This is a genomic window from Pseudomonas fluorescens (assembly GCF_041354075.1).
Lineage (GTDB): Bacteria > Pseudomonadota > Gammaproteobacteria > Pseudomonadales > Pseudomonadaceae > Aquipseudomonas > Aquipseudomonas fluorescens_CE.
In genome coordinates, this window is sequence record NZ_JARZGC010000034.1 from 1 (window position 1) to 40,881 (window position 40,881).

The following is a 40,881-nucleotide window of genomic DNA, read 5'->3' on the forward strand; positions in this document are numbered from 1 at the left end:
TGATGGCCTACAACGTCTGGCGCACCGTGCGGGTGGCGGACGTGCGCCTGGCCGAACGTGAAGCGCAGATTGCCTGAGGCAAGGAGATTGAGATGCCCGAAATCTTGTTGGGGGTTCTGTTCGTTGCAAGCCTGTGGCTGACGGTCGAGTGCTGCCTGAAACGGGAAACGAAGCAGAGCCTGGAGGAGGCCAGCCTGATCCCCTTCGCCGACGATCCGGAAGTGGCGCGGCGCGTGGAGCTGGCGACCGGCAAGGTCGTCAAGGCGGTGGCGCCTGAAGAGGCCAAAGTCGGTTGGATGAACCTGGAGATGTGAAGCAAAGAGTTCCGGGGATGAAGGAAATACTTGGAAACAATGGAGAAGCGCAGTTATTCGGTGGATTTCGACGAATTCACATAGCCTGAAAGAGGATTCCACCCGGCCCAAAACATTGCCGGCAAAGGTCAGCAGTTCGCAATAGTTCAGTTTCAATAAGCACCAACACACCACGGGAACTCATAATATGAAACAACAAATCCTGATCATCGGGGCCGGCTTCGGCGGCATGTGGAGCGCACTCAGTGCCGTGCGCCTGCTGGATCAACACAAGCGCCTTGACATCAGTGTGACTCTGCTTGCCCCCCAAGCGGAACTGCGCGTGCGCCCACGTTTTTATGAAACCGACCTGGCCAGTACCGTCGCCCCGCTCAGCCCGTTGTTCGATGCCGTTGGCGTGCGCTTTGTGCAAGGAAGCGCCACGCAGATTGACGCCGACGGCCAGCGCGTCAGCTATCGCGATGCCTCGGGTGGCGATGCCGAGCTGTACTTTGATCGCCTGATCCTGGCCTCCGGCAGCCAAGTGGCCCGTCCTCCGCTGGAGGGCATCGAGCGCTTCACCTTTGATGTTGATAGCCTGGAGTCAGCGCAGCGATTGGAAGCGCATCTGCAACAATTGGCTCAGCAACCGGAAAGCGCTGCCCGCAATACAGTGGTCGTAGTCGGCGGTGGCTTTACCGGTATTGAAACCGCCACCGAAATGCCGGCCCGCCTGCGTGCCATCCTGGGCGAGCAGGCCGATTTCCGTGTAATTGTGGTGGATATGGCCAAGCAGATTGGCGGGTCCATGGGCGAAGCAATCGCCAAGGTCGTCGCTGACGCAAGCACCAGTCTGGGCGTTGACTGGCGCCTCGGAAGCCCAGTTGCCAAGGTCGATGAACACGGTGTGCATCTCGCCAACGGCGAACGAATTGCCTCCAGCACGGTGATCTTTGCCGTGGGCGTAAAAGCGTCACCGCTGACCCGGCAAATCGATGGCGAGCGTGACGCGCAGGGACGCCTGCATGTTGACCGCAACCTCAAGGTGCTCGGCCAGGACGCCATCTACGCCACCGGCGACACTGCCTACGCTGCCGTGGACGACCAGGGTAACCACGCCCTGATGACCTGCCAGCACGCCATCGCCCTGGGCCGCTCCGCCGGCAACAACGCAGCCGCGGATCTGCTTGGTGTCGAGCCGATTGCCTATAGCCAGCCCAAGTACGTCACCTGCCTGGACCTGGGCGGCTGGGGTGCGGTGTACACCGAGGGCTGGGAGCGTAAAGTGGTGCTGACCGGCCAGGAAGGCAAGGAGCTGAAAGTCCAAATCAACACCCAGTGGATTTACCCTCCGGCAGCGGATCGGGAAATCGCACTTCAAGCGGCCGACCCGCTGATTCCCGTCGTGGCTTGAGCCTCCAACTCAACACGTTAGCCAGATGATTTGAAATGCGCCTTGCAACTGCAACTGCGCGATTGAAAATGGAACCGGATTGGCGTTCATGCGTCAATCCAGTTTTTTATGCCCACATTACTCACCTCACATGGGGCCTTTTAGCGGGCCCGTGCTGAGCGCTGTTGTTCTGATAGGCGCTTTCGAAGGCCTTCCTGAAAAGTGAGAATCAGACGAGTGTGGGATCTTTCGTGAAGGTCACGTTCATCTCACGCACCAGGTTGATAAAAGCTCGAAGACCGGCTGGCACATGGCGGTTTGCCGGGTAAAAGACACATAGTCCCGGATAAGCCGGCGTCCAGTCCTCCAACGTGCGTATAAGGCGCCCAGCGTCCAAATGTTCGGCAATTGAAGATTCGTTTACACAAATGATGCCGATCCCCTTGAGCGCTGCATCCACAATCAAGTGCTGGCTGTCGAGAGTCAGCGTGCCATCGACATCGATAACCTGCTGCTGGCCCCGTTTTACGAACTCCCACCGGTAGAGTGCCCCACTGGCAAACCGAGTGCGGATGCAGTTGTGCCTCCTTAAGTCTTCCGGCGTTTGAGGTGCCGGGTGCTGGGCAAAATAGGCGGATGAGCCAACTACGGCGAAACGCAACGGTGGGCTACAGGAAACGGCAACCATATCAAGCGGCACGCTTTCGCCCATTCGAATGCCGGCGTCGAAGCCTTCGGCCACGATGTCCACCAATGCTGTACTGGTGACGATTTCCAGACGCATGTCGGGGTAGCGCCGAAGGAACTCGGCAACCACCGACGCCATGATCATTTGAACTGCACCCTCGGAAGCATTGATGCGCAGATTGCCACTCGGCGTCTCACGAAACTGATTTACGGCCTCCATTGCACTGGAGATGTCTGCCAGCGCCGGCTGGACCCGGGCTAGAAACTGTTCCCCGGCCTCTGACAATGAAACACTGCGAGTTGTGCGATTGAACAACCGCACGCCCATTCGTTGTTCCAGCATTGCAATGGCGTGGCTCATTGCCGAGGGGGAGAGGCCAAGCTCGACAGCGGCTCGACGAAAACTCCGATGATGAGCCAAGGCGACTACGGCGTTGAGATCCTGCAATCCGGCTTTTCGCATTGTGCTATTTCTTGCATTAGTTCATCCCATACTAGCCCGATTGTTTGCGCCAGTGCGTGAAATTATGGTGCAGGTGTAACGCCTCGACGAAGCCGTACGGTTTCGTTCCATGGGGCGAACATCAAACCCATCGGGAGTAATCTCATGACTTCAACCGTCCTCATAACTGGCGCTTCCAGCGGTTTTGGGCGTGCCACCGCTGAGCTGTTCGCAGCTCAAGGCTGGAACGTCATTGCAAGCATGCGCAACATCGCCAACGGTGATGAACTGGCATCTTTATCCAATGTGATCGTCACCCGTCTTGATGTGCAGGACACGGTCAGTGTCGAGGAGACGATCAACGCCGGAATGGCCCGATTCGGCCAGATAGATGTCTTGATCAATAACGCCGGATTTGGTTTGTTCGGCGTGTTCGAGGGCACCTCGAGTGCGAAAATTCGAGAACAATTTGACGTGAATCTGTTTGGTGCGATGGAGGTCACCCGGCAGGTCCTGCCGCATATGCGCCAGCGTAAGTCCGGTGTGGTCATTAACGTCAGCTCCGGAGCTGGAGTGTTCGGACTACCGATGCTCTCGATCTACACTTCCAGCAAATTTGCCTTGGAAGGCTTTTCAGAGTCGTTGTCTTATGAGCTGGCGTCTCAAGGAATCGTAGTGAAAATTGTTGAACCTGGTGGGGTAATCAGCACGGGGTTCGGCGCTCGTTCAGCGAGTGAGGTGGCTCAAGTGTGCCCGCCTGCTGACTACAACGCTTTCATCAACCACACGGCAGAGGTATTTGAAGGCTTGCGCGAACAGAGCCAGTCAACCTCCGAAGACGTGGCACGAGTCATTTTCGATGCGGCGAACGATGGCACTGGCCGTTTGCGTTATTTAGCGACCCACGATATCGAATCAATGGTGCGGGCGCGCCGTGAAACCGAAGAAGAATCTTACATGGCCATGATGCGCGAGCGATTTGGTCCGTGTGCTTGCAACGGTGACGGCTTCAACCGTTAAAGTGAGTGGCTAGACGCCGAGAGTTTGCGACAGCTTGCGCAACAGCCCATCAAGTTGCGCGACTTCCTCGGCAGTCAACCCAGCCAAAATCCGGCGCTGAGTTGCGACGTGTTGCACGATCGCTTCATCGATTCGCTGCAAACCTTCCGGTGTCAAACACACGATGGCTTTGCGAGCATCACCCGGATCTGGGGTTCGACTGACCAGTCCCGCTTTTTCCAACTGGTCGATCCTGTTGGTCATCGTGCCGGAAGTGATCATCATCGAGGCAAGCAAATCCCCCGGAGACAACGCGTAAGGCGGGCCAGAGCGGCGCAACGCAGATAACACATCGAACCCGGCCATGTTCAAGCCGAATGAGGCAAAGGTCTCTTCCACGACGGTATGAATACGTTTGGTCGCCCGTGAAAGGCGACCAATCGTCCCCATGGTGGTCACGTCCAAATCGGGACGAGCCACACGCCATTGCTCAATTAATGTGTCTACTTGATCCATTGGTCGATCCTACTGCGTATTTGTCTTGACATCAAGATACATCAACCCCTACATTTTATCTCGACATCAAGACAATGCTGGCGCGAACTCTTGAGGCAGCCGGGCATTCCATCCACCTTTGCTACTGACGAGAGGTTATTCCAGATGCACGAGATTTTTTCCCGTATTCGCTTGGGTGCCTACGCACTGCCAAATCGCCTGGTGATGGCACCCATGACCCGCAGTCGCGCCACTCCCGACGGTGTGCCAACTGAACTGATGGCTGAATACTATGCCCAGCGCGCCAGCATGGGGCTGATCGTGACTGAAGCCACGCAGCCATCCGACATAGGGCAAGGCACGGTCGCCACTCCCGGCATCTACACGGATGCACACATTCAAGGCTGGCGCAGGGTCACATCCGCCGTCCATGAAAAAGGTGGGCATCTCTTTATCCAGATCATGCATTCGGGTCGCATGTCGCATCCCGACAACGTGCCGGGCCACCTGCAGGCATTGGCGCCATCCGCCATCGCAACCCAGGAGCAGATTCATACAGTAGCAGGCATGAAGGACATGCCCGTGCCGCGCGCCATGACGCTGGAAGACGTTCAACAGACAATTGCCGATTTTCGTCACGCTGCCCGTTGTGCCATTGAGGCGGGGGCGGATGGTGTGGAAATTCACGCGGCAAACGGCTATCTGCTCCAGCAGTTCTTTGCACCCAACGCCAATACACGGACTGACGCCTATGGCGGCTCCATCGAGAACCGTGCGCGCTTTGCCCTCGAAGTGGCGAAGGCCGTGGTTGATGAAATCGGTGCTGACCGCACCGGTATCCGCCTATCGCCCGGGGCCACATTGGGTGGTTTGGATGAAGGACCGGAAGGTCCGGCCCTGTACCGTTATCTGACTGCAGAACTGAACAGACTCGGGCTCGCCTACCTGGATGTGATGGACTGGGGTGATTCTGCATTACTGGCCGATCTGCGCACGCTTTGGCATCAGACGTTGATCCTTAATCGTCCTGGCCGGCTGCGTGAGCAAGTCGGTGCCGATGTTGCGGCGGGCCTTGCGGATATGGAAGCTTATGGCGGGCACGTGCTGGCCAACCCGGACTTCGTCAATCGCCTGCAAATGGGGGCTCCGATGAATACTGCGGATAGCGCAACTTTCTTCGGCGGCGGCTCGCAGGGTTACACCGACTACCCTACGCTGGCTTCACACGATGTTTGGTAAGCGATCCGGTTATTGAGGTCCAAACCCTGTTTGATGGAGATTGATATGTCTGTATATAAAAAAGCCGTTGTCTTCGGTGGTAGTGGCTTGATTGGCGCCAAGGTGGTCACGAGGCTGAAGGAGGCTGGCTTGGAGGTTATCGCAGCTTCACGGCGTACCCATGTGGACACCACAACAGGTCAAGGCCTGATGGAGGCACTACAAGGCGCTGATGTCGTGGTGGACGTGTCCGACGTGCCCACCTTTGATCCAGAGACATTGAAGACGTTCTTCCGCGCCTCCGCAGAGCATATTTATGCGGCGGAGTTGGCCGCAGGCGTCAAGCATCACGTTACCCTGTCCATCGTCGGTGTAGACGGTGTCAGGGGTAATCCTTATTTCGATGCCAAACTGGGCCAGGAAGAATTGGCAAGGGCTTCAGGGGTTCCTTTCACAATCGCCAGGGCGACCCAGTTTTTCGAATTCCTGCCGACCATAGCCGCCGGGTTCACTAAAGGCGAAACGACTGGATTACCCGATGCACTGTTTCGTCCCATCGCCGCTGACGACGTAGCGACTGCGCTGGCCGCCATCGCATTGGCACCGCCCAGGAACAGCGCTGTCTCGATTGCAGGCCTTGAATCCGCATCCTTTGAGCACTGGTTCAAGCGTTTTTTCGATCTGACACAGGACCCACGGCAGGCGGAAACGGACCGGGCAGCCACTTATTTTGGTGCTCGACTGCAGCCGTGCTCAATTGTTCCCGCCGCTCCCGATTACATCGGTGCCATGTGTCTGGAGCATTGGGTCACGTCGCCATCCGCACGATCAGCCCTGAGCGGTGATCGATACGCTCACGCCACGTCGGAAATCAGCAAACAGATTCAGTGATGTTTCCCTCCCCTATCGCCCTGTCATCAGTTTACTGATGACAGGGCTTCCCCGAACATCATCTGATGATCTCGTTCCCTCTTCCCAACGGCAGTGATTGACCGGGCGAACCGACCTTGAGTCCTTGGGATGACCCCAGCACTCAGGCCTCGTACTGTTTGCCAACGGCGTCAGTAACAACGATTCACAACTCTTAACGAGCGCGCGTCGAACAATGCCGTGACCATCCAGTGACTTGATCCCTTCCCCAATGATTTCGAGATCTATGCATCCGGCATGGGATCGCTGCAGCCGGGTCGTTTTGACATTCACAGCCGTTGGAAACTGGAGAACATCATGTCCGACACATTCCGCCCCATCGGTCGACGCGCTTTCGTGGTCGGTGCCATGGCCGCTACCGCCGCTACCGCCCTGCCCGTCTTCGCCGCCGACAAGACTGTTGCCTCAGCCCGGGAAAAGTACGCAGACCCCAAGGACCCGGCGCTGCCCAAGTCGTCGATGAAACTCGACATCTCCCGTGCGGCGCTGGTGGTCATCGACCCGCAAATCGATTTCATGAGCGACAAGGGCAAAGCCTGGGGCGTTGTCGGCGAGAGCGTGACCGAACAAAATCTGGTGCCGAACCTGCTGCGCTTGTTCAAGGCGGCGAAGACCGCGGATATCACCGTGGCCATCTCGCCGCACTATTACTACCCGCATGATCACAAGTGGAAGGTTCAGGGCCCTGCCGAGCAGTTCCAGCACGACATCAAAATCTTCGATCGCCCCAGCGCCTTGAGCCTGGAAGGCTTCGTCGGTTCAGGCAGTGATTTCATGCCCGAATTCAAACCCTACATCGAAGACAACAAGACCATCGTTTGCTCGCCGCACAAACTGTACGGGCCGCAGGGCAACGACCTGACCTTGCAGCTGCGTAAGCAGCTGGTGTCCCAAGTGATCCTGGTGGGCATGCTGGCCAACCTGTGCGTCGAATCACACCTGCGCGATCTCCTCGAACAAGGTTTCGAAGTCGCCGTGGTGAGGGACGCCGTGGCCGGACCGAAACTGCCGGAAGGCGACGGCTACGCGTCGGCGCTGGTCAACTACCGTTTCATGGCCAACGCCTTGTGGACGACCGAAGAGACTGTCGCGATGCTGGGAGGAAAAGCCTGAGCAAAACCGGGTCATGATTCGATGCATGCACCGAAGGTTTGAAGACTCTGGCTGGCGGTATGAGGCAGTTGCAGGAGCAATTGCCGTGCACTGCGCAAATCCACCGAATCGAAGCCGCTGCTGAATCGTCTGTAAACAGCACCGAGTATGTCGCCCGCTTCGACATCTCGGCCTTGTGCTGTGTACATCCGCGCCAACGTTATGGCAGAGCGTAGCTCCCAACCCAGAGCCGACTGACGGCGCGCGCAATCCAGCGACCGCTGAAGGATCAACTCGGCGCGCTCAAGATCCGGTGGCGCTCGCGTCGCCTGGATCTGTGCCGCAATGCGCAAGACTTCCGGAGTATCGAAGGTCTCCCCGCTACTTTCGACCACGCATTGAGCCTGATCGATCATGTCCTGGGCCTTGTCGAACTCACCCTTCAACGCCAGCCCTTCGGCCAGCCCCTTCATGAACATCGTGCTGAGGATTTGATGATTTTCCTCGGCCAGAACATCCAGACAATCCTTCAGCAGTGTCACCCCGGTATCCAACTTACCCTGACGCATCAACAGGATACCCCTGAGCCCCATTGCCACGGCCTGATCGGGTTTGAGCGCATTCTTTTTGGCGTTGAGCGTCAGGTTATCGATGGTCTGCCCAGCGGTCGTCCAGTCTCCGACCCACAGAAATACGGTCGATACGTAGATGAGCGAAATGCACAGGGTCACCGGATGCCTCAGGTTTCGCGCAACCTCCAACGCCTGATGGGCAATGGACACCGCCCGATCAGGTTCGCCCCGCAACCACAGAGTCCGGGCCAAAGACACCAATGCCCTGACCCGATGGTCGTAACCGAAGTAAATGGCGTCGCCATCCGGTTGTGCCGACACCATGGCCAAACCGGCCGCACACCAGCGCTCAGCCGGCGCCTGCTGGCCGACCAGGTGACAGGACACGCCAAGCATCCATTGCGCCATGGCGATGCCGGCAGCATCGGACAGTCGCGTGCTGACTTCCATGTTCTTGTGAGCGACTATCAGAGCGCCTCTGAAGTCCCCTGCCCGCGTCAGAAAAATGTTCAACCCCGCCAGCAGACGCAATTGGCCCGGGGCATCACCGAGTATCTCCGCCAGCTCTATCCCGCGGATCAACGCCCTGTGAACCGCAGGCGTGTTGCCGTGGGTAAACATCAGGGAAATGGCCAGCGCTTCTTGCAGGACCCGCTCATGGGCGTGACTGCGCGAGCTGTGCAACGCAGCCAGTGCCTGCTCGCTCCAGCGCTGGCACTCATCCAGCAGCGACAGGCCGAGAAACAACGGGACGCATGCCACCGCAAGCCGCACACCGATCGCCAGATCACCTTCCTCGGAAAAAGCCCATTCCAGCGCTGCTCGCAAACCGCCCAGATGTTCAAGGTGACGATGGGTGTGTTCGTAGTCCAGGAAGGACACCGAATTGACGCCCGATTGCTCCAACAGCACGATCTGAAACAACGCGTGACGCTGCAAGATCGCGTCGGCCTCACCGCTCACACGCAGTTTTTCAAGGGCGTAGACCCGTGTGGTATCCAGCAAGCGATAACTCATCGTTCGCCCGTTGCATTCCGCCGATATCAGCGATTTGGCGACCAGTCTTCCAATCGTATCGATGACCTGCAGTTCATCCTCTCCAGGTTCCAGTGCCATTTTCAGGGCGGTGCCGAGCGCAAAACCACCGCGCAACACCGACAGCCTGCGCATCACAGAAGCCTCTTTCTCGGACAGCAGGTTGTAACTCCAGTCGAGCAAGGCAAAGAGCGTCTGATGCCGCGGCAGCGCAGTGCGCCGGCCGCTCCAGAACAGCCTGAAGCGATTGTTCAGGAGTTCGGCCGTGCCGCGGATGCCGTAGGCATCGACCCGCCCGGCGCCCAACTCGATGGCCAGGGCAACACCATCGAGCTGGCGGCAGATGTGGGCCACCACGGGGGCATCGCAGTCATTGAGGATAAATTCATTGCCGCTGCTGGAAGCGCGTTCGACAAACAACTGCACCGCCGCAAACGAGAGTGCACTCGCCGCAGACAAGTTGCCCTGCTCGGGCGGACATGCCAGCGGGCCGAGGCGATAGGCGTATTCGCCTTCCACCAGCAGGGGCTCACGGCTGGTGGCCAGGATATGCACCTCAGCGGTGCCAAGAAACAGTTTCTCGGCCAGGGCCGCCGTGGCGTCGATCAAGTGCTCGCAGTTGTCGAGCACCAGCAGCAGACGCCTGCTCTGCAACAACATGACCAGTTCACGGCCAATATCGTTGCCGTTGCCCAGCACGCCGAAGGCCGACGCCAGCGTGCCTTCCAGCAGCGCGGGATCGGTCACGGAGCCGAGATCGAAAAAATGCAGATCACCGTCCAGATGCTCCGACAGGCTGTGCGCCACCGCGACGGCGACCGTGGTTTTACCCATTCCTCCCGGACCGATGATCGTGACCAAACGGTGTTTCTTCAGATGATCGGCGAGCGAGAGCACCGTGTCCTCGCGCCCCACCATGCGCTTCAGGCGAGGCGGCAGGTGATCGGTCGTCCATTGCGCCGGGGGCCTGATTTCAGCATAGACCGCAGTATCCGCTGGGCAGACCGTTGCGACGAAGCTATAGCCACGCCCCGGGACATTGACCACATAGCGTGAATCGCCCCCATCGCAGTCGAGTTTTCTGCGCAACGCCGAAATGTGTACCCGCAGGCTGCTCTCCTCGACGATGACGTCCTGCCAGACCCTTTTGATCAGTTCGGCATTACTGACCACCTTGCCAACATTGGAGGCCAGCACCATCAGGATATCCAGGGCACGGCTACCGATTTCCACCGGCGCTCCGTTTTTTAACAGCAGGCGCTGGGCAGGCAACAATTTGAAACAACCAAACACAATTTCGCTTGAAGAAGAACGCTGCACATCCTCAGAAACCGGAAATTGACTAGGCATGATTCGGATACCTGCTCAGGGTCGTTGGAGGTGGCTCAACCATTGATAGTCGACTGACCGAGTAAAGACTCTAGCAAATCTGCCCAAACTGGCGATTTGTTTTGCCCGGCGCTCTCCAGCACGCCGGGTGGAACCCCCAGGCCTCCTAGCGCCCCGGCATCTGCCCGATCAGGCGCAAACGTTCGAGATTGAGAAGCGTGATCTTGTTGCCGCGACCACTGACCAGCTCCTGTCGTCGCCAACTGGCCAACACCCGGCTGAGGGTCTCGCCACGCATCCCCAGGTTGGCCGCCAACTGGCCGATTTTCAGCGGCAATTCCAGGGCTGTTTCATTGTGCAGCGCGTGCAGGTCGAGCAGGTATTCGGCGACTCGGCGCGGGCAATCGGTGGTGGCCAGCGAATAACTCTTGATCAGGCTTTGGCGCAGCATCTCGCTGGTGTAGCGCAAGCAGGCCAATGACAGCGGCCCATCCTGATGACAGGCTTCAAGCAGGGATCTGCGCGACAACCAATAACCTTTCACCGCGCTGGACGCCATGGCGCTGGCGGGGTAACGACCGTGGTCCATGAACATCACGGGCAGCGCGACCAGATTCCCTCCTGTGAAATGATTACGTACATATTCCTCGCCTTGTTCGGTGTAGCACACCAGACTGACCTCGCCGCTTTCGATCAGCAGGCAACGGCTCGCCGTATCTCCTTGATCGTACAGGCGGTTGCCGCGTTCGGCGGTGCACAGCGTTGCGTGGTCGACCAGCAATTGCCGGGACGTTTTGTTGGCTCCTCCCAGTAAAGGATGGTCTTGCAGCAGATCCGACAGCGGCTGGAAGCCGTTTCTGACATTTGTCATTTTTATCCAGGCGTACGCAGGCAAATAATGTAAACGATAATACATATCGTTAAATTTGGTGCGCTACCATGCGGCAGTTTTTTCTCAGCCTTGTCCTGTTCGCCAGCCTCTCGGCCGTGGCGGAGCCTGAGCGCGCCATACTCAATCTCGCCGGTCCGCCCTCGGTGGTCAGTTTCCCGCTGTTACGCCTGATCGAGGAGAACGCACTGGCCTCCCAGGCGCGCGAAACACGCTTTCAATTGTGGCAAAACGGTGAACAACTGCGAGCCCTGCTGGTTGGCGGCCAGATTGATTTCAGCGCCGCGCCGAGCAATGTGCCGGCCAACCTCCATAACCGTGGGCAAGCTGCGCGCTTGCTGACGGTGTCGGCATGGGGTGTGCATTGGCTGGTCAGTCGCGACCCGAACGTGCACGACTTCAGTGACCTGCGTGGCAAGGAACTGGTGGTGCCGCTACGCCATGACATGCCGGGCATCGTTGTCGACCGCCTGATCGCGGCCCAGGGCTGGCAGGCCGGACGCGAGCTGAAAGTCCGCTCGGCACGGGACTTCCCGTCGGCGGTCAACCAGTTGCTGTCCGGCCAGGCCGATCATGCGCTGCTGGTGGAACCGTCGGTGTCCGTGCTGCTGGCACGCAATGCGCAACAGCCGGGTGCGGCGCCTCTGTATCGGGTCAAGAGCCTGCAAGCGGTGTGGGCCGACAGCTTTCCCGGGCAACCCGAGTTGCCCCAGGCGGGTTTGATGGCCTACGGCGCGGTAGTGAAGGACAACGCCCTGTTGGCGCAAGTCGCCCTGGCCTATCAACGCGCAAGCGAATGGTGTCAGCAGCAACAGCGGGCCTGCGCCGAACTGGCGCACCGCTACTTGCCGCACCTGCCCATCGAGGCCCTTGAGCAAGCGATCGCTCACAGCCCGCTGGAACCACGACCGGCAACTCAGGTGCAACCGCAATTGCAGGCGTTCTACCAATTGCTGGTGCGCCAGGCCCCCGAACTGATCGGCGGACGACTGCCGGATGCGGGGTTGTACGCGCCATGAATCACACGTCAAGACGCTGGGCATTGCTCGGCACCGTATTGTTACTGGGCGCCTGGTGGCTCCTGGCATCGACCTTCGGTTCATTGCTGGCGGCGACGCCCTGGGTGGCTGTCGAACGTTTGTGGCAACTGATGCAAGACTCACAGTGGCGAGCCCAGCTGGCCATCAGCCTGCTGCGCATACTCATCGGTATCGGCGGTGCCACCCTCCTCGGCTTCGGCCTGGGTCTTGTCGCGGGGCTCGACGCACGTGTTCGCGGGCTACTGGAACCGTTGCGCTGGCTGTTGATGTCCACGCCACCGGTGGTGGTCGTGGTGCTGGCGATGATGTGGTTTGGCATGGGTAGCGCCATGGTCATTTTCATGACCACCGTGGTGTTGGCACCCGGCGTCTACGTCAACACCGTACGCGGCATGGCGCTGCTCGACCCGCAATTGCTGGCGATGGCTCGGGTATATCGCTTTGGTTTCTTCCTGCGCCTGCGCCATTTGTACATTCCGGCGCTGGCCGGTCCGCTGTGTGCGGCGCTGTTGATCGCCGGCGCCTCGGGAATTCGGATTGTGGTGATGGCCGAAGTGCTCGGTGCCCAGGAAGGCATCGGCTTCGCCTTGGCCAACGCTCAGAGCGCATTCGACAGCGGCACCTTGTACGCCTGGGTGTTGCTGGTACTGCTGATGGTCGCGGTGCTCGAATTCGCCTTGCTGCAACCCTTGCAACAGCGCCTGACGGCCTGGAATCGGGTGCCCCATGATTGAAGCCCGTGACATCTGCGTACGCTACGGTTCCACCAGCGTCCTGCACAACCTGTCGCTCTCGCTCAAGCCAGGCGATCGCATCGGCATCGTCGGTGCCAGTGGCAGCGGCAAAAGTACCCTGCTGCGCCTGGCCTGCGGCTTGCAAACGGCCGACAGCGGCACTTGGCAAAACGGATTCACGCGCATCGCGATGGCCTTTCAGCAACCGACTCTGCTGCCGTGGCGCAATGCGCTGGACAACCTGGTGATCCCCCTGCTTGCCCGCGGCCTGCCACCCGCCCACGCGCAGGAGCAAGCCCGGCAATGGCTGGCTCGCGTTGGCTTGAGCGACAGCGCCGCGCGCTGGCCGGCGCAGTTGTCGGGCGGCATGGCGCAACGCCTGGGTCTGGCCCGCGCATTGTCGGTCGAGCCGGACCTGCTGCTGCTCGACGAACCCTTCAGCGCGCTTGACCCGGCGTTGCGCCAGAGCCTTTCCGACCTCTGCCGGCAATGGCTGGACACCCAGGGCACAGCGCTGTTGTGCGTCAGCCATCACCCTCAGGAACTGACGCCACTGGTGCAGCGGCGCCTGGCCCTGATCGACGGCCGGGGACATTGGCAGGACGCCCACGGCCAGCCGCAGGAGTTCCTGCCGCCCTGAGTGAGTGGCGCACTCCAAACCTCCTTAATCAGCTCGCTATCGAGAGAACAGCATGACCGATTACCTCTCCCGCGCGGCCTCCGTGGTCACCGCGCTAGGCTTCGCTTTGCCCATCGGTTGCACTCACGCCGATGACCGCGTGGTCAACCTGCCCGTCACTGACATCAAGGGCCGCGCCGAACGCGCTGACGTGCTCGCCCCGAGCGCCGAACAGGAAGCCGCACGCCTGGCCACCGTGCCGGGCGGCACCAACCTGGCCCAACCCACCCGCGAAACCCGCCTCGGCAGCCTGCGCGACGCCCTCGGTTACCAGCCGGGCATCGTGATCCAGGATTTTTCCGGTGGCATCGACCAGCCACGCTTCAACATTCGCGGCTCGGGCATTCAGAGCAACCCGATCAGCCGCGGCGTGTTGTTGCTGGAGGATGGCCTGCCGGTGAACGATGCCGACGGTTCGTTCATCATCGGCCTCCTGGAGCCACGCAACAGCGCCTGGGTCAGCGCCCTGCGCGGCGGTAATGCACAGAACCCGGCCGCTTCGGCGTTGGGTGGCGAGGTCAACTTCCGCACCCTCACCGGCCGCGACGAAAACGGCGCCCTGCGCCTTGAAGGCGGCAGTTACGGACGCCTTGGCTGGCAGGCCGCACTCGGCGGTGCACAGGATCACCTGGATGGGCGCATCAGTGTCACCGGTGACGACTACGACGGCTTCCGTCATCACTCGCAATCGCAGCGCCGCACCTTCAGCACCAACGTAGGCCTGCGCACCGACAACGGTGTCGAAAACCGCACTTATCTGTCCTGGGCCGACCTCGACTTCGACATCCCCTTCGTGGTCCCTGGCAGCCGCATCGACAGCGACCCGGACGGCGTGATGGGCGATGCCAACACACCCCAGGATCGCCAGTTGAACGTGTATGCCCGCGACCCCAGTCGCCATATCGAACGGACTCGAGTGGTCAACCGCAGCAGTTGGACCCAGGGCGACATCAGTCATACCCTCGGCGTCTACTACCAGACCACCCGCGACGGTTTCAAGAACCTGCTGGTCGATACGCCCAGCAAAACCGACACGGTCGGCGTGCAATGGGCGCTGGATGGCAGCCTCGGTGATCTCGATTACCGCTTCGCCACCGGCATGGACCACAGCGACATCGACCGCTCGTTCTACGCCGTATCGCCCACCAACGGCTCGCGTCTGAGCCGCTTCGGCGACTATGACCTGCAGGCGCAAAACCTGTTCTCCAGCCTCGACCTGACCTGGCACCTCGACGCCGAATGGTCCTTGCTCGCCGGTCTGCGCTACACCGACAGCCGACGTGACGCCACGGAAAAAACCACAGGCAATCGCCTCGATCAGGACTGGGACTGGCTGGCGCCGAAGATTGGCGTCAACTGGCGGCCCAACGAACAGATCCGCTGGTACGCAACCCTCAGCACCCAGCGCGAAGTGCCGACCTTCTGGGAGATCGTCACCAGCGAGGTGAATGCTGCCAACCCGAACATCACCAGCACCGACCTGCTCAAGTTGCGCGCGCAAAAAGCCCGCACCATCGAGGTCGGCGTCCAGGGCAACGTGCATCCGTTGCTGAACTGGGACATCACGCTCTACAGCTCCGATATCAAGGACGAACTGATCGCCACCACCGATGCCTCGGGCGTTCGAACCGGCACCTACAACTACGCCGATCGCACGCGCCATCAAGGCGTGGAACTGGGCCTGCGCGGCAGCGATGACCACTACAGCTATCGCCTGGCCTGGACCTGGAGCGACTTCCGATTCGTCGATGGCGACCTCGACGGCAACCGCATCGCCGGTGTACCGCGCCACCTGGTCAACGCCGAACTGATGCGCAGGCTCGGTCGCTGGCAAGTGGGTGGCAACGTCTACTGGCTGCCGGACGGCTCGCCGGTCGATCACATCAACACCCCTGGCCTCGAACAGAACAGCTACGCCCTGTTCGGCCTGAAGGCCATTTACGAAATGGACGACCACTGGACCTTCAACCTTCAGGGCGACAACCTCGGCGACCGTCGTTACGCCAGCTCTTACGTCACGCGTTTGCAGGCAACCGCCGCGCAGCCAACGTTCACCGCGGGCAACGGGCGCAGCGTTTCCGCCGGCGTGTCGTACCGCTTCTGACCTTTTTGGAGAACTCCATGACTCAATCGATGCCTCACGACTCTGCTGCGAGCTGGCAGCGTCCGGACGGGATGTCCCTGGTCGAATGGATGACCAGCCGTCTGGCCTTTCGCGACGAACGTCATGCCGACTGGCAGACCTTCGCCCACCAGGCGCAGAAGCAGCCGGAACACGCCCGCGCGCAGATTCGCTACATCGCGCCGGGTAAGCAGCCGGGCACGGTTGCACCAGGCAATTTCGTACTCCTCAACGTCGTTTTACCGCCAGGCCACTGCAGCCCGTCACATCGTCACGAAGACGCCGAGGAAGTGTTTTTCATCCTCCAGGGCCAGGTGAAAATCGTCGTACGCAGTGGCGACGAGACATTTGAACAAGTGCTCGGCCCCTGGGACCTGCTTTCCGTGCCCCCTGGTCTTTATCGCCAGGAAATCAATGTGGGCACCGACGACGCCGTGATGTGCGTTGTGCTCGGCACGCACCATCCCCTCCCCCCTCTCATGCAAAACAGCGAGGCATGATCCATGTCGCAAGAAACCGATTTCACCCTGTACGGTGCTGGCAGTTCCACGGTGATGAAAGTGGCGTTGATGCTCGAAGAACTGGAGCTCGGCTACCGTTTCGAACACGTGCATATTTTCCGTGGAGAACAGTTCAGTCCCGGGTTCCTGGCGCTCAATCCCAATGGTCGCGTCCCGGTGTTGATCGATCATCGCCAACGCAGGACGTTGTTCGAGTCCGGGGCGATCCTGATCTATCTGGCCGAACAGTTTTCCCGCTTTCTGCCAAGCGAGGGCGACGCCCGCTACGAGGTCCTGCAATGGCTGATGCTGGAAGTCAGCGGGCTGAGTCCGACCTTCGGCCAGCACCTGCACTTCACGCGTTTCGAGCCCCAGGCATCGGATTATGCACGTGAACGGTACACCAGCCAGGCTATTCGCTTGATGGATGTTTTCGAGCAGCGGTTGCAGCAGCGCGAGTTTCTCTGCGCCGACCAGTACAGCATTGCCGACATGGCAGCGTTCGCGTGGCTGGTGCGTCTGGATGGATTGCAGCTGCCCAGCACAGGACGACCCAACCTCGCCCGCTGGTGCGCAACTCTTGGCGCTCGACCGGCGGTGCAACGCATGGAACAGTTGGCGAGCAAGGTTCGGGAAGAAGCGGCGCGCAATCGCAGCCAGGCCAGCGCCGACGACCTGGATCACCTGTTTGGTCGCGGGCAGTACCTGCGCAGTCGCTGAAGGAGGTTTGACGCTGGCGTTTGCTGGAACCTGCCAACGATCTTTTTTACCTGACCCAGTTGACGAATAATAGATGACCAGTTAGTTTATTAAAACGTTCTCACCACTGGATGTCTTTACCATGGCTCGCCCGGTCAACCTTGAAGTCAGATCCCGTTTGCTGTCGATTGGCCGTCAGGTCGTGCACGACCGCGGCTACAACGGCTGTGGCGTTCAGGACATCACGGCGGCGGCCGAGATTCCCAAGGGGTCGTTCTACAACTACTTCGCCAGCAAGGAAGACTTCGCGGCCGAGATCCTCGAGGACTACTGGACCTCGATCGAGACCCGCCACGGGCCGATCTTCTATGACGCGCGGGTCAAGCCGCTGGAACGCATCGGCCAGTTCTTCCAGGCGCTGGTACAGGAGCACGGCGAGCATGAATACAGCCTGGGCTGCCTGATCGGCAACCTGTCGCTGGAAATGTCCAACGGCAGCGAGCAGACCCGCAAACGCCTGACCGATGTCCTGGCCCGCTGGGAAGGCTTGCTCGCCAGTTGCCTGCGTGAAGCGCAGCAACGCCGTGAACTGCGCGAAACAGCCAATGCCGAAGAACTGGCCAGCGTCATCGTCGAAGGCTGGGAAGGTGCCGTCATGCGCGGCAAGGTCCTGCGCGACGGTGCGCCCTTGCAACGCTTCGTATCGATCGTTTTGCCACGGCTGCTGGAGTGAGTTTTTTTTGCCCTCTTAATAAGCCGACTGGTCATTTATGTTAAGCGCCACCCCGTCATAAACCCGAGAGGTAAACCGCAATGAGCACTTCCGAAAACCTGTACGCAGACCCCGCTGAACCCGCACTGCCCGGCAGTGGTTTCAAACTCGACCTGAGCAAGGCCGCCCTGGTGGTCATCGATCCCCAGAACGACTTCCTCAGCCCGACTGGCGCCAGTTGGGCGGTGTTCGGCGAAAGCATCGTCGAGAACAACACCGTCGAGAACCTGGAGAAACTGTTCAAGGCCTTCAAGGCGAGCAAGCTGCCGGTTGCGGTGTCGCCGCACTATTACTACCCCCACGACCATGACTGGCATTTCGGCGGTCCGCTGGAAAAGGTCATGCACAGCATCTGCATGTTCGATCGCAAAGGGCCGAACACCCTGGAGGATTTCGAAGGCTCCGGCGCCGACTTCCTCGAGATCTACAAGCCGTACATTCTCGATGGCCAGACCATCATCGCCTCGCCGCACAAGGTCTACGGCCCGGAAACCAACGACCTGGCGCTGCAACTGCGCAAGAAAGGCGTGTCCCAGATCATCCTCGCCGGCATGGCGGCCAACCTGTGCGTGGAATCGCACCTGCGTGAGCTGCTGGAACAGGGCTTCGAGATCGTGGTCGTGCGTGATGCCACCGCCGGCCCACGCCTGCCGGACGGCGATGGCTACCTGGCGGCGATCATCAACTACCGCTTCCTCGCCCATGGCCTGTGGACCACCGAAGAAACCGTCGCCCAACTGCAACAGGCACGTTGAGCCTGTCACGCGGATCCGTCCAAGGGAGGCCGGGCATTGCGCACGGTTTCCCGAAGGACTGCCACTTGGACTACTACTGGGAGAACCCCGATGAAAATCCCGGCGCGCTATGAGCATTTCGTATTCGGCGTCGTGCAATCCGGGCTGACCTGCTCGATCGCGGCCGCCATCGCCACCACGCCCCACGCCTTCGACATCGCCTTCGCGAGTCGCTGGCTGAGTGCCTGGGCGCTGTCCTGGGTGTTGATGTTGCCGGTCGTGTTGCTCGCAGCGCCGGTGATCAGGGGCGTGGTACGGCGTATGACCATCACTGACGAGTGACTGCTGCGCACGCCAGAATGGTGCGCATCCTCCGCCCTTCAAAGCGATTGCGTCTCGCCCGAACGGCCCCTCCGTTCCCATCTCTATCCCGCGACCTTCGCGGCCCCTCGACAAGACAAAATACTTGCAATTGGCCACTCAGTGACCCATCGGTTTTCAGCGTGAACATCAAGCCTGCGCATGTCGATATCAGACACAACGGTGGCGCATTCGGAGAGCCTGGCCGCCCGACAAGCCGGCTAAGGTAGCCCTGCTTCGCACCGATCCACCCCGTCGCAATCATTGATTTGTCAGGAACAGCAGCGTTTGGAGGGCGCCGCGTTCACCAGGGCGAAAACCTGCCCCCATCAATACCTCTCAATGCCGTTCACCAGAGAAAAACAATAATGATCAGCCCGAGCTCCAAGGATTCGAGTGGCCAATTGGCGCAGGGCTTCAAGCCTCGTCACGTCACCATGTTGTCTATCGCAGGGATTATCGGCGCCGGTTTGTTCGTGGGCTCAGGGCATGCAATCGCCGCGGCGGGCCCAGCGGTGTTGCTGGCCTATCTGGCCTCGGGCCTGCTGGTGGTGCTGGTCATGCGCATGCTGGGCGAAATGGCAGTGGCCAACCCGGACACCGGTTCATTTTCCACCTATGCCGACCAGGCCATTGGCCGCTGGGCAGGTTTCACCATAGGTTGGCTCTACTGGTGGTTCTGGGTGCTGGTCATCCCGATCGAGGCGCTGGCCGCCGGGCACGTATTGAACCAGTGGTTCCCACAGATCGAAGCCTGGCAATTCGCCCTCGGCTCCATCGTTGCGCTGGTGGTGACCAACTTGTTCAGCGTGTCCAAGTACGGCGAATTCGAATTCTGGTTCGCCATGGCCAAGGTCGTGGCGATCCTGGGGTTCATCGGCGTGGGTTTCGCGGTGTTGATAGGATGGGTTCCCGACCGATCAGTCAGCGGGTTGAGCAGCCTGATGGCCGAGCACGGCGGATTCGCGCCCAATGGCCTGTCAGCGGTGGTGGGCGCCTTCATCACCATCATGTTCAGTTTCATCGGCACCGAAGCGGTGACCATTGCGGCCGCTGAGTCGAACAACCCGGCGCAGAATATTGCCCGGGCCACGCGCTCGGTGATGTGGCGCATCGGGGTGTTCTATCTGCTGTCGATTTTCGTGGTCATCTCGGTGGTGCCCTGGAACGATCCCTTGTTGGCCGCCACAGGCTCCTACCAGCGCGCGCTGGAAATCATGAACATTCCCCACGCCAAATTCATGGTCGATGTGGTGGTGTTGATTGCCGTGGCCAGTTGCATGAACTCCTCCATCTACATCGCCTCGCGCATGCTGTTCTCGCTAGCGCGCCGTGGGGACGCGCCCGTACCGCTGAAGGCGACCTCGGTCGACGGCGTGCCACGGGCAGCGGTCCTCGCCAGCACCGTGCTGGGTGCGGCCATCACCGTGTGGAGCTACTTCATGCCCGCCGGGTTGTTCGAATTCCTGCTCGCCAGTTCCGGCGCGATTGCCTTGCTGGTGTACCTCGCGATTGCGGTGTCGCAGTTGCGCATGCGTCGAATGCTGCGTCGGCAAAACGTCGAGTTGACCTTTCGCATGTGGTTGTTTCCCTGGCTGACGTGGCTGGTGATCCTGTTCATCTGCGCGGCCCTGACGGTCATGATGATCTCCCCGCAGCACCGCACCGAAGTCAGTACAACCATCGGCCTGGCGCTGGCGATCTCGTTCATCGGCCTGGTCACCTCCCGTCACTCCGGCCAGCCGGAAAGGGTGACATCAGCGGGATAACCCACCCTCGCTCGACCGAGCGCGATGGCAACCGTCACCGCGTTCGGGGGAGCGCATCGTCCACAGGCTGGGTCGCCACCTCACGTCGATACCGCCCCGGCGATTGCCCATGGACACGCCGAAACGCGACGCCGAAGGCCGCATCTGAAAGATAACCCAGCGAAGCCGCGATGGCCGAGACGCTCTCGCCGCCCTTCTCCAGGCGTGCAGCCGCCACGCGCATGCGCCAGCGCGCGCTGTATTCGACAGGGGCTTGCCCGACCTGCGTCTTGAACCGTGCGGCGAAACTCGAACGGGACATGCAGGCCATGGCGGCCAGCTCGCCCAGCCTCCAGTTTTTCTCCGGTTGGCGATGTATCGCCCCCATCACCGACGCGATGGCCGGATCGCGAAGCCCTGCGAGCCAGTTCAGGTGCTCCATGGCCGCTGTGGAGATGTGATAACGCAAGGCGTGGACAAAGATCATTCGCAGCAGATCGTTGCACACCGACCAGGCGCCCACCTTGGCCGATTGCCACTCCCGATCGAGCTCATCCAGCAGCCAGGCGAATGACGAAGCGCCTGTGCCACTGGCCGGAATGATCAGGGCCGGCGGCAACAGGTCGATCAGCTCGACGGCCCCCGGACGCTCGACCGACACACTGCCCCCCAGCAACTCCACGTCCTCCCCTGCCCCCATCTTCGCCGACGCACCTTCATGGGCAAACACCACGGCGGCATCGACGGGCTGCACCTCTGGCGAACTGGCCAGGACAAAGGGTGTACGCGACACCACGAAGCAATCGCCCGCACGCAGAAGCTGAGCCGGCGCGCCCTCGGTCAGCAGCCAGCACTCGCCGCGCCGCACCGCGTTGAATTTCAACTCGATGGGACGAAACCGCAGGGCCCACACGCCTCCGGCTTGCAGACGCACCGAGCACGCCGTGCGCAGACCGGTCATGGCGAGCACATCGGATAAGGGATCGGACGTTGCGCTTTGGATGATCACGATAAAAACCTGGATGTTCTGACCTGTTTTGTCCGGCGATAGTAACCAAGAATAGTCAACCTCGATAGCAGGAGGACGCTCATCATGCCTACGCCACAACAGCCCATTCATTCACCCTTTCATGCTGCCAGCACCGCCGCCGACGTCATGGCTGGCGTGGACCTGAGAGGTCGCATCGCCATCGTCACCGGCGGCCATTCCGGCATCGGCCTGGTCACGGCCAAAAGCCTGGCCGGCGCCGGAGCGACCGTCATCGTGCCCGCCCGCGACCCGCACAAAGCCCGCGAGGCATTGGCCGGTGCCGGACAGATCGAAGTGCATGCCATGGACCTCATGCAAGCCGACTCCATCCAGGCCTTCGCCGACCGCGTTGTCACACAGGGCACGCCGATCTCTTTGCTGATCAACTGCGCCGGGATCATGGCCGCGCCCTTGCTGCGCGATGCCCAGGGCCACGAAAGCCAGTTCGCCACCAATCACCTGGGGCATTACCGCCTGACCTGTGGGCTATGGCCGGCACTGGTCGCTGGAAAAGCGCGGGTGATTGCCCTGTCATCGCGGGGCCATCAGATCGCCGGGATTGACTTCGAGGACATCGATTTTCAGCAACGCCCCTACGACAAGTGGGTCGCCTACGGCCAGTCGAAAACCGCCAATGCGCTGTTCGCCCTGGCGCTGGATCGACGCGGCAGCCCTCATGGTGTTCGCGCCTTCTCGCTGCATCCGGGACAGATCCTGACCGACCTGGCCCGTCACCTCAGCGCCGAGGAAATCGCCACGTTCGACGTATTTGATCAACACGGCAAACCCAGGGTCGAGCCGGAATCAGGGCTCAAGACCCTTGAACAGGGTGCGGCCACCGGCCTGTGGTGCGCCACGAGCGAGGCCCTGAACCACCACGGCGGCGTCTACTGCGAAGACTGCAACATCGCGCCGATCAACCACGCCGAGGTGGGGCGCAAAGGCGTGGCGCCATGGGCGGCCGATCCTGAACTGGCCGAGCGGCTTTGGGCGCTTTCCCGGGAGTCGACGGGGATGGATGTTTCCTGAGCGATGGCGGGAGAACCGGCAGATCGAAGCTCGCCTGCTCGCCTGCTCGCCGATCAGGGTATCGAGGTCTGCCTGACTTTCCTCCGAACTCAACTGGCGCCCCAGGCTCATGCGCCAGATATCCATGGTCGAAGTGCGGGCCCGGCAGGCAAGCAAACGCGCAAGCAGAAACCAACAGCGCATCTCGCATTCCAGATGAGCTGCTTTTGTGACAATGCCGAAGGTGGCTTCAGCCCTGAGCCTCTCCTTCATATCAACTTGTGGGATGAACCCACCGATGTCAGGCATCAAAACTATATGGGCTTCGAAATGAACGGCGTATCGCCAAGGTCTTTGATGCGCCTGCAAAGTGGCACAGCGCGCCTTTTTCGCTGGGAAACGGGCAATGGTGCAGCAGACAGCTGGACCTACAGCTTGCGGCTGGCGGATATCAACAGACTGGAGGGCATCCGCAATTACATCTGCACGCTGATCGGGACGCTGCTCACGAACGTCGATCAAGGCGAGGCTGCACTGGATGACACAGCGTGCGTCGTACGCTGGTCGGTGCTGGAAGATACGCAGAACTACTACCGGGTCGTTCTCTAGCTTCGACTGATCAGAGTCGGCTTGTGAGGTATGAACTGTCGAAGTAGAGCACATCTATGGATATCACCGCCGCAACAGCACAATAAAGAACACCCCACCCAACACGGCCGTAGCGATACCGATCGGCAGGTCTTCGGGTGCGATCAGCAGGCGTGCTGCGACGTCGACCCAGACCAGGAAAATCGCGCCAAGCAGCGCGCTCACCGGGATCAGTCGAGCGTTTTGTGCACCGACCAGTGCCCTGGCCATGTGCGGCACCATCAGGCCGACGAAGCCGATGGCGCCGGAGAGCGACACCAGCACCCCGGTGAGCAACGAGGTGCAGATGAACACGTGCACACGCAATCGCTTGCCACTGAAACCGAGGCTGACGGCGGTCTGTTCGCCGCTCATCAGCGCGTCCAGTCCACGCGCCATGACCCGCAAGGCGACCAGCCCCAGCAGTACGCACACCGCCGGCACCCAGATCAAATTCCAGCGGGCTGAACCCAGGCCGCCGAGCATCCAGAACACTACCGAGGCTGCGGCGTGCTGGTCGCCGGTGTACAGCAACAGGTTGACCATCGCCATCAACACGAACGAAACGGCGACTCCGGCCAGCAGCAGCCGGTCGCTGTCCAGGCGCCCGCCGCGTCGGGCCACGGCAATCACCAGCAGCATGCTGCCCGCCGCGCCGATAAACGCGGCCAGCGGCAGGCTGAACACACCGAGGAATTCGCCCAGGTAGAGGATCACCAGCACGGCACCCAACGCCGCCCCGGAGCTGATGCCGAGCAAGTGTGGATCGGCCAGAGGATTGCGCGTGACCGCCTGCAGCGCTGTGCCCACCAGCGCCAGGCCCGCGCCGACCAGGGCGCCCAACAACACCCGTGGTGCGCGGATCAGCCAGACGATGTGCGCCTGATTTTGCGTCCATGTCATGGGCAACTCGAGACCCAGGCGCTCACCGACGATGCCCGCCACCTTGTCCAGAGGCACGCCAGCGGGACCGAAGGCCAGGGCCATGATGCACGACACCAGCAAACATGCACTCAGGCCCGGGATCAGCCAACGGTAGCCTGCCGCACTGCGCACACCGATCACGGCGCTCTCCCCTCGAACAATTGCGGATACAGGCCCGCCGCTATTTTTTCGACGGCCAGCGCGTTTTCAATGGAGGGCGTCACCTCGAGATAGGTCAGCACGATGAATCGCCGCTCGCGTATAGCCCGCACGTCCTTCAACGCTGGCTGTTCAAGCAGGAAATCGCGTTTCTGCTGCCAGGTTCGTGGTCCATAGTCGACAATCAAAATGACCTCGGGATCACGCTCGACCACGCTTTCCCAGTTCACCTGGGTCCAGCTGGCCGAGACATCGTCCATGACATTGCGGCCGCCGGCGCTTTCGATCAGCGCCTGGGGCATGCCCAGGCGCCCGGACGTGGTCGGGCGATCTTCGCCGCTGTCGTAGAGGAACACCCGGGGGCTGTGTCCGGCCTGTGCCACCGTCTCGCGCACCGCATCGATACGACCACGCATCGCCTCGACCAACGTCTGCGCGGTCTCTTCGACGGAGAAGATGCGCCCCAGGTTGCCCAGGTCGCGATACAGGTCATCGAGGCGGGCACGCTGCTGGTTCATGACCCAGGAACAGGACTCGCTCAATTCGTACACGGCGATGCCGAACGGTGCCAGCGTGCTCGGCGTCACCGGGCCGCCCACCTGCATGCCGTAGTTCCAGCCGGCGAAGTACAACTCGGTGTCGGCACCGAGCAGGGTCTCAATGGACGGATAACGGCTGGCCAGTTGCGGCACCCCGCGCACCGCCTCGTCGATCCAGGGCTCGCGATGTTTGCTGCGGGTGAAACCGCTGTAACCGATGATGCGCTCACGCAGTCCCAGGTGCAGGAACATCGCCGTCATGGTCACGTCATGCACCACCACCCGCTGCGGCACCTTGTTGAAAATGACATCGCGATCGCAGCTGCGAATCGTCAACGGATACTCTGCGGCGACGCCGGAGAGTGTGAAAAGAAAAAGCAGCAGGCCGATCAGGTAACTGGGGTTTTTCATCGAGTGATCCAGGTAATACGCGGGTAAGCGTGCAAGGGGTGGCGGTCAACCAGGGCCTCGACGCCGAACACTTGCTGCAGCAACGGGCCGGTCAACACCTGATCCGGCGTGCCACTGGCAACGATCCGGCCGCCGTCGATGACGTACAGCCGATCGCAAAAAGCCGCCGCGAGGTTGAGGTCATGAAAGCTGGCAAGGATGCTCAAGCCCAGGCTGCGCAAGTGCTGGAGCAACTCCAGCTGGTAGCGGGGATCGAGGTGATTGGTCGGTTCATCGAGGATCAGCAGTTGCGGTTGCTGAACCAGAGCACGGGCCAACTGCACCCGTTGTTTTTCACCCCCGGAAAGGGTTGCGAAACCCTGGCCGGCGCTGGCCGCCAGCCCCACTTGTTCCAGCGCCTCGGCGATCAGCTGCGCATCGTGCGGCGTGTCGCCTTCGAACAGTCCCTTGTGCGGCGTGCGCCCCATGCTGACTACGTCACGCACGGTGAGGCCAAAGTCCTGGGGAAACTCCTGCAACACCACGGCGATGCGTTGCGCGCTCCACCGTGAGGAACGTTGCCAAAGGTCTTCCCCCTCCAGAGCGACACGCCCCTCATGGGGCTCGCTGGAACGAAAGGCGCAGCGCAGCAGGCTGGTCTTGCCGCTGCCATTGGGCCCGATGAGGCCGACGAACTCGCCCTCCTCAACGTCCAGGTCGACCCCGCGCAGCAGCCAGCGCGGCTGACGCCGATGGGGTTCGACCGACCAACCCAGCCCTTCGATGTTGAGCTTCGTCATGGACGCGTGTCTCCAGGGGCACCGGCTCACAGCCGGTGCCACCGCCTCAGAAGCTGTAGTCAGCCGTGACGAAGAACGAGCGCGGCTCGCCGAGGTACCACTGCCGCCCGTTGTTGCCGGTGGTGGTGGCGTACTGGCGATCGAACAGGTTGTTCAGTTGCACGCCCAGGGTCAGGTCCGGCTGCACATGCCAGTCGATATTGGCGTCGACCACCGTGTAGCTCGGGACCTCCACCGTGTTGGCGTTGTCGCCGTAGCGACTGTCGACATAACGCGCTCCGGTGCCGACGCTGAAGCGGTCGCCGAAGTTCTTGCTCAACCACAGGTTGGCCGAACGGCGTGGCACGTTGAGCGGCTCGTTGCCCTTGAAGTCGCTGCTGCCACTGACGAAATCGTCATACTCGGCGCGCACCCAGGCCGCGTTGGCCGACAGCTGAACATCGTAAGGCAGACGCAGCTCAAGCGTGGCCTCGATCCCGTCCGACGATTGCTGGCCGACCTGTTGCTGCAAGGTCGGGTTCAGCGGATCGGTACTCAACAGCTTCTTCTTGACGATGTGATACGCCGCCAACGTCCACTCGCCACGGCCTTCGGGCAGCAACTGCTTGATTCCCAGCTCGGTCTGCTTGGCGGTGCTCAAATCCCACTGCTGCTGAGCCGCGTTGAGGGTCAACAAGTTGCTCACGCCCTCGGTGCTGGTGGCGTACTGGCCGTACACCGACAGCTCTTGCGTCAAGGCAAACACCAGCCCCGCTCGCCAGTTATCGCCCGACAGGCTGCGGTCGCTGCGGGTATCGGCCAACAGGTCATCACGGTTGAGGTGCACCTGATCACGACGGGCCCCGGTGATCAGCGACAGTCGCTCGGTGAGCTGCGTACGGTTCTCGGCGAACAGCGAGAACTGCCTGGCCTGGTTGGCTTCGCGGGAGCGGTAAGGGTCGGTACTGAAATACTCGCCCCCGCCGGAACCTGCCAGCGGCACGGTGTCGGTATGGACGTTGCCGAAATCGTGTTTGCGCACGAAGCGGATCGAGTTGTAGTCAGCGCCGACCACGGTCTGGCTCTCGAGCCCGAACAGCGAGTGCTTGAGGGTGAACGACTGACGATCGCCGATCTGCTCCTGGGTCTGCTTGATGCTGATGAAACTGCTGCGCCGTACCTGATCACCTGGCAGCCAGGTGTAGGTTTCGGCATTGCGCCAACGGCGCTGGGTCTTGAGAAAATACAGCTGGTTGCTGGCCGTCAGGTCGTCACTGATCACCCAGTCCGTCACCAGGCGCGTGGACTGGTCGTTGTAGTGCACGGTCGCGTTATCGACGTTGTAGTTGTGATCTCGCAGGTGCTCGCTGAAGTGGCCATTGACCAAGGGCGTGCCGAAGTATGCCTGGGGCTCCTGGTCGCCGTAGTCATGGCTGAAGGTGAAGCTCAGGTCGTCGGTGGCCTGCCAGTGCAGCGAACCGCTGATGGCCAGGCTCTCGGAATCTCCGCGATCGACCCAGCCGTTACTGGCCAGCTGATTGAGGTTCAGTCGGTAGCTCAAGGTGTCGGTCAGCGAACCGCCACTGTCCAGCGCGGCCTGGCGGCGGTCATCGGAACCGTAGCCCAGGCGCACGCGATTGCGCACTTCGCCCTCGAAGGGTTTCTTCGGCACCACGTTGACCACGGCGCCTGTCGCGCCCTCCCCGTACAGCACCGACGCCGGTCCGCGCAGGATGTCGATGCGCTCGACCGACCAGGTGTCGACCGGGAAGGTCACCGTCCCCGCGCCGACGTACAGGCGCGTGCCGTCATAGAGCTGCATGGTCGAACTGTGCCCGGTGAAACCCCGGGCCGACAACGCCGTGCCGCCGTTGCCCGGCGTGCCGATGTAGGTGATGCCGGGCGAGCGTGTGATCGCGTCCTGCACCGTGGCGTTGTTGCGTTTGAGGATCTGCTCGGCACTGATGCTGGTGACACTGGCGGGTGTTTCCAGCGGTGTCAGGTTGAGCCGGGAACCGCTGGTGCCCGGCGTCGACAGATCAGGCTGAGCACTCTGATCGGCCAGACCGGTAATGGCCGTGGCCGGCAACGCCAGGGACTTTTCGTCCTCCACCGCCAAGGCCGGGACGCTGAGAAAAAGACAGGGGACAAGGCTTGCACGCAGCAGGGAGCCTTGAGAGCTGAAGCGAGAATTTCGGGACATGTCGTTCCACTTGAAGCAGGAATGAAAGCATCCCGGAGGGAACAACGCATAGGGAATCGCAGGCGCACGCGCCCACGGAAACCGGCCTGCGCCCGCCCACCGCGGGTTTGCCAAACGATGCTTCAGGCCGGTCTCCGGGCTCGCGAGGGTCATGAAGCATTCACCTTCCCATGCCAAGGCACAGTGGTTTTGTTGAATGCTTCGCTCGCATACCGTTGCGGGGGCAGCGCCGGACTGATCATCGCGAAGATGACGAACCGGCTTCCCGTTTCACCCCATGCACGGCGGCATGGGACACCTGAAACAGGCGCGCAGGGGACCATTAAAATGCCAGCAGGTCAAGAAATTGGCCGGTTTTTGTGGCCGGCCTTGATTTCAGACATTGTGCAATCGAGGCAACTGCATATGTCCGAACACCGTGGCGATGCAAGCACGGGCTCGACGATCTTCGTCCCGATCCACAACATCGAGAGGCTGCCCGATGTGATCATCGATGCCCCGCCCGACCATCGGACCGCTGCAAAAAACACCGAAAATCTTGCCGCCACCGTCTTCAACAGCGCCCTCCGGCCCGCTAAGATGCGCGCCCTGAGTTGCCCGCTGAACAATACCAATAAAGCCACCGCCAGCAACGATACCTATCTGATTGATCACTGAGGTCGTTATGTCTGTGCAATTGCTGTCCATGGCGCTGGCTCCGCTGTTGGGTTTGTTCATCATGAGCATCAGCAGCGCGCTGATGTCGTCCATGACGACGCTGCGCCTGGATGCCATGGGCTTCTCCGCGACGATGGTGGGGATGGTGTCGTCGGCGTATTTCATCGGCCTGACGTTGGGCTCGGTCTTCAACGAACGCCTGATTTCCCGCATCGGCCACATTCGTGCCTACAGCTGCTTCGCCGCGTTGATCGCGGTGACCATTTCCCTGCAGAGCCTGTGCAGCGATCCATGGATCTGGTCAATCCTGCGCCTGGTCAACGGCTGGGCCATCGTCGGCGTTTACCTGGTGGTGGAAAGCTGGCTGCTGCTGGTGGCCGAACCGAAAATTCGCGGGCGCCTGCTGGCGCTGTACATGATTGCGCTCTACAGCGCCGGTTTGCTGGGGCAGTTGAGCCTGGGCACGGTGATGGGTGCTGGCGAGGCGGTGCCGTTTACCATTGCCGCCCTGCTGGCGTCGCTGTCGCTGGTGCCGATCGTGATGCTGCCCAAGGTCACGCCGCTGGTTGAACGTGCGGAGCCGCTGCACCCGGGCAAGTTGCTGCGCATCACGCCGACCGGAGTCATGGGCTGTTTCGGTTCCGGTGTCGCCATCGCGGCGGTGTACACCCTGCTGCCGCTGTACCTGCAGAAAACCGGCCTTAATGTCACCGAAGTCGGGCACATGATGGCGGCGGTGATTTTCGGCGCCATGGTCCTGCAGTATCCGGTCGGGCGCTGGTCGGACCGCAAGGATCGCCAGAGCGTGCTGATTATCCTCGCCGCCGCCTGCGCCGTGCTGTCGGTCGCCGCCGTGATGCTGCCCTCCTCGGGTTGGCCGATGCTGCTGGTCATGTTCCTGCTTGGTGGTGGCGTCTTCGCGGTGTATCCCGTGGCGGTCAGCCACGCCGCCGACAGTGCGCCGGATGGTGCACTGGTGCGGATGATCCAGGGTCTGTTGCTGATCAACTCCCTGGGTTCTGCTGTCAGCCCCATGGCGATTTCCCCGGTCATGACCTGGGCGGGCCCTTCGGGTTTGTTCTGGGCGTTCGCGGTGATCAATCTGGCGATGGTGGCGTTCTTCGTCTGGCGTCGCCGCGAGCACCCGGTGCCGGTGGCCTCAGCGCCCTTCGCGGCCGCCGCGCAGTATTCAGCGACGGGCGTGGAGCTGCGCATGACCGAGGATCTTGCCCAGGCGGTGCAGGCGCACGAGGCCGGGGACGAGTTGGCAAAGACCGGTTGAAAGGCCGAACGCGGCAGATTCACACCACAAATCGCGTCACCATCGCCCCCAGATCACCGGCCATGCGCGATAACTCATTGCTGGCCGCCGTAGTCTGATGGGCGCTCGATGCACTCTGCATCGACAGATCACGGATGTTCACCAGGTTGCGGTCCACCTCACGGGACACTTGCGCCTGTTCCTCCGACGCGCTGGCGATCACCAGGTTGCGCTCGTTGATCTGCGCAATGGAGGCCGTGATCTGGTTCAAGGCCTCACCGGCGGCGTTGGCCAGCTCGAGTGTCGATTGGGTGCGCTCGGTGTTGCGTGCCATGGAAATCACCGCCTCATGGGTGCCGCTCTGGATGCCGGCGACCATGGTTTCGATTTCCTGGGTCGACTGGGCGGTGCGATGGGCCAGCGCGCGCACTTCGTCAGCCACGACCGCAAACCCGCGCCCCGCTTCCCCTGCCCTGGCGGCCTCGATCGCCGCATTCAGTGCCAGCAGGTTGGTTTGCTCGGCGATGGAGCGAATGACATCCAGTACCCGACCAATATCGCGCCCCTTCGCGGCGAGGCCTTCGACCAGCACCGAGGTGTTCTGCACATCGATGGTCATCGACTCGATGGCCGCAGTGGTCTGCACCACCTTATCCCGGCCATGCACCGCGATCAGGTTCGACTGCTTCGAGGCCTCGGAGGTGGAAACAGCATTGCGCGCCACTTCTTCCACCGCGGCGGTCATTTCGTTGACGGCGGTGGCGGCCTGTTCGATTTCGCCATTCTGGTTTTGCAGGCTTCTGGACGACTCGTCGGTGACGGCATTGAGCTCTTCCGACGCGGAGGCCAACTGCGAGGCCGATCCGGCGATCTGCTCGATGGTACGGCGCAGGTTCTGTTGCATGACGTGCAACGCGGTCAGCACCTTCGCCGGTTCGTCCTTGCCTGCGACTTCGATCAGTTGCGTCAGATCGCCAGCAGCGATTTGCTCGGCGGCCTGCACCGCCCGGCCCAGAGGCGCAACAATGCTGCGCGTCAGCAGCCAGGCAAGAAAGACGGTCAGCCCGACGGCCAGGATCGAGGTCGCGATGATCGCCTCACGGGCATGATCGAATTGCTCGCTGGCCGCCTTCGACGCATCTGCCGCCGCCTTGCGATTGATATCGATCAGCGTCTGCAGGTGACCCAGCATCGCATCGAGCGCAGTGGCCAGGTGAGTGTTGAGCAGCTCCCGCAACTCGACGATCCTGTCCTGACGTGAAAGATCCAGCGCCTGACTCTGAATGGCCAGGTAGGTGTCGAGCCCCGCGTTGAATTGACTGAATACGCGCTTCTCTTCATCGGTCGCCGGCGTCGCAGCATAGGCATTTTTGGCTTTGCGCAACTGGTCGATGTAGCCGGGTATGGAATTATAGAATTGCTCCAACTTGGCCGGCTCGCGGTTGTTGACGATTCGCGAGGCAACGACTCGCAAGTAAAGTGTATTTTCCTGCACATCGCCCAAGTGCACGATACTTGGCACCATATTGGTTTCCAGATCGATCGTTGTTTGTCGGATAAGTGTCATGCGATTCATGGCGAATATGCCCAGTGCGACGACTAACAGGGCAATCAGCGAAAAGCCGATAAAAGCACGTGGCGCAATATTCATGTTTCGCAGAGCCGACATTTCCATACCTGTTCGAAGAGTGAAAAAACAGGTCGAAGAATACGTTTCACGCCGCTTTGCGGTAGCTATACATAGGTGTCAGCGGCTGCGCTGCCGGCAATCAGTGAGTCAAACACCCGGCGGCTCCCGAGTTTGCGACAGCCATAACACCTTCATATAAGCGAACCAAACCTATGCACGCTCAATAACGCGTTCGATATCTGCGAGCATGGGGTGTGTTCAATTCAACCCGTTTGCGAAGCCGACTCTAATCGATGGCGACTCCCGAGGATCAAGTCATGTCCACAAGTGGGGCCGCGCGCCCATTTGAAATCACGCTGACAACTAAACGAACGATCTGGGTGCCGGTGCTGGCTACAGCGATTTACCCGTTCTTTCTGAATGCCTTTCACGCGGTAATAACTGGAAGCGGCGCCGCAAACCCGATCACTACAGGCTCCCTGATACTGGCCATCCTGTTGATGCTCGTCGTATTCGCGGTGCCCGCCGCCGGATTGATCCTGGCGTGCCGAGCGATCGATCGTCGTCACAACGCCGCAAGCCAGTTACGTCAGCGTCGCCTGGCGCTGTTCATGATTTGCGCGCCGACCCTGTACTGCTTTATCGGCGTCAATAACTTCATGCTCGGCAGCCCGGTACCGGACGAATTGATCTGGATGGTGTTGTGGCTCGGCCTGGGGCTGTTTCTGTCCAAAGCCGCCAGCGGTATCGAACGGCCTGTCGCCCCGATCCGCGCCATGCCAGCCCTGCGCGTGGCCCATGGTGTGGCCGGAGTGGTCGTTCTGTTGTTCGTGGTGTTCCACTTGTTCAACCATATATTCGGTCTCGCCGGGCCCGAAAGCCATACCGAAGTCATGGAGATCGGTCGCAGGATCTACCGCTCGCCGTTCGTGGAGCCCATTCTGGTGATCGCCCTGCTGTTCCAGGTGGCGAGCGGGCTGCGGTTGGCGTGGAACTGGAGCTCAGTCGGCAGCGACAACTACCGGATTTTTCAGGTGGGGTCGGGTGTCTTCCTGTCGGTCTTCATCCTGGGCCACCTCAACGCCGTGTTCGTGTTCGCGCGAACCTATGCGGGCATTGAAACCGGCTGGGATTTCGCCTCCGGTGACCCGGTGGGCATGCTCCGCGATCCGTGGAGCATCCGTTTGTTGCCGCACTACGCCATCGGCGTGTTTTTTGTCATCACCCACCTGTTCTCGGGCCTGCGGGTCGTGCTGCTGTCCCACGGCGTGTGCCGCAAGACCGCAAACGAAAGCTGGTGGATTGGCGCCGGGATCGGGGCGTTGGTCAGCTTGATGATCATGTTGGGGATTACCGGGGTGCGGTTGGGGTAGCGCTTGAGTGCGGCTTTGCGCGGTCGATTCGAACCCTGCGCCCCCAAACCGGTCTGCTCTTGTATCAGCACTCGGAAAAATCATCTCATGTCGGCCCAACAGAGCCTGGTCTTGCTCGCACGAATTGGATACGCCGCGCGCGGTATTCTTTATCTGATCATCGGGATTTTCGCCCTGTTGGCCGCGCTCGACTCAACCAAACCCAAGGACAGCCACAAGAGTCTTGAGGCGCTCTTGGGTCAGCCGTTTGGTTATGTGCTCATCGGATTGGTGGTGTTGGGCCTGTTTGCCTTCGCCGCCTGGCGGATGCTGCAAGCGGTGCGCGACGTGGATCGGCATGGCACGTCGCTCAAAGGGCTGGTCGTTCGGGCCGGACTGTTTGCCGGCGGGATGGTCAACGGCGCGCTCGCGGTGTTTGCCTTGAGCCTGCTGGTGAGTGGCATCCGGCAAACGGAGAATTCCGGCGGCGGCCAGACGCGGGATCTGCTGGCGCACCTCTTGTCCTGGGACCATTCCAATGTCCTGATTTACCTCATTGCCCTGGTGCCTCTGGGCGTGGGTATCGCGCACATCTACAAGGGCTGGAAAAGGACGTTCGAGAAGTATTTCGAGGCGGATGAAGAGGTCATGCATTACGTGCGCCCGGTATCCCGCGTGGGTCTGATTGCCCGGGGGCTGGTGTTCATCGAGATCGCATTGCTGCTGATCGTCAGCGGCTCGAACTACAAGGCGATGGATCCACCGGGCATGAAAGAGGCCCTGGATGCCCTGCAGAATCTACCGGCAGGCTGGCTGGTGCTGCTGGCGATGGCTCTGGGCTTGATCGCGTTTTCGACTTACAGCTTCGCGCAAGCGGCGTGGCGCAAGATTGACATGCAGGTCCCGGGTGTGTCGGGCTGATCGAGGTTTTCGGACTGTAGGAGCGAGCTGGCGTTCCGACGATGCATACCAGCCTTCGCTGGCCTTCAGACACCCCGCATCACGACAGCAGCGCGCGTCAGCCTGCCCGTTCACGGCTATTGCGAGAGCTGCGACAACGCTTGAATGACATCCGCCGCCATTCGCCCAGCATCGCTCGCGCCATCGATCCTCAACACGGGGATCGTCTGCGCCGTCAACCACGCCTCGTGCCAAGCCCGGTTGCGGCCGGTAAAGTTCGGATCGTCATACTGCGAGGCCCATTCCCGAAACGCCACGTGAATGTCGTGCATGTCGCCACCGGGCGCGATCCGATCGCCAAAGCGCTCCTTCTCACGCGCGGCCAGCCGTTCGAGGCGAACGGGGGTTGGCGTCACCACGAATACGATCAGATCGGCACGGGCAATCAGCGCATCGCCCCAATTCATGCAGGAGCCAGTCAGCACCCAATCCTCGTCAGCGAGTGCTTGCTGCATCAATGAAACGCGCTCGGCGGGAGGTCGTTTGGTGGTAAAACGAGGATTGGTCGGCATCCAGTAGAAATCATCGACATCAACGTGCCGTAGATCACGCAAAGGGGCAAGGTTGGAACCCAGGGTGGTGATGCCTGCACACGAAGCGCCTGTGATGTAGATCCGCAATTTTTCCTCCATGAACACGTGTCGATTTCGGGGCCGGCAAGGTATCGCAAACGTCCCGTCATTTAAACCGCCGGGCAAGGATTGACCGCCGTTCACGCACCCTGCGCCAGAACCCCACCCTTGAGCTCGACTTGATTGCCATCGGGGTCGAAGCAGTAGATCGACGGGCCCGTGCCTTGTGCGCCATAGCGGTTCACCGCCTTCTCGACGGTGATGCCATGGCGCTGCAGGTGCTCGATGATCGCCTGTTCATCGAAGGGTTCGACACGCAGGCAGAAGTGATCGACATTGCGTCGTTCCTTTCCGGCCGCCGCGCCGCCTTGCGCGCCGAGCGGCCCATCGATGTCCACCAGGTCGATCATCGAGCTTCCCGCCCGTAGGTGGATCATCGCGTATTGCTCGTTGTGCTTTGCCACCGAGCACCCGAGCACCTCGACATAAAACTCGAGACTTCGCTGCATGTCCGCCACACGCAGGACAATGTGGTCGATGTGCTGGACGTTGAAAATGGCCATTGAGTCGTCTCCTGCAAAATCGAGATCAAGCGGTATCCGGCTTCACACCGCCGTCCGAATTTTATAGCCGACATTGCCAGGAGCATCACACCATTTGCGTGGTGTGGTGATGTTCCAGTAGAAAATCCACGAACACCCGCACCCGCGCCGGCATTGACGAGCCACCGACGAACACCACGTGAATCGGTTCCTGGTCGCCCGGATTCCAGTCTTCGAGCAGCGGTATCAGTGCGCCGCTTTGCAGGTCCTCCTTCACGCTGAACTCGCCGATCCGCGCAATGCCGGCGCCAACCCGCGCGAGCTGCGCAAGCGCTTCACCGCTGCTGCATTCGATGTTGCCACTGACCTTCAGGGAAAATGCCCTGGCGTCGCGGGCGAACGGCCAGTGGGGTTCGGCACGCCGGAAGTTGAAGCGCAGGCAATTGTGTCGTAGCAGGTCCTCCGGTTCCTGAGGGGTGCCGTGGCGCTGCAAGTAAGCGGGCGACGCCACCACGACCTGGCCGGTATAGCCGATCCTGCGGGCGGTCAGCGGACTGTCCGGCAGGTGGCCAAAGCGCACCGCCACATCGGCCTGACCGGCGAGAATGTCGACCACTTCGTCACCCAGGGTGAGGTCGACGACGATGTTCGGATAGCGTTCGCTGAAGGCGGCCACCAGGGGAACGATGGCCAGCCGGCCATGGCCAAGGGCAGCGCTGACCCGCAATCGGCCCCGTGGCACGCCCTGGTCGGCGATGGCTTCTTCGACCTCGGCCATGTCGGCCAGGATCCGCCGGGCGCCGCGCAGGAACGCTTCACCTTCGGCGGTGAAGGTGATTGCGCGGGTGGTCCGCAGCAACAGCCGAGTGCCCAGGCGTTGTTCGGCACGCGCGATGATCCGGCTGACCGCCGAGGGCGTCAGGCCCAGTGCACGCGCAGCCGCTGACAGGCTGCCTGCTTGCGCCACGGTGACGAAAACGTCCATTTCACCCGATCTGCCGCTGACGTCCATTTGTGCCTCTTACGCAAAGGTGATTACCAAAAATGCCATCTACCGCCTTGGAATGGCGGATCGTAGCATTGCCGGCATAGATAAGGAGCCTTCCATGCGTATCAATCCACCACTTGTCGCACTCGCCATTGGTGCCTTTGGCATCGGCGTTACCGAGTTCGCCCCCATGGGCATGTTGCCCGGCATCGCGGCGGATCTCGGCGTTTCCATTCCGGCCGCCGGACTGCTGGTCAGTGCTTACGCCCTGGGCGTTCTGCTCGGCGCCCCGCTGATGACCCTGACCACCGGCCGGATTCCCCGGCGCTATCTGCTGATCGGTCTGATGGCGATTTTCACGCTGGGCAACTTGATGTCCGCCCTGGCGACCGACTACTACAGCCTCATGGTCGCCCGGGTAGTGACCTCGCTGAACCACGGTGCCTTCTTTGGCGTGGGTTCCATCGTCGCCGCCAGCGTGGTGGCCCCGGAAAAACGCGCCGGTGCGGTCGCGGCGATGTTCATGGGCCTGACCCTGGCAACCATCGGCGGCGTGCCGCTGGCCGCCTGGTTTGGCGAGTTGCTCGGCTGGCGCACAGCCTTCTGGGGCATCACCGGCCTCGGCGTGTTGACCATGGCTGCCTTGTGGTTCGCCCTGCCCAACCTCCCGGCGCCGAAAAGCGTCGGTGTCATGGCCGAAATCCGCGTGCTGGGCCGTGGCCCGGTACTGGGGGCACTGGCCCTGACCGTTGTCGGCTCCGGGGCGATGTTTACCGTCTTCACCTACATCGCGCCGATCCTCAGCAGCGAAACCCACGCGTCCACCGCGTTCATCACTGCCATGCTGGTGCTGTTCGGCGTGGGGTTGACGCTCGGCAACATGTGGGGCGGCAAGGCCGCCGACCGCTCGATCGATCGCACCCTGATCGTATCGCTGAGCGTGCTGATTCTCGTCCTCCTGGCGTTCACCGTCCTGATGCGTTGGCCGCTGCCCGCCGCCATCGCCATCCTCATCTGGGGCATCGCCAGCTTCGCCCTGGTGCCGCCGCTGCAGATGCGCGTGATGGAAGCGGCCAAGGACGCGCCCAACCTCGCCTCGGCAGTGAACATCGGGGCCTTTAATCTTGGCAACGCCATCGGTGCGGCGCTGGGGGGCGCAGTGATCAATGCAGGCCTGGGTTACCCGGCGATTTCCCTGGCCGGAGCGGCCATGGCAGGTCTGGGCTTGCTGATGGTGCTGGGATTTGCCTGGCACTCCAGGACGGTTGAGGCTGCGGTTGTGTGAGTAGCGGATGAGGGAGGTCGTTGGTCGTCCTGCATCAGCGATGGCTAACGGCTCGCGTGCCCTCCCCGCTCAAAACGACCGCCGCGCCACCGGTGGCCGACAGGGGACCTCGCCTTGGCCGAAGTCGAAATGACGCGGCGTGGCGTCGGGTGTAGCGATCAGTTCCCCGTGGACTCTGGCCAGCACCCCGGCCCCGATGATTTCGCTGACATTCATGGCCGAACCACGGGACATGGAACCAGGAACCTGAAGCGCGATACTCAAGGCGCAAGGTGCCTGAACCCGCTTGGCGACATGCACGGCCAGGGAATCCGTGGGTACGACGTCCCAACCCACACCCTGCAGTAACATCTGTGGGTTCAGTGCATCCCGCCGACACCGGAGAGCCCTACCTGACGGTCAGTCTGACGCTCGACCCAGCGGTGTTGGCCACCTTGTTCGCAGACCTGCCCAAAAATGCCAGCCGCCTCGAGGCCCGCCCTGGGTTTTCAGTCGCCGCGATGACAGTCGAGCTGATGGACGTTGGGTGCGAATGCTGAGACTCATGGGCGAACCGGACGCCATTGCGGCACTGGCTCCTGTCTATGAGCGTGAAATCATTTTTCGGGTGCTCCAGGGTCCTCATCACCCTCCCGCCCAGGATCCCGATGAGCTGCGTTGTCAGCCTATACCCAATCGACTAATACTAAAGTCTCAACCTGGGGAGGTGCGATCAATGCAGCCAAGATTCGTTCTCGTACCCGCAGTGCCGATCGAACGTGAATCCTTCCACGTGGGAGCGCGGTATTACGCACAGACCGTTTCCTGCGGCTTTGACGTATATGACAACCGGGAAAAAGTACGATTGAAAAAGGGATATCCCGACAGAGCAGCTGGTGACAAAGCCTGCGCCAAAATGAATGAGGAGTCTCGAGATCCTGCCGAGCTTTTTCCCCGACTGGGATGCGAGTGACTGGCTATCGAAAACCATTGGGCGGGCACACTCGTCGATTCGCCCCCCCAGTGTTTCCTCACACCGACACTTATCAATTCGAGGACAAAAGCTTCCTGACTTCAGCAATGATCGAGTCGATATTGAATGGCTTTGCCAACACGACATCGAACAGATCCGATCTCTGCATGCCCAGGTGTGCCTGCGCACCGCTCATCAGGATGATGGGTAGATGATTGCTCGAGGGAAGTGACCGGACAGCTGTGGCGAACTCCAGGCCGTCCATGACCGGCATCATGAAGTCGGTAATGATCAAGGCGGGTCGTTCTCTGTCCAGCACTTCAAGGCCTTTTTGCCCGTTACCCGCAGTCACCACCATGAAACCCTCATCCTCCAGTGCGAAACTGAGAATGTCGGCTATCAAATACTCGTCGTCGACGACCAGGATGGTGGTCATGTTAATTCAACCCACGCAGAGACTTTAAGATGTTGAACCGGGTGATGACTCAGTGGGTTCATGTCTTGATGCCTTTTTCAGAAAGACATCCTGATCACGGATGACAACCTCGAATCTGGAAGGGTCGTAAGAGCTGTCCCGTACCTTGAGAATGGACAGGGTCCTGCTAAGTTCAGCTTGATTTTCAGCAAACCGCATCAGCAGCAGGTTGTCGACAATACTGGACAGGTCAGAGTTCGGCGCACTGATCTCGGAGCCGAACAGACCGCGCATTTCCCAGGAAGCAAATACCGTAACGCCCCGAGACCGCAGCTCGTTCATCAGTGCACTGAAAAAGTCGGTAATCCGCGCCGGGTTTGTCGTGACGCGTGTCATACCGCTCAGGCTATCGATGAACACACGCTTGATACCCTTGTCTTCAACCAGGCTCAGCAGGCGCGCGCCAAGAGCATCGAGCAGGCCTTCGGTGATAGGTTGCCAGGCAATGGTCAGCGCGCCACTGTCTTCCATGCCTTTGATGTCGATGCCCAGTGACACCCCTTTCAAGCGCAATCGCTGCGGACTTTCATAAAAGCCAAAATGCAGGCCCGGTGCATCCACCGTCGACTCCGCCAGGAACTTGAGACCCAGCGTGGTCTTTCCAATCCCGGAGGGGCCCATGACCAGCGAAACGCTGGAACTGTGCAGGCCTCCGCCCAATATGTCGTCCAGTGACTCGATCCCACTGGGAATACGCGTCATGTCGGCGCTGTCAGGCAACGAGGGATGGCTGTACAGACTTTCAAGCCGGGGATAAACCACCAATCCCTTCTCGGTGATTTCACACTCATGCAGGCCGGTCATTGCGCCGCTGCCCCGCGTCTTGCGCAGTTGAATTCGACGCACCGAGCGAGTGCCGAAAAGCTCTTCACCCATCTCGATCACACCATCCACCATCGTGTGCTCGGGGCTGCCATCATCGAGACGGGAGCTGGTCAGGAACAGCACTGTGCATCCGGCAAAGGCCGCGTGTCCTTGCAGCTCCGAAATGAATTTCTTGGTGTCGATCGGCGAGTCGGCTTTCGAACGCGCATTCAGCAACCCGTCCACGACCATCACTGTGGCTTTCTGCCGGCTGATCTCACGACGAAGCAGCTTCACCACTTCATCCAGACCTTCATTTTCGAGGGTGTCGAAAGCACTGACGAACTGGATGTCAGCGCCGACTTTGGAGGCATCGAAGAATTCCAGAGTCGAGAGAAACTGAAAAAGCCGATCATGGGATTCAGCCAACAAGGTAGCGACCAAAACCCGCCCGCCATTGCTTGCGTGATGGAATCCAAGCTGATTCGCGAGAATCGTTTTTCCAGATCCCGGGCGCCCCTGGATGATGTATGAAGCCCCCTCGACCAACCCACCCTTGAGCAAGGCATCGAGCCCTTCTATTCCGCTTTGAAGGCGTTTTAGCTTTTCCACAATGCGACCCTGATCCGAAAAAACGAGCTGTTTAAATCCTGTAAAGGGGATGCTAACGCCATTTCCGATCTGGAGCCATTGAAAAAGCGACTTCAGAGCGCCATCAAATCGCCCGCGAAAGCCTCCCACCAAAAAAAAACGCAGTAGCCGCTTGACCAAGGAGAACGTTCGTTCTACTCTGACCACATCAACAGGCAACGACCGTAACACACCCAGCGTCACGGCATCACTCAAACAAGTAATACCCGTAACTTTTCAAGTTTCGGAAACACCATTAAAAACTGGAGGCACCGCCATGTCCAACGAACAAGCTCGCCCGCCACTTCCTCCTTTCACTCGCGAAACAGCGATTGAAAAGGTTCGACTCGCC

Annotated in this window: 37 protein-coding genes, 4 pseudogenes and 1 riboswitch; of the genes and pseudogenes, 25 read left to right on the forward strand and 16 right to left on the reverse strand. The window is 60.8% G+C overall.

The genetic code is table 11. The features are described from left to right. Positions 1-92: 92 nt before the first annotated feature. Both QIW53_RS26065 and QIW53_RS26070 read left to right on the forward strand, forming a co-directional pair. Positions 93-314 carry a cbb3-type cytochrome c oxidase subunit 3 gene (locus tag QIW53_RS26065; protein WP_371052457.1) on the forward strand — a complete coding sequence of 74 codons (222 nt, stop codon included), beginning with the start codon at positions 93-95 and terminating at the stop codon, positions 312-314. 187 nt (positions 315-501) lie between these two features. Then, complete coding sequence (locus QIW53_RS26070) at positions 502-1,707, forward strand: NAD(P)/FAD-dependent oxidoreductase (RefSeq protein ID WP_192308858.1); 1,206 nt, start codon at positions 502-504, stop codon at positions 1,705-1,707. Between the two features lie 208 nt (positions 1,708-1,915). Here the strand turns inward: QIW53_RS26070 and QIW53_RS26075 are convergent, their stop codons facing one another. After that, on the reverse strand, positions 1,916-2,836 hold the full coding sequence (locus tag QIW53_RS26075) for a LysR family transcriptional regulator (protein ID WP_192308856.1): 921 nt from the start codon (positions 2,834-2,836) through the stop codon (positions 1,916-1,918). Between the two features lie 144 nt (positions 2,837-2,980). Here QIW53_RS26075 and QIW53_RS26080 point away from each other — a divergent pair, with 144 nt between their 5' ends. Beyond that, complete coding sequence (locus QIW53_RS26080; RefSeq protein WP_371052458.1) at positions 2,981-3,835, forward strand: SDR family oxidoreductase; 855 nt, start codon at positions 2,981-2,983, stop codon at positions 3,833-3,835. Positions 3,836-3,844: 9 nt separating this feature from the next. On the opposite strand, the gene QIW53_RS26085 is transcribed toward QIW53_RS26080, so the two are convergent. Then, a complete protein-coding gene (locus tag QIW53_RS26085; RefSeq protein ID WP_192308853.1) occupies positions 3,845-4,330 on the reverse strand; it encodes a MarR family winged helix-turn-helix transcriptional regulator in 486 nt (161 codons plus the stop codon). Positions 4,331-4,474: 144 nt separating this feature from the next. Here QIW53_RS26085 and QIW53_RS26090 point away from each other — a divergent pair, with 144 nt between their 5' ends. From QIW53_RS26090 to QIW53_RS26100, 3 genes are all read left to right on the forward strand, one after another. Next, a complete protein-coding gene (locus tag QIW53_RS26090; protein ID WP_371052459.1) occupies positions 4,475-5,548 on the forward strand; it encodes an alkene reductase in 1,074 nt (357 codons plus the stop codon). Between the two features lie 45 nt (positions 5,549-5,593). Beyond that, on the forward strand, positions 5,594-6,418 hold the full coding sequence (locus QIW53_RS26095; RefSeq protein WP_371052461.1) for an SDR family oxidoreductase: 825 nt from the start codon (positions 5,594-5,596) through the stop codon (positions 6,416-6,418). A gap of 498 nt (positions 6,419-6,916) precedes the next feature. Next, positions 6,917-7,570: a cysteine hydrolase gene (locus QIW53_RS26100; RefSeq protein WP_371052495.1), complete on the forward strand. Its 654-nt coding sequence runs from the start codon at positions 6,917-6,919 to the stop codon at positions 7,568-7,570. Between the two features lie 11 nt (positions 7,571-7,581). Here the strand turns inward: QIW53_RS26100 and QIW53_RS26105 are convergent, their stop codons facing one another. Together QIW53_RS26105 and QIW53_RS26110 are read right to left on the reverse strand one after the other, a co-directional pair. Continuing rightward, a complete protein-coding gene (locus QIW53_RS26105) occupies positions 7,582-10,389 on the reverse strand; it encodes a winged helix-turn-helix domain-containing protein (protein ID WP_371052463.1) in 2,808 nt (935 codons plus the stop codon). 262 nt (positions 10,390-10,651) lie between these two features. Next, positions 10,652-11,356 (reverse strand): Crp/Fnr family transcriptional regulator, encoded by a 705-nt coding sequence (locus QIW53_RS26110; protein ID WP_371052464.1) that lies wholly within the window; start codon positions 11,354-11,356, stop codon positions 10,652-10,654. A gap of 68 nt (positions 11,357-11,424) precedes the next feature. Between QIW53_RS26110 and QIW53_RS26115 the strand changes: the two genes are divergently transcribed. From QIW53_RS26115 to QIW53_RS26160, 10 genes are all read left to right on the forward strand, one after another. Further along, positions 11,425-12,393: an ABC transporter substrate-binding protein gene (locus QIW53_RS26115; protein ID WP_371052465.1), complete on the forward strand. Its 969-nt coding sequence runs from the start codon at positions 11,425-11,427 to the stop codon at positions 12,391-12,393. After that, a complete protein-coding gene (locus QIW53_RS26120; RefSeq protein WP_371052467.1) occupies positions 12,390-13,148 on the forward strand; it encodes an ABC transporter permease in 759 nt (252 codons plus the stop codon). Before QIW53_RS26115 ends, QIW53_RS26120 begins: the two co-directional genes overlap by 4 nt. Next, complete coding sequence (locus tag QIW53_RS26125) at positions 13,141-13,788, forward strand: ABC transporter ATP-binding protein (protein WP_371052469.1); 648 nt, start codon at positions 13,141-13,143, stop codon at positions 13,786-13,788. The genes QIW53_RS26120 and QIW53_RS26125 overlap by 8 nt, the downstream gene beginning before the upstream one ends. Before the next feature lie 52 nt (positions 13,789-13,840). Next, positions 13,841-15,931, forward strand: coding sequence for a TonB-dependent receptor family protein (locus QIW53_RS26130; protein WP_371052470.1), 2,091 nt, complete (start codon positions 13,841-13,843; stop codon positions 15,929-15,931). Between the two features lie 17 nt (positions 15,932-15,948). Next, positions 15,949-16,449: a cupin domain-containing protein gene (locus QIW53_RS26135; protein ID WP_371052471.1), complete on the forward strand. Its 501-nt coding sequence runs from the start codon at positions 15,949-15,951 to the stop codon at positions 16,447-16,449. 3 nt (positions 16,450-16,452) lie between these two features. Continuing rightward, the gene (locus QIW53_RS26140) at positions 16,453-17,169 is read left to right on the forward strand and encodes a glutathione S-transferase family protein (RefSeq protein ID WP_371052472.1); all 717 of its coding nucleotides are present in this window, start codon (positions 16,453-16,455) and stop codon (positions 17,167-17,169) included. Positions 17,170-17,290: 121 nt separating this feature from the next. After that, positions 17,291-17,881, forward strand: a complete 591-nt coding sequence (locus QIW53_RS26145) for a TetR/AcrR family transcriptional regulator (protein WP_371052473.1) — start codon at positions 17,291-17,293, stop codon at positions 17,879-17,881. Between the two features lie 80 nt (positions 17,882-17,961). Then, entirely contained in the window at positions 17,962-18,675 is a 714-nt protein-coding gene (locus tag QIW53_RS26150) for a cysteine hydrolase family protein (RefSeq protein WP_371052474.1), read from the forward strand. A gap of 90 nt (positions 18,676-18,765) precedes the next feature. Next, complete coding sequence (locus tag QIW53_RS26155) at positions 18,766-18,996, forward strand: DUF2798 domain-containing protein (protein ID WP_371052475.1); 231 nt, start codon at positions 18,766-18,768, stop codon at positions 18,994-18,996. Positions 18,997-19,382: 386 nt separating this feature from the next. Continuing rightward, positions 19,383-20,783 carry an amino acid permease gene (locus QIW53_RS26160; RefSeq protein ID WP_371052476.1) on the forward strand — a complete coding sequence of 467 codons (1,401 nt, stop codon included), beginning with the start codon at positions 19,383-19,385 and terminating at the stop codon, positions 20,781-20,783. A 34-nt stretch (positions 20,784-20,817) separates the two neighbouring features. Here QIW53_RS26160 and QIW53_RS26165 read toward each other — a convergent pair whose 3' ends face one another. Then, a complete protein-coding gene (locus tag QIW53_RS26165; protein ID WP_371052477.1) occupies positions 20,818-21,771 on the reverse strand; it encodes an AraC family transcriptional regulator in 954 nt (317 codons plus the stop codon). Between the two features lie 84 nt (positions 21,772-21,855). Between QIW53_RS26165 and QIW53_RS26170 the strand changes: the two genes are divergently transcribed. Both QIW53_RS26170 and QIW53_RS26175 read left to right on the forward strand, forming a co-directional pair. Then, positions 21,856-22,821, forward strand: coding sequence for an oxidoreductase (locus tag QIW53_RS26170; protein ID WP_371052478.1), 966 nt, complete (start codon positions 21,856-21,858; stop codon positions 22,819-22,821). Between the two features lie 3 nt (positions 22,822-22,824). Continuing rightward, positions 22,825-23,409 carry a hypothetical protein gene (locus tag QIW53_RS26175; RefSeq protein WP_371052479.1) on the forward strand — a complete coding sequence of 195 codons (585 nt, stop codon included), beginning with the start codon at positions 22,825-22,827 and terminating at the stop codon, positions 23,407-23,409. A gap of 63 nt (positions 23,410-23,472) precedes the next feature. On the opposite strand, the gene QIW53_RS26180 is transcribed toward QIW53_RS26175, so the two are convergent. The 4 genes from QIW53_RS26180 to QIW53_RS26195 are packed head-to-tail and all read right to left on the reverse strand — an operon-like array spanning position 23,473 to position 28,421. Further along, positions 23,473-24,489 (reverse strand): FecCD family ABC transporter permease, encoded by a 1,017-nt coding sequence (locus QIW53_RS26180; protein WP_371052496.1) that lies wholly within the window; start codon positions 24,487-24,489, stop codon positions 23,473-23,475. After that, positions 24,489-25,460: an ABC transporter substrate-binding protein gene (locus QIW53_RS26185; protein ID WP_371052481.1), complete on the reverse strand. Its 972-nt coding sequence runs from the start codon at positions 25,458-25,460 to the stop codon at positions 24,489-24,491. Before QIW53_RS26185 ends, QIW53_RS26180 begins: the two co-directional genes overlap by 1 nt. After that, positions 25,457-26,239, reverse strand: coding sequence for an ABC transporter ATP-binding protein (locus QIW53_RS26190; protein WP_371052482.1), 783 nt, complete (start codon positions 26,237-26,239; stop codon positions 25,457-25,459). The genes QIW53_RS26185 and QIW53_RS26190 overlap by 4 nt, the downstream gene beginning before the upstream one ends. Positions 26,240-26,285: 46 nt before the next feature. Beyond that, complete coding sequence (locus tag QIW53_RS26195) at positions 26,286-28,421, reverse strand: TonB-dependent receptor (RefSeq protein WP_371052483.1); 2,136 nt, start codon at positions 28,419-28,421, stop codon at positions 26,286-26,288. 108 nt (positions 28,422-28,529) lie between these two features. Beyond that, positions 28,530-28,738: riboswitch (cobalamin riboswitch) on the reverse strand. A gap of 79 nt (positions 28,739-28,817) precedes the next feature. On the opposite strand from QIW53_RS26195, the pseudogene QIW53_RS26200 reads away from it, so the two are divergent. Together QIW53_RS26200 and QIW53_RS26205 are read left to right on the forward strand one after the other, a co-directional pair. Continuing rightward, a pseudogene (locus tag QIW53_RS26200) lies at positions 28,818-28,904 on the forward strand (glyoxalase superfamily protein); the annotation flags it as partial. Between the two features lie 181 nt (positions 28,905-29,085). Continuing rightward, positions 29,086-30,360, forward strand: a complete 1,275-nt coding sequence (locus QIW53_RS26205; protein ID WP_371052484.1) for an MFS transporter — start codon at positions 29,086-29,088, stop codon at positions 30,358-30,360. A gap of 19 nt (positions 30,361-30,379) precedes the next feature. Here the strand turns inward: QIW53_RS26205 and QIW53_RS26210 are convergent, their stop codons facing one another. Then, the gene (locus tag QIW53_RS26210) at positions 30,380-32,008 is read right to left on the reverse strand and encodes a methyl-accepting chemotaxis protein (RefSeq protein WP_371052485.1); all 1,629 of its coding nucleotides are present in this window, start codon (positions 32,006-32,008) and stop codon (positions 30,380-30,382) included. Between the two features lie 461 nt (positions 32,009-32,469). Here QIW53_RS26210 and QIW53_RS26215 point away from each other — a divergent pair, with 461 nt between their 5' ends. Next, positions 32,470-33,342, forward strand: coding sequence for a hypothetical protein (locus tag QIW53_RS26215; RefSeq protein ID WP_371052486.1), 873 nt, complete (start codon positions 32,470-32,472; stop codon positions 33,340-33,342). Between the two features lie 87 nt (positions 33,343-33,429). Continuing rightward, entirely contained in the window at positions 33,430-34,242 is an 813-nt protein-coding gene (locus tag QIW53_RS26220; protein ID WP_371052497.1) for a DUF1206 domain-containing protein, read from the forward strand. Between the two features lie 116 nt (positions 34,243-34,358). Here QIW53_RS26220 and QIW53_RS26225 read toward each other — a convergent pair whose 3' ends face one another. The 3 genes from QIW53_RS26225 to QIW53_RS26235 form a co-directional block, all read right to left on the reverse strand. Further along, the gene (locus QIW53_RS26225; protein WP_371052487.1) at positions 34,359-34,901 is read right to left on the reverse strand and encodes an adenylate kinase; all 543 of its coding nucleotides are present in this window, start codon (positions 34,899-34,901) and stop codon (positions 34,359-34,361) included. 92 nt (positions 34,902-34,993) lie between these two features. Next, the gene (locus QIW53_RS26230; RefSeq protein ID WP_371052489.1) at positions 34,994-35,416 is read right to left on the reverse strand and encodes a VOC family protein; all 423 of its coding nucleotides are present in this window, start codon (positions 35,414-35,416) and stop codon (positions 34,994-34,996) included. A gap of 85 nt (positions 35,417-35,501) precedes the next feature. Continuing rightward, positions 35,502-36,407 carry a LysR family transcriptional regulator gene (locus QIW53_RS26235; RefSeq protein ID WP_371052490.1) on the reverse strand — a complete coding sequence of 302 codons (906 nt, stop codon included), beginning with the start codon at positions 36,405-36,407 and terminating at the stop codon, positions 35,502-35,504. 94 nt (positions 36,408-36,501) lie between these two features. Here QIW53_RS26235 and QIW53_RS26240 point away from each other — a divergent pair, with 94 nt between their 5' ends. Beyond that, positions 36,502-37,668, forward strand: a complete 1,167-nt coding sequence (locus tag QIW53_RS26240; RefSeq protein ID WP_371052491.1) for an MFS transporter — start codon at positions 36,502-36,504, stop codon at positions 37,666-37,668. 93 nt (positions 37,669-37,761) lie between these two features. Here the strand turns inward: QIW53_RS26240 and QIW53_RS26245 are convergent. Further along, positions 37,762-38,019 (reverse strand): annotated as a pseudogene (locus tag QIW53_RS26245) (hypothetical protein); the annotation flags it as partial. A gap of 11 nt (positions 38,020-38,030) precedes the next feature. Here QIW53_RS26245 and QIW53_RS26250 point away from each other — a divergent pair. Further along, a pseudogene (locus QIW53_RS26250) lies at positions 38,031-38,620 on the forward strand (AraC family transcriptional regulator). A 73-nt stretch (positions 38,621-38,693) separates the two neighbouring features. Here QIW53_RS26250 and QIW53_RS26255 read toward each other — a convergent pair. Together QIW53_RS26255 and QIW53_RS26260 are read right to left on the reverse strand one after the other, a co-directional pair. Continuing rightward, positions 38,694-39,056, reverse strand: coding sequence for a response regulator (locus QIW53_RS26255; protein WP_371052493.1), 363 nt, complete (start codon positions 39,054-39,056; stop codon positions 38,694-38,696). Positions 39,057-39,080: 24 nt separating this feature from the next. Continuing rightward, on the reverse strand, positions 39,081-40,514 hold the full coding sequence (locus QIW53_RS26260; RefSeq protein WP_371052498.1) for an ATPase domain-containing protein: 1,434 nt from the start codon (positions 40,512-40,514) through the stop codon (positions 39,081-39,083). A gap of 292 nt (positions 40,515-40,806) precedes the next feature. On the opposite strand from QIW53_RS26260, the pseudogene QIW53_RS26265 reads away from it, so the two are divergent. Further along, positions 40,807-40,881: pseudogene (locus tag QIW53_RS26265) on the forward strand (DUF1348 domain-containing protein); the annotation flags it as partial.

Excerpts from the sequence above, each read along its gene's own strand:
- QIW53_RS26235 (WP_371052490.1), bottom strand. The coding sequence starts at position 36,407 with ATGGACGTCAGCGGCAGATCGGGTGAAATGGACGTTTTCGTCACCGTG.
- QIW53_RS26120 (WP_371052467.1), top strand. The coding sequence starts at position 12,390 with ATGAATCACACGTCAAGACGCTGGGCATTGCTCGGCACCGTATTGTTA.
- QIW53_RS26085 (WP_192308853.1), bottom strand. The coding sequence starts at position 4,330 with ATGGATCAAGTAGACACATTAATTGAGCAATGGCGTGTGGCTCGTCCC.
- QIW53_RS26230 (WP_371052489.1), bottom strand. The coding sequence starts at position 35,416 with ATGGCCATTTTCAACGTCCAGCACATCGACCACATTGTCCTGCGTGTG.
- QIW53_RS26125 (WP_371052469.1), top strand. The coding sequence starts at position 13,141 with ATGATTGAAGCCCGTGACATCTGCGTACGCTACGGTTCCACCAGCGTC.
- QIW53_RS26195 (WP_371052483.1), bottom strand. The coding sequence starts at position 28,421 with ATGTCCCGAAATTCTCGCTTCAGCTCTCAAGGCTCCCTGCTGCGTGCA.
- QIW53_RS26130 (WP_371052470.1), top strand. The coding sequence starts at position 13,841 with ATGACCGATTACCTCTCCCGCGCGGCCTCCGTGGTCACCGCGCTAGGC.
- QIW53_RS26150 (WP_371052474.1), top strand. The coding sequence starts at position 17,962 with ATGAGCACTTCCGAAAACCTGTACGCAGACCCCGCTGAACCCGCACTG.
- QIW53_RS26220 (WP_371052497.1), top strand. The coding sequence starts at position 33,430 with ATGTCGGCCCAACAGAGCCTGGTCTTGCTCGCACGAATTGGATACGCC.
- QIW53_RS26170 (WP_371052478.1), top strand. The coding sequence starts at position 21,856 with ATGCCTACGCCACAACAGCCCATTCATTCACCCTTTCATGCTGCCAGC.
- QIW53_RS26135 (WP_371052471.1), top strand. The coding sequence starts at position 15,949 with ATGACTCAATCGATGCCTCACGACTCTGCTGCGAGCTGGCAGCGTCCG.
- QIW53_RS26100 (WP_371052495.1), top strand. The coding sequence starts at position 6,917 with ATGAAACTCGACATCTCCCGTGCGGCGCTGGTGGTCATCGACCCGCAA.
- QIW53_RS26095 (WP_371052461.1), top strand. The coding sequence starts at position 5,594 with ATGTCTGTATATAAAAAAGCCGTTGTCTTCGGTGGTAGTGGCTTGATT.
- QIW53_RS26215 (WP_371052486.1), top strand. The coding sequence starts at position 32,470 with ATGCTCGTCGTATTCGCGGTGCCCGCCGCCGGATTGATCCTGGCGTGC.
- QIW53_RS26140 (WP_371052472.1), top strand. The coding sequence starts at position 16,453 with ATGTCGCAAGAAACCGATTTCACCCTGTACGGTGCTGGCAGTTCCACG.
- QIW53_RS26080 (WP_371052458.1), top strand. The coding sequence starts at position 2,981 with ATGACTTCAACCGTCCTCATAACTGGCGCTTCCAGCGGTTTTGGGCGT.
- QIW53_RS26185 (WP_371052481.1), bottom strand. The coding sequence starts at position 25,460 with ATGAAAAACCCCAGTTACCTGATCGGCCTGCTGCTTTTTCTTTTCACA.
- QIW53_RS26240 (WP_371052491.1), top strand. The coding sequence starts at position 36,502 with ATGCGTATCAATCCACCACTTGTCGCACTCGCCATTGGTGCCTTTGGC.
- QIW53_RS26115 (WP_371052465.1), top strand. The coding sequence starts at position 11,425 with ATGCGGCAGTTTTTTCTCAGCCTTGTCCTGTTCGCCAGCCTCTCGGCC.
- QIW53_RS26190 (WP_371052482.1), bottom strand. The coding sequence starts at position 26,239 with ATGACGAAGCTCAACATCGAAGGGCTGGGTTGGTCGGTCGAACCCCAT.
- QIW53_RS26155 (WP_371052475.1), top strand. The coding sequence starts at position 18,766 with ATGAAAATCCCGGCGCGCTATGAGCATTTCGTATTCGGCGTCGTGCAA.
- QIW53_RS26065 (WP_371052457.1), top strand. The coding sequence starts at position 93 with ATGCCCGAAATCTTGTTGGGGGTTCTGTTCGTTGCAAGCCTGTGGCTG.
- QIW53_RS26175 (WP_371052479.1), top strand. The coding sequence starts at position 22,825 with ATGGCGGGAGAACCGGCAGATCGAAGCTCGCCTGCTCGCCTGCTCGCC.
- QIW53_RS26110 (WP_371052464.1), bottom strand. The coding sequence starts at position 11,356 with ATGACAAATGTCAGAAACGGCTTCCAGCCGCTGTCGGATCTGCTGCAA.
- QIW53_RS26210 (WP_371052485.1), bottom strand. The coding sequence starts at position 32,008 with ATGTCGGCTCTGCGAAACATGAATATTGCGCCACGTGCTTTTATCGGC.
- QIW53_RS26160 (WP_371052476.1), top strand. The coding sequence starts at position 19,383 with ATGATCAGCCCGAGCTCCAAGGATTCGAGTGGCCAATTGGCGCAGGGC.
- QIW53_RS26070 (WP_192308858.1), top strand. The coding sequence starts at position 502 with ATGAAACAACAAATCCTGATCATCGGGGCCGGCTTCGGCGGCATGTGG.
- QIW53_RS26075 (WP_192308856.1), bottom strand. The coding sequence starts at position 2,836 with ATGCGAAAAGCCGGATTGCAGGATCTCAACGCCGTAGTCGCCTTGGCT.
- QIW53_RS26145 (WP_371052473.1), top strand. The coding sequence starts at position 17,291 with ATGGCTCGCCCGGTCAACCTTGAAGTCAGATCCCGTTTGCTGTCGATT.
- QIW53_RS26255 (WP_371052493.1), bottom strand. The coding sequence starts at position 39,056 with ATGACCACCATCCTGGTCGTCGACGACGAGTATTTGATAGCCGACATT.
- QIW53_RS26090 (WP_371052459.1), top strand. The coding sequence starts at position 4,475 with ATGCACGAGATTTTTTCCCGTATTCGCTTGGGTGCCTACGCACTGCCA.
- QIW53_RS26205 (WP_371052484.1), top strand. The coding sequence starts at position 29,086 with ATGTCTGTGCAATTGCTGTCCATGGCGCTGGCTCCGCTGTTGGGTTTG.